This is a genomic window from Bariatricus sp. TF06-38A (assembly GCF_027690675.1).
GTDB lineage: Bacteria > Bacillota > Clostridia > Lachnospirales > Lachnospiraceae > Allocoprococcus > Allocoprococcus comes.
Map to the genome: position 1 here is coordinate 1 of NZ_JAQFCE010000020.1, position 57,671 is coordinate 57,671.

General features: G+C 40.6%; 50 protein-coding genes, 1 tRNA gene and 1 pseudogene (1 of these 52 running past the window's edge). 4 read left to right on the forward strand and 48 right to left on the reverse strand.

Going from position 1 to position 57,671, the window contains the following annotated elements; all coding sequences use genetic code 11:
• The 14 genes from PG418_RS13710 to PG418_RS13775 form a co-directional block, all read right to left on the reverse strand.
• The coding region (locus PG418_RS13710) for a replication initiator protein A (protein ID WP_498837523.1) at positions 1 to 461 on the reverse strand (461 nt) is incomplete at its 3' end.
• Between the two features lie 977 nt (positions 462 to 1,438).
• On the reverse strand, positions 1,439 to 2,464 hold the full coding sequence (locus PG418_RS13715) for a sensor histidine kinase (RefSeq protein WP_498837524.1): 1,026 nt from the start codon (positions 2,462 to 2,464) through the stop codon (positions 1,439 to 1,441).
• Positions 2,461 to 3,138 carry a response regulator transcription factor gene (locus tag PG418_RS13720; protein ID WP_117534742.1) on the reverse strand — a complete coding sequence of 226 codons (678 nt, stop codon included), beginning with the start codon at positions 3,136 to 3,138 and terminating at the stop codon, positions 2,461 to 2,463. Before PG418_RS13720 ends, PG418_RS13715 begins: the two co-directional genes overlap by 4 nt.
• 19 nt (positions 3,139 to 3,157) lie before the next feature.
• Entirely contained in the window at positions 3,158 to 5,230 is a 2,073-nt protein-coding gene (locus tag PG418_RS13725) for an ABC transporter permease (protein ID WP_498837525.1), read from the reverse strand.
• Positions 5,220 to 5,987 carry an ABC transporter ATP-binding protein gene (locus PG418_RS13730; protein WP_062304187.1) on the reverse strand — a complete coding sequence of 256 codons (768 nt, stop codon included), beginning with the start codon at positions 5,985 to 5,987 and terminating at the stop codon, positions 5,220 to 5,222. Before PG418_RS13730 ends, PG418_RS13725 begins: the two co-directional genes overlap by 11 nt.
• A 1,166-nt stretch (positions 5,988 to 7,153) precedes the next feature.
• On the reverse strand, positions 7,154 to 7,483 hold the full coding sequence (locus PG418_RS13735; protein WP_117555617.1) for a TfoX/Sxy family protein: 330 nt from the start codon (positions 7,481 to 7,483) through the stop codon (positions 7,154 to 7,156).
• 33 nt (positions 7,484 to 7,516) lie between these two features.
• Positions 7,517 to 7,900 (reverse strand): VOC family protein, encoded by a 384-nt coding sequence (locus PG418_RS13740; RefSeq protein ID WP_195254880.1) that lies wholly within the window; start codon positions 7,898 to 7,900, stop codon positions 7,517 to 7,519.
• Between the two features lie 54 nt (positions 7,901 to 7,954).
• Complete coding sequence (locus PG418_RS13745) at positions 7,955 to 8,569, reverse strand: TetR/AcrR family transcriptional regulator (protein WP_173685410.1); 615 nt, start codon at positions 8,567 to 8,569, stop codon at positions 7,955 to 7,957.
• A gap of 9 nt (positions 8,570 to 8,578) precedes the next feature.
• Positions 8,579 to 8,908 (reverse strand): hypothetical protein, encoded by a 330-nt coding sequence (locus PG418_RS13750; protein WP_498837526.1) that lies wholly within the window; start codon positions 8,906 to 8,908, stop codon positions 8,579 to 8,581.
• Between the two features lie 76 nt (positions 8,909 to 8,984).
• Complete coding sequence (locus PG418_RS13755; RefSeq protein ID WP_173687203.1) at positions 8,985 to 9,887, reverse strand: ABC transporter permease; 903 nt, start codon at positions 9,885 to 9,887, stop codon at positions 8,985 to 8,987.
• Entirely contained in the window at positions 9,887 to 10,798 is a 912-nt protein-coding gene (locus tag PG418_RS13760) for an ABC transporter ATP-binding protein (RefSeq protein ID WP_008372132.1), read from the reverse strand. Before PG418_RS13760 ends, PG418_RS13755 begins: the two co-directional genes overlap by 1 nt.
• 631 nt (positions 10,799 to 11,429) lie before the next feature.
• The gene (locus tag PG418_RS13765; RefSeq protein ID WP_498837527.1) at positions 11,430 to 12,230 is read right to left on the reverse strand and encodes a helix-turn-helix transcriptional regulator; all 801 of its coding nucleotides are present in this window, start codon (positions 12,228 to 12,230) and stop codon (positions 11,430 to 11,432) included.
• A gap of 350 nt (positions 12,231 to 12,580) precedes the next feature.
• A complete protein-coding gene (locus tag PG418_RS13770; RefSeq protein ID WP_173685743.1) occupies positions 12,581 to 13,978 on the reverse strand; it encodes an MFS transporter in 1,398 nt (465 codons plus the stop codon).
• A 169-nt stretch (positions 13,979 to 14,147) separates the two neighbouring features.
• Positions 14,148 to 17,186 (reverse strand): glycoside hydrolase family 2 TIM barrel-domain containing protein, encoded by a 3,039-nt coding sequence (locus PG418_RS13775; RefSeq protein ID WP_498837528.1) that lies wholly within the window; start codon positions 17,184 to 17,186, stop codon positions 14,148 to 14,150.
• A gap of 200 nt (positions 17,187 to 17,386) precedes the next feature.
• Between PG418_RS13775 and PG418_RS13780 the strand changes: the two genes are divergently transcribed.
• Positions 17,387 to 18,250 carry an AraC family transcriptional regulator gene (locus tag PG418_RS13780; protein WP_055145504.1) on the forward strand — a complete coding sequence of 288 codons (864 nt, stop codon included), beginning with the start codon at positions 17,387 to 17,389 and terminating at the stop codon, positions 18,248 to 18,250.
• Between the two features lie 11 nt (positions 18,251 to 18,261).
• Here the strand turns inward: PG418_RS13780 and PG418_RS13785 are convergent.
• From PG418_RS13785 to PG418_RS13915, 27 genes and pseudogenes are all read right to left on the reverse strand, one after another.
• Positions 18,262 to 18,366, reverse strand: a pseudogene (locus PG418_RS13785) (hypothetical protein); the annotation flags it as partial.
• A gap of 166 nt (positions 18,367 to 18,532) precedes the next feature.
• On the reverse strand, positions 18,533 to 19,183 hold the full coding sequence (locus PG418_RS13790; RefSeq protein WP_008372144.1) for a thiamine diphosphokinase: 651 nt from the start codon (positions 19,181 to 19,183) through the stop codon (positions 18,533 to 18,535).
• Positions 19,176 to 19,838 carry a ribulose-phosphate 3-epimerase gene (rpe, locus tag PG418_RS13795; protein ID WP_195250072.1) on the reverse strand — a complete coding sequence of 221 codons (663 nt, stop codon included), beginning with the start codon at positions 19,836 to 19,838 and terminating at the stop codon, positions 19,176 to 19,178. The genes PG418_RS13790 and rpe overlap by 8 nt, the downstream gene beginning before the upstream one ends.
• A 6-nt stretch (positions 19,839 to 19,844) precedes the next feature.
• A complete protein-coding gene (gene rsgA, locus PG418_RS13800) occupies positions 19,845 to 20,732 on the reverse strand; it encodes a ribosome small subunit-dependent GTPase A (protein WP_498837529.1) in 888 nt (295 codons plus the stop codon).
• 12 nt (positions 20,733 to 20,744) lie between these two features.
• Positions 20,745 to 22,847 carry a Stk1 family PASTA domain-containing Ser/Thr kinase gene (pknB, locus tag PG418_RS13805; RefSeq protein WP_498837530.1) on the reverse strand — a complete coding sequence of 701 codons (2,103 nt, stop codon included), beginning with the start codon at positions 22,845 to 22,847 and terminating at the stop codon, positions 20,745 to 20,747.
• Positions 22,841 to 23,584: a Stp1/IreP family PP2C-type Ser/Thr phosphatase gene (locus tag PG418_RS13810; RefSeq protein WP_022220921.1), complete on the reverse strand. Its 744-nt coding sequence runs from the start codon at positions 23,582 to 23,584 to the stop codon at positions 22,841 to 22,843. The genes pknB and PG418_RS13810 overlap by 7 nt, the downstream gene beginning before the upstream one ends.
• Before the next feature lie 3 nt (positions 23,585 to 23,587).
• The gene (rlmN, locus tag PG418_RS13815) at positions 23,588 to 24,625 is read right to left on the reverse strand and encodes a dual-specificity RNA methyltransferase RlmN (RefSeq protein WP_498837531.1); all 1,038 of its coding nucleotides are present in this window, start codon (positions 24,623 to 24,625) and stop codon (positions 23,588 to 23,590) included.
• Positions 24,625 to 25,929: a 16S rRNA (cytosine(967)-C(5))-methyltransferase RsmB gene (gene rsmB, locus PG418_RS13820; RefSeq protein WP_498837532.1), complete on the reverse strand. Its 1,305-nt coding sequence runs from the start codon at positions 25,927 to 25,929 to the stop codon at positions 24,625 to 24,627. Before rsmB ends, rlmN begins: the two co-directional genes overlap by 1 nt.
• Positions 25,916 to 26,626 (reverse strand): zinc metallopeptidase, encoded by a 711-nt coding sequence (locus tag PG418_RS13825; RefSeq protein ID WP_008372155.1) that lies wholly within the window; start codon positions 26,624 to 26,626, stop codon positions 25,916 to 25,918. Before PG418_RS13825 ends, rsmB begins: the two co-directional genes overlap by 14 nt.
• 347 nt (positions 26,627 to 26,973) lie before the next feature.
• A complete protein-coding gene (gene fmt, locus PG418_RS13830) occupies positions 26,974 to 27,912 on the reverse strand; it encodes a methionyl-tRNA formyltransferase (RefSeq protein WP_498837533.1) in 939 nt (312 codons plus the stop codon).
• A 23-nt stretch (positions 27,913 to 27,935) separates the two neighbouring features.
• Positions 27,936 to 28,406 (reverse strand): peptide deformylase, encoded by a 471-nt coding sequence (gene def, locus PG418_RS13835; RefSeq protein ID WP_008370813.1) that lies wholly within the window; start codon positions 28,404 to 28,406, stop codon positions 27,936 to 27,938.
• A 24-nt stretch (positions 28,407 to 28,430) separates the two neighbouring features.
• A complete protein-coding gene (gene priA / locus PG418_RS13840; protein ID WP_498837534.1) occupies positions 28,431 to 30,659 on the reverse strand; it encodes a replication restart helicase PriA in 2,229 nt (742 codons plus the stop codon).
• The gene (locus PG418_RS13845; protein ID WP_498837535.1) at positions 30,638 to 32,194 is read right to left on the reverse strand and encodes a UDP-N-acetylmuramoyl-L-alanyl-D-glutamate--2,6-diaminopimelate ligase; all 1,557 of its coding nucleotides are present in this window, start codon (positions 32,192 to 32,194) and stop codon (positions 30,638 to 30,640) included. Before PG418_RS13845 ends, priA begins: the two co-directional genes overlap by 22 nt.
• Before the next feature lie 153 nt (positions 32,195 to 32,347).
• Positions 32,348 to 33,865, reverse strand: a complete 1,518-nt coding sequence (locus PG418_RS13850; RefSeq protein ID WP_008370817.1) for a Mur ligase family protein — start codon at positions 33,863 to 33,865, stop codon at positions 32,348 to 32,350.
• A 33-nt stretch (positions 33,866 to 33,898) separates the two neighbouring features.
• Positions 33,899 to 34,603, reverse strand: a complete 705-nt coding sequence (gene cuyB / locus PG418_RS13855; RefSeq protein ID WP_008370818.1) for a cysteate racemase — start codon at positions 34,601 to 34,603, stop codon at positions 33,899 to 33,901.
• A gap of 25 nt (positions 34,604 to 34,628) precedes the next feature.
• On the reverse strand, positions 34,629 to 35,840 hold the full coding sequence (locus tag PG418_RS13860) for a carboxylate--amine ligase (protein WP_008370820.1): 1,212 nt from the start codon (positions 35,838 to 35,840) through the stop codon (positions 34,629 to 34,631).
• Positions 35,841 to 35,956: 116 nt separating this feature from the next.
• Entirely contained in the window at positions 35,957 to 37,210 is a 1,254-nt protein-coding gene (locus tag PG418_RS13865; RefSeq protein WP_055246581.1) for a Y-family DNA polymerase, read from the reverse strand.
• Positions 37,211 to 37,428: 218 nt separating this feature from the next.
• The gene (locus tag PG418_RS13870) at positions 37,429 to 37,629 is read right to left on the reverse strand and encodes a hypothetical protein (RefSeq protein ID WP_008370826.1); all 201 of its coding nucleotides are present in this window, start codon (positions 37,627 to 37,629) and stop codon (positions 37,429 to 37,431) included.
• A 234-nt stretch (positions 37,630 to 37,863) separates the two neighbouring features.
• A complete protein-coding gene (locus tag PG418_RS13875) occupies positions 37,864 to 38,703 on the reverse strand; it encodes a tyrosine-type recombinase/integrase (protein WP_498837536.1) in 840 nt (279 codons plus the stop codon).
• A gap of 135 nt (positions 38,704 to 38,838) precedes the next feature.
• A complete protein-coding gene (locus tag PG418_RS13880; RefSeq protein WP_055297614.1) occupies positions 38,839 to 39,039 on the reverse strand; it encodes a hypothetical protein in 201 nt (66 codons plus the stop codon).
• A gap of 23 nt (positions 39,040 to 39,062) precedes the next feature.
• Positions 39,063 to 39,968 (reverse strand): YitT family protein, encoded by a 906-nt coding sequence (locus PG418_RS13885; RefSeq protein ID WP_498837537.1) that lies wholly within the window; start codon positions 39,966 to 39,968, stop codon positions 39,063 to 39,065.
• Positions 39,944 to 41,977, reverse strand: coding sequence for a beta-galactosidase (locus PG418_RS13890; RefSeq protein WP_498837538.1), 2,034 nt, complete (start codon positions 41,975 to 41,977; stop codon positions 39,944 to 39,946). The genes PG418_RS13885 and PG418_RS13890 overlap by 25 nt, the downstream gene beginning before the upstream one ends.
• Before the next feature lie 31 nt (positions 41,978 to 42,008).
• The gene (locus tag PG418_RS13895; RefSeq protein ID WP_498837539.1) at positions 42,009 to 42,818 is read right to left on the reverse strand and encodes a carbohydrate ABC transporter permease; all 810 of its coding nucleotides are present in this window, start codon (positions 42,816 to 42,818) and stop codon (positions 42,009 to 42,011) included.
• Positions 42,811 to 43,704: a carbohydrate ABC transporter permease gene (locus tag PG418_RS13900; protein ID WP_055158242.1), complete on the reverse strand. Its 894-nt coding sequence runs from the start codon at positions 43,702 to 43,704 to the stop codon at positions 42,811 to 42,813. The genes PG418_RS13895 and PG418_RS13900 overlap by 8 nt, the downstream gene beginning before the upstream one ends.
• 71 nt (positions 43,705 to 43,775) lie before the next feature.
• Complete coding sequence (locus PG418_RS13905; protein WP_055246329.1) at positions 43,776 to 45,056, reverse strand: ABC transporter substrate-binding protein; 1,281 nt, start codon at positions 45,054 to 45,056, stop codon at positions 43,776 to 43,778.
• 16 nt (positions 45,057 to 45,072) lie between these two features.
• On the reverse strand, positions 45,073 to 45,924 hold the full coding sequence (locus PG418_RS13910; RefSeq protein ID WP_055246327.1) for a PfkB family carbohydrate kinase: 852 nt from the start codon (positions 45,922 to 45,924) through the stop codon (positions 45,073 to 45,075).
• 9 nt (positions 45,925 to 45,933) lie between these two features.
• The gene (locus PG418_RS13915) at positions 45,934 to 46,929 is read right to left on the reverse strand and encodes an SIS domain-containing protein (RefSeq protein WP_004074321.1); all 996 of its coding nucleotides are present in this window, start codon (positions 46,927 to 46,929) and stop codon (positions 45,934 to 45,936) included.
• 315 nt (positions 46,930 to 47,244) lie between these two features.
• Between PG418_RS13915 and PG418_RS13920 the strand changes: the two genes are divergently transcribed.
• Both PG418_RS13920 and PG418_RS13925 read left to right on the forward strand, forming a co-directional pair.
• Entirely contained in the window at positions 47,245 to 47,955 is a 711-nt protein-coding gene (locus PG418_RS13920; protein WP_118198798.1) for a GntR family transcriptional regulator, read from the forward strand.
• On the forward strand, positions 47,952 to 48,689 hold the full coding sequence (locus PG418_RS13925; protein WP_008370857.1) for a GntR family transcriptional regulator: 738 nt from the start codon (positions 47,952 to 47,954) through the stop codon (positions 48,687 to 48,689). Before PG418_RS13920 ends, PG418_RS13925 begins: the two co-directional genes overlap by 4 nt.
• 305 nt (positions 48,690 to 48,994) lie before the next feature.
• On the opposite strand, the gene PG418_RS13930 is transcribed toward PG418_RS13925, so the two are convergent.
• The 7 genes from PG418_RS13930 to PG418_RS13960 all read right to left on the reverse strand — a co-directional run bounded on the left by PG418_RS13930 (position 48,995) and on the right by PG418_RS13960 (position 56,809).
• A complete protein-coding gene (locus PG418_RS13930; protein ID WP_242859504.1) occupies positions 48,995 to 49,102 on the reverse strand; it encodes a helix-turn-helix domain-containing protein in 108 nt (35 codons plus the stop codon).
• Between the two features lie 396 nt (positions 49,103 to 49,498).
• Positions 49,499 to 52,099: an ATP-dependent chaperone ClpB gene (clpB, locus tag PG418_RS13935; protein ID WP_498837540.1), complete on the reverse strand. Its 2,601-nt coding sequence runs from the start codon at positions 52,097 to 52,099 to the stop codon at positions 49,499 to 49,501.
• Positions 52,100 to 52,265: 166 nt separating this feature from the next.
• On the reverse strand, positions 52,266 to 53,300 hold the full coding sequence (locus PG418_RS13940; RefSeq protein ID WP_498837541.1) for a DnaJ C-terminal domain-containing protein: 1,035 nt from the start codon (positions 53,298 to 53,300) through the stop codon (positions 52,266 to 52,268).
• A gap of 66 nt (positions 53,301 to 53,366) precedes the next feature.
• On the reverse strand, positions 53,367 to 53,837 hold the full coding sequence (locus tag PG418_RS13945) for an Hsp20/alpha crystallin family protein (protein WP_008370865.1): 471 nt from the start codon (positions 53,835 to 53,837) through the stop codon (positions 53,367 to 53,369).
• 692 nt (positions 53,838 to 54,529) lie between these two features.
• The gene (locus PG418_RS13950; protein ID WP_022219921.1) at positions 54,530 to 55,117 is read right to left on the reverse strand and encodes a cytidylate kinase-like family protein; all 588 of its coding nucleotides are present in this window, start codon (positions 55,115 to 55,117) and stop codon (positions 54,530 to 54,532) included.
• 13 nt (positions 55,118 to 55,130) lie between these two features.
• Positions 55,131 to 56,498, reverse strand: a complete 1,368-nt coding sequence (locus PG418_RS13955) for an MATE family efflux transporter (RefSeq protein ID WP_055246320.1) — start codon at positions 56,496 to 56,498, stop codon at positions 55,131 to 55,133.
• A 240-nt stretch (positions 56,499 to 56,738) separates the two neighbouring features.
• Positions 56,739 to 56,809 (reverse strand) — tRNA-Gly (locus PG418_RS13960).
• Positions 56,810 to 57,000: 191 nt separating this feature from the next.
• On the opposite strand from PG418_RS13960, the gene PG418_RS13965 reads away from it, so the two are divergent.
• On the forward strand, positions 57,001 to 57,671 hold the 5' portion of the coding sequence (locus PG418_RS13965; RefSeq protein ID WP_498837542.1) for a polysaccharide deacetylase family protein. 154 nt of this gene lie beyond the right edge of the window; the window shows 671 of its 825 coding nt (coding positions 1-671); the start codon lies at positions 57,001 to 57,003; its stop codon lies off the right edge, out of view.

Consider the following 57,671-nt stretch of genomic DNA (forward strand, 5'->3'; position numbering starts at 1 on the left):
GTTACTTTACTAGGTGCCACATTTCCGACTCCTGCACAGCCATTTTTGCAACCAGATGATGGGTGCTTTCCCGACTCTGTTGCAGCCATCTTTTCAACCGCCTTATCATCAACCGTCTGTAAACCTATCTCATCAGATGGAATTTTTACATATAAATGATTGGGTTTTGAAAATCCACCGGATCTGCGAACCAATAGTCCCACATCATCCAATTCCTTCAATGCTGTTTTTACAGAAGATTTGCATTTGCCGATTTGAACAGACAATTCATCAATTGGAAATATCAAATAAACATTTCCATACTTGTCTATCCAGCTATTCTTTCTCGATATCCGCGCCCGGTCATACAAAATCATATAAAGAAATTTTGCATTTTGAGAAATTCGAAGCTTTAGCAAAAACTTCGGAAACCGGAAGTACTGAAGCATCTGCTCTGACTCCTTCATGTATTCATATTTCATTCTTTTCTCGCCTCGTTTCTATTTCTAAGTGTTGTAAAAAACATTTTTATGCCGGCTCAAAAATGTCCTTACATATATTCAAAAGATGAAGGGCATAAATACAGGTTCTTGATGAAAATTTTTATATTTTTCCTGTCCAAAATACCCTTACATAAAACGAAACGCTGAGAGACATTTTTACAGCCCCCTGAGGAAAACTTTTTTATTTTTACGATTAATTAAATATTTGAAAATAAAAAAACACTCACCTATCCAGGTGAATGCCTTATCAAAATTTTCTTATTTTGTTGTCTGTGATGCTTACTCAGAAACACTTGCGTGTCTGCTAAAATGTAATTGCCAGCAATTATATTTTCACGTGGGTATGGGGACGTAATCCCCATCAAGTCTACTACTCGTAAGTAATACAAAATTGTCAAAATGACAATACTGTAATACACGGGTGGATCTTGCTCTGGTTGTAACGTATGAATTCATACAATAATAGGCCCAAATGGGCACTTTCACCATTTGAGCCTATATATTATATATGTCTTTCAAATGATAGCTTAAAAAATAGCTGTCTAGACGGTATGTTTTTAACGTAGAATTGATTTTATGGAAGACAAGGCATGGAATGCTTTGTACCTTTAATGGAAAAATTTAATGATATTTACCATGTACAAAAAAGAAACGGCAGATAAAAAACATCACACGAATCCTTATCGTGCTGTAAACTATATAAGAGATGAGAACGGAAATCCTATATGCCCTAATGGACGTAAATTTCTTTTCAAACGAAAACAACATGTAAGATATAAAAAATATGGACGTACAGAAGAAATCTATCCAAGCTTATTAAGTGTACCCTTTTTACATAAAACAGTGACGATTTTCAAAAAACATATATTAATGTAAAGAAACGCCAGAACCAGCATTTGTCGGAACTAGCGTTTCTTTAGCAGAGACTTATTTTACAGCCCCGTTTTTTGCTTATATTATTTTCCTCCGTTGGATCTCAATTTTGGAAAGAAGATGACTATCTTAAAGCCCTTTTCCCACGGGGAAGCAGCTTCCAGACGAAGGTTTAGATCGTCAGCCATCTTCTTAACCAGGTAAAGCCCTATACCGGTAGCTTTCTTTCTGCTGTCAGTAGAATCCCCGGTAAAGCCCTTTTGAAAAATATACGGCAGATCATATTTTTTTACACCGATGCCATTATCCTCAACTGAAAGGACATCTGCGATCTCCGAATGTATCATAGAGATTGTTAGTATGGGACTATCGCTGCTATATTTTATGGCATTGCTCACGATCTGTCCCAACATAAACTGAAGCCCTCTACGGTCTGTATAGACTGTTTCAGATTGCAGTTTATTGATAATTACATACTGCTTTTCTTCCAGAAGTGGGGCATAGTCCTCCAGAACTTCCCCCAAGCAGTCATTCAAATTGATATCCTTAAACTGATAATCCTTTGTACTGCTCTTTAACCGGGCATAGTATAACATCTGAGTGACATCCTCCTGAAGCTGACTGCGGACATAATCCAGTTTTGCTTGCAGGGGAGGAGACATTTCGTTGCTCCGATTATCCAGGAGCATGGTCAACAACGATAGGGGCGTTTTCGCTTCATGTGCCCAGCCCTCCACATATTCTTCATAGTCCTGTAGGGCATCTGCCATACTGTTACTCTCAGTTTTGTGTTCCTGTAAAACTGATGCCAGAAGCCGGATAGATTCTCCTTCTTCCCGGCTGATGGCACTGAGCAGCCGTTCCTCGTTGCAGATGGTAGGATCACTGAGGAAATCCCGGAACAGCTCTCGGCGGGTGGTCTCCCGCTTGTTTAGTACAAACAGAATTGCTGAAAACAAAAGGAGGCTTGTCAGAACTACTAACCCACTCAAGGTTTGAAATGCCTGAATGTCAGAAATCCAAAGAATGATAGCACAAAAGCAATCCACGCCCAACAGCAACAGCAGCCAGGGGTAGTACCGTTCTATCATGCGCCAAAGCCGCTTCATGGAGCCACCCCCGTTTCCAGACGATAGCCCATCCCACGAACCGCAACGATTCGCTGCTTCATCTCAAGACCGGACATCGTCTTTTTCAGCCTGGTCAGATTAACCTGCAAGGCATTTTCGTCTATGTATTCCGTGGTTCCCCATAGTGCTATGCAAAGTTGCTCCGTCGTGACCAGAGCATCGCCGCCGGACAAAAGAGCAACCAACAGTTTTCCCTGATTTTTTGGAAGCACGACAGAGGTATTATGAATATAAAGCGTGTAGGTCTGCTGGTCTAACAGGAAATCTGGTCCCTCTATGAGATTGGTACGGCCTTCATACCTTTTGAGAATATTGGATACCCTGGCAAGAAGTCGATCTTTTCTGCACGGCTTCGTCAAATATTCATCAGCACCCAAGTGGAACGCTTGCAGTTCATCCTTTACCTGATCTCTGGAAGTCAGTACCAGGACGGGGATAGCGGTTTTATTCTTTAGTTCCTGGCAGATTTGAAAGCCACTGATCTCCGGCAAATTCAGGTCTAAGATCACAAGGTCAGGACGGAGGGCTGCCAGGAGCCGAGCGGCATCTTCCAACTCGGTGATTGCCTCCGCAAGATACCCGTCCTTTTGAAGCATATTGCAGAGTTCTTCCCGCATATAGACTTCATCTTCCACAACAGCAATTCTTTTCACGGCAGCACCTCCTTCCAAATTATTCTTCTCTCTGTGGCTGCATCAGTGTCAGCAAATACCGATCACTGGAGTGCTTGACCACTCTCATATAAATATATTCTATCACGCAAAGCAGCAAAATCATAGTAGCAGATACAAGCAGCATTTCAGACACTGTCCCACGGGTTCGAGACGAGAGTATCCCTGTAAATAACGCCCTGACTCCAAACAGACTGCTGACAGCCGCAACCAATACAGGAAGTCCCATAAACCAGGTAATTTGCTTTCCAGCAGACTGGCAAAGGGTTTCGTAAGTAGCTCCCAGGCGGATCAGAGTCTGGTATCTGCGCCCGGTTTTCTGCTGACTCATCAGGAACTGAACACCCACGATGGTGTTGGCAACTACCAGGAAAACAATTGCTAGATATAGGGTAATATAACTGTATGCTATGGTGTAGAAAAGCTGACGACCCATATTCTGAAGATAGCTTTCATATTCAATGCCAGTTTCGTCCAGCTTCTCGTTCAAATCCAAATATGCAGTCATAAGGCTATTTCCATCCAGAGCCTGTTCACTGAGCACCGCATTGACATAGGTATCATACATCCCCTGGCTATAATATAGGAATGCTTCATCCGGAAGAATCAATGCAAAGGACAAGGTTATAGAACGGTCCGTGACCAAATTCACAGACTGAACCTCTCCTGTAAGATGAATCGGACTATCATCCAGTTCCACCTTGGGATGCCCGGCCAATACTTGGTTCAGCATTGCGGTACGGCTTACCGTAGTAAACTCTGTATCAATATAGACAGCGGCCTCCTTTTCGCCTAATTGGAGAGCCGGATTGCCGGACAATTCCAACAAACGATTATAGTCCGATAAACAAATCAAATATGGGTATGTGGCATAATCAAGATTGTTCAAAAGGACATCCCGGTCTTCCGACTGGGGCAGGCTTCGAAGAGAGTCCATAACAACGTCCATGCTGTAGGCATTATCATAATCTTCTGTGGTGTGAATACTCCCAACCCTCATTTCAAAAAGCTCTGAAAATTGATTTTCCAAACCGTTTTCTTTCAGGGCTGCCTTTATATTCGGAAGAACCTGCGATGAATCTTCTGCAGTATGATCTTCAAAAGTATAGTCGATTACATGGCCAGAAGACAGGCTATTCGTTCCTGCAATTCCTACGCCCGCACCAAAACAACACAGCGCTGCCAGAATCAGCAGGGAGCTGATGGCAATGGAGTTTGACTGATGAATGACATTCTCCTGAATCTGCCGGAAGGTAAATACATGCAGCTGCTTATTTCCTTTTCCTTTCTTAACAATCAAAGCAATCAGCGCACGCATCCCATAGAAAAGCAGCATCGTACCAACTATGCCCAACAGCAAAGTCAGTCCCATCATACTTACCTTTGTCCATGCAATTCCCTGAATCGCCATGTAGTAAGCCACTGCCAACATCACACTTCCGCATATAGCAGCCAGTCCATAGATAACAGATGGCATTTGCTTTTTGGGGTGGTTCGTTGGCTGGGATAGCAAAGTACCGATCTCTTGGCGGCTGATTCGTCCACTCAAAATCAGAAGTGCCGTCAGCTTAATTGCCAGAAATCCTGCCAGCGTCCATTCAATCGCAGACCAGGATAAAGAAAACTGATGACCGATGATCCCCATGCCTACCAGTTTGGCGGTGACAAGACTGACAATTTCTGAAAGCACCACAGCCACAGGTAATCCTATGAGCATGGCAAGAATACTGGTCAGGAAATCTTCCGCCAGAAGCATACCAAACAGTTTACTTCTACGCATCCCCAACATTAGATAAACACCAAACTCATGCCGTCTGCGCTCGAACTGATACTTGCAGGCAAAATAGATCAAAAAGAACAGAATACCGAGGGTCATCCCATAAAACGCAGGAATCAGAAGCAGGAGTTTGTCAACTGCGTCACTCTCCATTTTCTGCAAAAAGAGCATCACATCTTGAGTGGAGATGGAAAGAATCATGTAAAATGCAACAATAGAAATCACCAGGGAGCTGAAAAACAGACCGTTTTCCTTTCGGCTGCGGCGACTGTTCCGAAGAATGAGATTAGAGAACATTTGCGCTGCCCCCTCCCAGTTGCGCCATCACCTTCAGGATGCGCCCGTAGAACTCCTGCTGGCTTTCGTCTCCACGCCGAAGCTCATGAAAGATCACGCCATCCTGGATGAACAGGATGCGCTTACAGAAGCTGGCGGCATTGGAATCATGGGTTACCATCAAGATCGTAGCTTGTTCGTCACGATTCAGGCCGGACAGCTTCTCCATAAGACTTCTTGCGTTCTTAGAATCCAGCGCACCCGTCGGTTCATCGGCAAGGATCATTTGGGGATGTAAGATCAGAGCCCTTGCTGCCGCAACACGCTGACGCTGGCCACCGGACATCTTGGACGGAAACTTATCCAGAACATCAGAAATTTCCAGATAGTCAGCCAACTGCTTCAGCCGCTGGCTGCTTTCTGTTTCGGCTACCCCATGCAAGGAAGTCGGGAGCAGGATATTTTCCCTGCCAGTCAGGTTGTCCAGCAATTCAAAGTTCTGGAATAGATAACCAACTTTTTTGCCACGGTACTCGGCAAGAGCCTTTTCCTTGAGGGATTGCAGAGTATCTCCCTCCACCTGAATGCTTCCACCTGTAGGCTGAATCACAGTTGCAATACAGTTGAGAAGCGTGGATTTGCCGGAACCACTGCTTCCCATAATACCGAGAAACTCTCCCGGCATGACCTGAAAAGTGATTCCGTTCAGTGCTCTCGTCTGGTTTGGCAACGTCCCATAGACTTTGGTAAGATTTTCAATATTCAAAATTGGTTTCATGTGAATGCCTCCTATCCATTTCTGGGTAAATGATAGCACAGAAGCACAATAAATAACACTTACAGTCGCTGTAAGGATTCTGTTCCTGTTTTCAGAACAAGAATGACGCATCAAGCGGAATAAGTATATGTTTTGTAAAAACGTCGGGTGACAATGAAAAAATATGCTGGACTACCGGATTGGCTAACTTGCATTTCTTTGTCAATTCTGGTAACCGCTTCAAACATGGAAGTTTCTGTTCTTACTTTTATTATACTCAATCAATAAAATCAACACGGTTCAGCAAATTTTAATTATTTCCAATATGACAAAATTGCTTCCTGTTATATTTATCTATTTCTTTATTTCTCTATTATTCCGATCCGGTCTTCCAAAGGTATAAATAAGGTGTAAATTATTCGTCAATCATCAAAAAATCCTTTAAAGCCTAGGCTTTCACAGCATCCATTAAACACTGCCGTGACAATTAAAAGCAAATCATAATACAACAACGTTCTGTCCGATACTAGAAATATATCATCAGCATGCAGTTTGAGTGAAAAAAGTCTCATGGTCATGAGCAAAAATGAAAGCAAAATTTATTAGATGGTACAACATACTATGCCTTTAAAATTCCAGTTACATATTCATATTGGAACCTAATCACCAGTTATTTTTATTATAATACTTGCAAAAAAGAAGCGCTCATACAAGCACTTCTCCTTACCATATTAGGACTTCAATCAAAAGTTAATGGGCCACAAAGTGGGCCATTTTTCAAAAACTTACATGAATTTATATAGAGTTTTATCCAAGTCGGAAATCCGTTAAATGCTCTAGCTATCAGCATTTAAAGGCATTTAACAACTTATATGGACATTTATGAAATCGGTCTCGTAATAACGATTCCTAATTTCATTTTGTATATTTCCTCCTATAAATCCTTTGATTTTCAGTATAATTATCTAAATTCAGTACTCTGTATTATACCATAGCCTTTTCTCTTTGTGAATATTTAAGTTTCTGTTTTCTTTACACTTGTAAGCAACCTTATTTGTAAAACTTAATTTTCTCTAAGAAATTTGTTGCGCCTGCCGCCAATGACAGATCGTTCTTGATGAAAAATTTTTCGGTTATTTGAATACCTGAAAACCAAAAACACTCACCCATTCCGGGTGAATGCTTTATCAAAATTTCCTTATTTTGTTGTTTGATTTATGAACCGGCAATTCGTCATACATTGCTTTAAAAAGTCCAGCCAAATATTCCTTACTGTCAACATCTTCTACTAACAGCATCTCCTTTGCCCCTTCATACGGTAATTCATAAATCGCAGTTGCCATATAAGAAACTGCAGATTTTGTCGGTTTCACAAGTAACCTGTCATCATATATGCCTCCGACAATCCTGCCACGATAATATATGATATATTCTCCCATCATTGCACGATAATTAATTTCTTCTAAATCAGATAACTGCTCTAATATAAATTGTAAATATTCTTTGCTTGAGGCCATGTTTTTGTCCTTTCAAATACCTGCATTTTCAAATTATACTGTAATCTCAATTTGATTATCTTCAATCGCAACAATGCAGCTTTCGTAATATCCATCACCCGTAGTCCGTGGTCCACTGATAACCTCATAACCATCCGCTTTTAATTCTGCCGTCAATGCATCCACTATTTCTACACTTCCTACGCTAAAAGCTATATGTGAATATCCAGTACGAACTATTTTCTTCGGTAAATCAGCCATTTCCGGTAAATTCATTATTTCAATACGTGCACCATCCTCAAATGTGAGAAAATACGAATAAAAGCCTGTTTTCTGATTATGATATCCAGCATTTGATTTTGCTCCCAAATATTTCATAAAGAATTTTTTTGTATTTTCCAAATCATTTACATAAAGTGCAACATGTTCAATTCTCATGATTATTACTCCATTCCTGATGCTCTGATTCATCGTTCAAATTGCTTCACCCTTTCAACTTATCTGCATTTCCTGTAAGAAATGATCCATATGCTCTTCCAGTAACTTTATCACTTGACTTTTGTCTTCTGCTCCATCATATATGCTATAAAGCAAAAAAATAGGTCCATAAAAATCAAGTGCTGTCTGTCTGGCTTTTCCTTCATCGCCCAGCATTCCTGAAAACAAAGCTTCCATATAAGTTAATGGTCCGCTTGCAAGATAATTCTGATATAGCTGTGCCATCTGTGGCTCTCTGTACTGTTCCAATGTCAACATCTTACGAAAACAGCTTGAAAATTCTTCCTCCGTCCAATGAAGAAACTGCACCTTTGTGAACTGCTTAATCTTATCAAATGCCGTTTCTTTATACTCGGCTGTAACCTTTTCCAGATCACCCTCCGGCATTTCATACTGCTTTACTCTCTCAATATCCAATTCATTCATTTTTTCAATAATACTGTCCAATATCTCCTGCTTGCTTTTATAATGCTTATACAATGCAGCCTTGGTTACTCCAAGTTTTGAAGCAATATCATTCATGGATGTTCCCATATATCCACTCTGTGCAAATAACTTCAAAGCTTCTTCCAATATTTTTTCCTTTGTGTTCTTTTCTTTGCTTTCCATGTCTATCTCCTAATTTAAATCTGTTATTAAGTTACCTTTTGGTAACTTGTCAAGTAAATTATAAATTAGTGTTTTCTTTCTCCCTGCATCTTGAAAAAATAACATGCCGTTTTGCATTATTGTTAGTTCTGCATCGACATCATTGGCAAACTTATGGATAGTCTCCTGTGATGTCAGATTATCTTTATCTCCATATAATATACAAGTCGGAACCGACCAATTAACCGGATGATTACGCACATAACACAAATATTCCCAGGACAATGTTTCTCCAAATCCTGTAGTTATCAACTGTTTTTCACGTAACTTTTCTTCCGTTATATCCGCCCATCTCATCATGTCAAAAATCACCTTTTCCATATCAACGATTGGTGAAATGAAAAAGGCTTTGTCTATCTGCCGAAAATAATATTTTCTATCGTCCGCCTTCACCATCTGGCAGCAATGTAACAAAATAATAAATAATTCCGAATACAGCTATACTTCCCATCATAATACCGATCATCTGATTTACACCTACTACATTTCCATGAAATACCGGATTGCAATCAAGAGTGGCTCTTATCGCTTCAACCATTTCATCCGGATAATGTTTTCTCTCCATCTCCATGAATACTCCGTGAAGCATATGATTCTTAATCAATGAAGTGGCATATGTACTCGGAAGATAAGACAGTGCCTTCTGAAGACCTGATCCAAAATTTGAAATCGGCATATAAGCACCACATATAAAACCATATCCTGCGCTGACAATTGTACCTACAGCCGAAAGCTGTCCCTGTGTTGTCAACGGAAAGCTAATGATACTTGAAAGTGTACTTCCAAACAGGACGAGCAATATCATATCAAATAGAACCCATAATACGTCTGCTGCATTCAGATACCATCCCATTTTAAGCAGATATCCCAGACATAATACAAACGCAAGTGTATTGACCATCACTGAATTAGCTACTGTTGACAGAAAATATCCTAAATATATTTTTCCCTTGCTGACCGGCGAAACATTAAAATCCTTCCATGTTCCATTTGCCTTGTCCTGCACCATAGTCAGATTCACGCAGAATGTTACAGTAATACAGCTTACTGCCATAAGTGATGCTGTCAGTTGTGCTGCCACGGTTCCATTAATGAGCTTATCTGAAATCGTGATCATATCCGGAATCGCTGCTGTAAAAGAATCTCTGAAAACTTTTGCAAGAAACGTAGCATACAGAACAATCAGAATGACGGGGGTAATCATTGATGTAAACAACATCCCTTTATCTTTAAAAAACAGTTTCCTGTTCCTGTTCATTAATGCCAATACTGTTCTCATCAATGCTCACCTCCTAGCTTTTTCCCTGTGACTGCAAGAAATACATCATCCATTCCGCCTTTTACTACCTCATAATCCCTGAATAGGTCCTGATGTTCTACAATAAGCTCCGTAGCTTCCTTCGTATTTCTTACTTTTATCTGATATCCGTCACGTATTTTTTTATATTCTCTGTTCAATGACTTTATTTCATCTTCGGAAACACCATAAACAGATACTATATCCTGTACATAATCATTTTTAAGTTCAAACGGTGTACCTTCCGCTGCGATACTTCCTTTGTCGAGAATCACAACATACCCGGCATTAGCAGCCTCTTCCATATAATGGGTGGTTAGAAATACTGTCATATTTTCATTTTTCTGAAGCTTCTCGATAACATTCCAGATTAATTGCCTTGTCTGTGGATCAAGCCCTGTTGTAGGCTCGTCAAGAATCAAAATTTCCGGTCTGTGCAATAATGCACGGGCAATATCAATCCTTCTTCTCTGACCGCCCGACAGCTTACCTACAGGTCTGTTTAAAAACTCGTCAAAATCCAAAATCTCGACCAGCTCCTGTAATCTCTTATCAAAGGCATTTCCTGTAATGCCATACAAAGCAGCTCTGCTCATTAGGTTCTCTTTCACCGTAAGTGGTTTATCAAGTACGCTATCCTGAAATACAACACCAAGCATCCTTTTTGTCTGTGCGCCGGCTTTGTCAGTTTCTATTCCGTTTACCTGAACCGTTCCACTGTCTTTTTTCAGCAGTCCACAAAGAATAGAAATGGTTGTACTTTTCCCTGCACCGTTTACTCCTAGAAATGCAAACAATTCTCCTTTTTTCACACGAAAGCTCAAATCATTTACCGCTTTTACTTCGCCAAAGCTTTTATTCAAGTGGCTGATTTTAATGATATCTGATTCCATATCTTCTCCTTATATTTTCATTTTTCCTTAAATGCTGCAGCATATGTTGGATTTATCTTTTAAAATAAAATCCATATATTAAAAAGTAATATGAATGCAAAAATTGTCCATGCCCCTTAGCAGTTACCATTCGGTTGCTTATATTCTAGTAACCAATTGGTAACTTGTCAATCTTTTTCTAATCTTCTATCACTTCTATCGGATAAGCATCCGAAACATAAATCATCGGATCATATGAATAAAAAATATAATTTTTTCGCTTGCCACTTTCGTTCTTCACTTGTTTTGTTATAAGCCATTATCTTTCCTCCGATTTTTGGTATAGAAATCAAATCAGAGCATGGCGGTTACCGGATATGTGGTATCCCACAATTCTCAAAAAATGTCGAAAAAAAAGTGTTGCAACCAGTATGATGATTACAACACTTTGTTCATTCTTATTGTTTAATTCTTTTTGTTGGACCCATTGATGCAAATACCACTTCTCCTATTGCTCATGTCTCCCCTCAAAACATTACATTTAGAAGCATATGACATAATAATTAACCACTACCCCATATTATAAATACCACCCAGAGATACTTATTTCAGACTGATAATCAGATTTTTATTGAATTTATTAATCTATATGTTATGACAACATATCTTTCAGACATGTACTCCGGTAGTCACTCGGTGATATTTTATATCTTTCTTTAAATACTCGGTTAAATGTTCTCTGACTTTCAAATCCACTATCCAGACAAATATTTGTAATAGAATCACTCGTATTTTCCAAACGCTGGCATGCATAGTTCAGCCTTACATCGTTAAGATATTGATTAAAGTTTCTATGGAATGTTTTGGAAAAGAGTCTGGATAAAACATATTTGCTCACCCCCAGATCTTTTGCCATCTCTTCCAGCGAAAATTTCTTCTTAAAATTTGCTGATATATAGGAAACTGTCTGGTAAATAAGATCGTTGCTCCCCACATTACTCTTTTCTACCAAATTTAATTTTCCTATGCAGCGTGCCAACACAATCTGAAGATATGCCTGTGCAACAGTAATATCCGACTGTTCTGTCTCTAAAATTGCATTTATAACCCTATATACCTCCGGTTCAACCTTTTCCGCTTTGATGATTGGGTATTCAGGAGCCATGGATTGCATGATATCTGCAAATTTGGCTATCGTAAATGGCGATGTAATCAGATAAGTCGCTTTATTTACACCGGGTGTCAGTACCTGATAGTGATGAATAACATCTGGAAATACAAAGCCTATATCTCCTTTTTCCATATGGTATAGTTCCTGTCCGACACCAAGTTCTAATACTCCACTTGTTACACAAACGATCTCCAGTGCATTATGAAGATGAGGTTCAATATGTTTTGACTTCCTATTTATTGCTATGATCTCCTCTTTTGTGTCAACATATTTTAACTGCATGAAATACTCCCCTTTGCAACATTTGTCTATATCTTCTTTCGATTTGGCAAGCAATCCTTTTACACCTATCTTATAATCAACTTGTAAATAAGGAAAGGAGGAATTGCAAATGAGCAACCTAAAAAAATATCTGAATGACCTTTTAGTATTCTACATTGAATATTTTGAGCATCCTTACCATGTATAAATACTAAAAGGACTATTTTGTGAAAACTGAATATTTTCTTAAGGCCATTTCACAAAAATGAAGTGGTCCTTTTTTATTTTCAAAATCCAGTTCTATCACTTTATATATAGAAAAAGCACTGTCTCATCGGGCAACGACCAGACAACGCTTTCTCCTGTCAATTCTAATTTATGTCTGATGCATCTGTTACTTCATCTGTAGCAATTCCTTTTTCTGCTTTCAGTTTTTTATTTGCATCTTCTACATTCATTCTTGAAAGTACAAACATAATCAATACATCAAAGATTAACGGAAGCCAAAGATACATAAACTGCATCATATCAAGTGCAGACTGCGGCTGAGTTGCATTTGTTCCGATATATCCACTGAACTCAAGCAGCCATCCAACAACAGCGGTTCCAATACCTCCACCGATTTTTACGCCAAGAGAAGTACAAGAGTACATCGTTCCGTCAATTCTCTTTCCCTGTGTAAGATAAGTGTACTCAGAGCAGGATGCGATAACTGCATTCATATCTCCCTGCCATGGTCCCTGACCTAAGGCTGCAAGAGCTGTAAATGCCATCATCAGCGGAACACTGCCCATATATCCGGCAACAACAACAAGTGCTCTACCGATGACTGCTAAGACGTAACCTCTTAAGTTCAGTTTATACATACCTTTCCACTTACCAACTAATGTCGGTGTGAAAATCAGGGCAATGATCAGTGGAATATTTACTGCCCATGCAAATTTTCCAAACAAATTCTTATTTTTCAGTACCCATGTCATGTAATAAATGCCAGCTCCAATCATGGCACCATATAACTGCTGTAAAATATATGTTCCACAAATCATCATGTAATATTTGTTTTTAACAAGAAGCTTGAATGCCTGTACCATTCCGTACTTTTCATTATCATCCTTTACTTCTCCTTCGTTAAGTTCTTCCTCAGGAAGTTCCTTAACAGAAAGTGCTGAAATCGTATTTACGACAAGACCAATGATTGCATAGATAATAGCAACCGTTCTCCATGCTGCAGCATCTCCACCACATTTATCTACAAATCCAACTGTAATTGCCTGAATCAGAAGACTTGTTGAAAACGCAAAAATAAAACGGTAAGATCCCATCTGCACACGCTCTTTGCTGTTCTTTGTAATCAGTGACGTAAGTGCTGAATAAGCAATATTGTTTGCTGTATAAAACACACCATTTAACAGTGTGTAAGAGATAAAGAACCATGCATATTTAGCCGTTGTTCCCAAGCTGACTGGTACTGCAAAACAGCAGACCAGCGTAATGGCACAACCAATATATCCATATAGCATCCAGGGTTTCGCTTTTCCCATTTTACTGTGTGTTTTGTCAATCATTGATCCAAAAAATATATCCGTAAAACCATCAAATAGTTTTGATACGGCAATCAGGGTACCTACGACACCTGCAGCAAGTCCTACTGAGTCCGTCAAATAGACCATCATAAAAGATGTCAGGAACGCATAGACTACATTACCTGCAATATCGCCTGATCCATATCCAATTTTGTTATACCATTTCAAATACTTTTTTTCTTCCATCGAATTTCTTTGCTCCTCATCTTCATCGCACTTAGAATTTCAAGATGTCTAACAGAGTATGATGTCTAATTCTAGTTTTTTCTCTGTTTTTGTCTGATTGCTCTGTATATCCGGACTTTACATAACAATCAGACTCTCTTTCCTTGTTTACAGGTTACATGAAACTTTATTATCCCTTTATATACGGTATCAGTGTAAACTGGAACCGGAATAATACATCATCAAATCGGTACTGCTCCAATACAACTGGACCACAACTGTTAGAACCAATGCCATTTAGTGCATAGTCAACACAAAATACTACACTATCTGATTCTGTCAGTTCATAATTATGCGTTTTCTCCTCAAGTTCTTCCTGCGTATAATAAGAAGCATTGAATGAGAAGGCATTTTCCGCAGAGACCACAATTCCATATCGGCTGTTGTTAAGCTCTACATATTCACAATCATAATGGCTTCCATTTTCCTGTGGGCGAATATAATCCTCATGCAAATCATCTACATTTGCCTGATACAAGCCGTGGCTCGCAGCCTGATGTTTGTCACAATAGCTTTCCTGTGGTCCCATTCCAAAGTATCGTGTAGCTGAAAGTTTTTTATCCAGGAACATCCTCACACCAAATCTTGGCAGGTCCGGGAATTCATCATCTTTTGTTACTTCAATATCTGCATCAATCTTTCCAGCAGCTTCTATTTTCCATGTGATCGTCACATCAAGAATCTTCTGTACTGTCTCTGCCACAACGGATGCATGGCTTGTAATTTTCACACCATGCTTTCCCTGCACGACCTCTGTCGTGTAAGCTCTTGTATAAGCTTTATCATAATGGGCTTTCTTCCATTCAGACTTGATGTACATATCATTATCTGTTGGTGCCCTCCAGATATTTAATTCCATCGGGTGGTTCAGATATTCCCGACCTGCAAATTTCATCTCTGTAAAAAGTGCAGTCCGTCGGTCGATTGTATATGCGAATTCACGGCCTTTGATATGAATCTGGGTATCATCTTCACTCACCTGTAATTCAGAATCCGTCACTGTTTTTTCAACCCATTTTTCTGCTAACTGGCATTTGGCATCCTTCTGGCTTACTTCGATCTCATCAAATCCAAGGATATAACCCTCTTCCAGCAGAGGCATTTCTTTTTTCAGGTGGTAAGTGAGTTTTAAATAGCATTTTCCATTTTCCGGAACGTTGACCTGCAGGTTTGTTTTTCCTTCACTATGTGGTACCACAGATACTTCATCAAGTTTTCCTTTCCCAATCAAAAGTCCATCCTGTGTCAATTCATAGCTGATTTTCACATAATCTTTCAGATTATCAAAATCCATGTAGTTATGAAGCACCAGTTCTCCGCTTTCTTTGTCATAGGAAATAACCCTTGCCGGGCGATAAACATTCTTGTATTCCAAAAGTCCTGTATGTACCGTTCTGTCCGGATATACTAATCCATCCATACAGAAGTTGCCATCATGAATTTCTTCGTCATGGTCGCCCCCATAAGCATATATAGTCTTTCCATTCTCAGCAGTTCCATGAGCAATCGCATGGTCACACCATTCCCAGACAAAGCCGCCACACATTTTATCATTATCCTGAATCATCTGGAAGTAATCTTCAAAATCTCCAGGTCCGTTTCCCATGCTGTGACAGTACTCTACCAAAAGAAAGGGTTTGCTTCCATCTTTATCCAGATATTCCTGAATTTCGGAAAACGCCGGGTACATCCGGCTGTACACATCCAGATTGCTGTAATCATATGTTTCATCATAATTACGATATCTTGCACTCTCATATTGTGTGATACGGTCTGGATCAAAATTCTTTGTCCATTCCAGTGCTTTTTCAAAGTTGCAGCCATAAGCACTCTCATTTCCCATTGACCACATAACAATACAGAAACGGTTTTTGTCACGTTCCACCATGAGTTTTACTCGATCACCGATTGCCTCTTCCCATACCGGATCATCTGCAATCTTCTCATTCCATCGTTTGAACCGATTGTAATCGGTGTCTTCTTTTCTGTAAATCATAAATGGACCATGAGCTTCAATATCTGCTTCATCTATTACCATGAATCCATACTTGTCACACATTTCATAGAAAAATGGTGCGTTCGGATAGTGGCTGGAACGGATCGCATTAAAATTATGCTGCTTCATTAACGTAAGATCGGTTGTAATCTGTTCCGGATTGATTGTAAATCCAGTAACCGGATCAGAATCATGTCGATTGACACCACGGAATTTAATCTTCTGTCCATTTAAATAAATAACCTGGTCTTTAATCTCTATCTTTCTTAATGCAATGTGATCTACAATTACTTCATTCTCTGTTTCAAGAATCAGTTTATATAGATATGGATTTTCTGTATTCCAAAGTTCCGGACTTGCGATTTCTAATACAGCTGTTCCTTCTTCAGCAATACTTCCTAGTGCTACAACTGCTCCGTTTCTATCTTCAATCGAAATTTTTACATTTAACGGAGAGTAGAATTTCATTTCAATTTCTACTTTCGCAAGCATATCCTCAATTCTTGTTTTAATATGATAATCACTGATTGCCTGTTTTGGGCGTTTCAAAATGTACACATCCCGGAAAATACCACTCATACGGAATTTGTCCTGATCTTCCAAATAGGAACCATCACACCACTTCATGACCAGAACCGCTATGCTGTTCTCTCCGTCCCGAAGGAGGTCGGTGATATCAAACTCACTGGTCATATGAGAAACCTGGCTATACCCTACATAAGAGCCATTGATCCATACATAAAAGCAACTGTCTACTCCTTCAAAATTCAAGAAAGCTTTTGGTGCATTTTCATCTTTGTGATAAACAAAGGTATGTGCATATGTTCCACATGGAATATCCTGTGGTACATACGGTGGATCAAATGGGAACGGATACCTGATGTTTGTATACTGATGTGTGTCATATCCTGCCATCTGCCATACACTCGGAACCTGAATCTCATCAAAATTTTCTGTATCATAATCTTTCTCAAAGAAGGATTCCTGAACATCATAGATACTGTTAAAATACTGGAACTTCCAAGTTCCGTTCAATAACTGCATTCGGTCTGACTCTTCCCTGTGCTCCACCAGGTTATCCATTCTTTTGGATGCCGGAATAAAATAGGCTCTGGCTGGCATTGTATTTTCATGCAGTACGCTTAAATCCTCATAATAACGTGGTACAATCATAAATAACTCTCCTTTAATACATATACATTTTTTTGCACTTTGTTTTTCCACAGCAAACCTTGTCTTTTACTTTTATGTTTACTCTTCTCTGTTTTGCTATATATATCTTATCCTAATCTGCAAAACATGTCTATGAATTGGATTAGACAAAATATGCACTAAATGATACAATAACAAAAAAGGAAAAGAGGTGCTACCATATGTATATGAATACCGGTTATTTAAACCACTCCCATATGGATTTCAAAGACAAAAGTCGCCCACTGGTTGTAGGAAGTTGCGGTACTTACCGCCTTTCCAGCCATCCAAAGTTACCAACCTACCGTCCAAGGGGACGCCTGGATTATCAGATTATCTATATCACTGCTGGTTGTGGGCATTTTCATTTTGACAATATGGATAACGAAACGATTGTCCCCGCCGGTAATATTGTACTGTACAGACCGAAGGAACTTCAGAAATATGAATATTATGGAAAAGATAAGACAGAAGTATACTGGATTCATTTTACAGGCAACAATGTAAAAAATATCCTACGGCAATATGGATTCCCGGATAAAGAGCGTGTATTTCAGGTCGGAACCTCTATGGAATACGAACAGATTTTCAAGCGTATTATCATCGAGCTTCAGCGTTGCCAAGATAATTATGAGGAAATGCTTGTCCTTCTGCTCCGTCATCTTCTTATCATCTTTCATCGGGAACTGACCAGGGAACATATCTCGAAAAATGAATACCTGGATCACGAGATGGATAACGCAGTTACCTTTTTCAGTGAAAATTATAACCAGAATATTAGCATAGATGATTATGCTGCCTCACGTGGAATGAGTGTCAGCTGGTTTATCCGAAACTTCAAAAAATACACAGGTTCTACACCAATGCAGTTTATTGTGGGAATCCGAATTAACAATGCCCAGATGTTACTTGAAACAACAACCTATTCCATCAATGAAATTTCTAAAATCGTCGGGTATGATAATCAGCTTTATTTCAGCCGGCTTTTCCACAAGCTGAAAGGATATTCCCCAAGAGAGTACCGAAAGATAAGAAACAAGTTCTAAAATCCACAATATCATAAATCCAGTTTCCCCTCCAAAAGAAGATGACGCTCCATAAGCGCCTGACTTAGTTCCTTGCCCGACTGCATTTTAGGCCACTTTCGGATGCACTCCCTGCAGCATGTTGCCGGATTGTATCCAACCCTTTTTCAGATTCGTGATTTTTTCAAAATCCGGCTTTATAATCAAAAAAGTACTCATCTCAGACACCTAGTATCTTTTACGCAAAAAACCAGATACCATTTTCGAATGATATCTGGCTTTTCTCTTCTTATACATCTCTTATCAGTCTTTCGTTTCCATAATAACAATCCGACCATTTACAAAACTGATCTTCACTTCATCATCCACAAACTGGTTGCTCACCGTCAAACTGTCGCACGGCATCAGATCATGATGATTGAGCGGCCATTTCGTACCCTCCAAACTAAAATCATAAATCTCGCCTTCCAAAGAAAATACAGAAAGATATGGTCCGTATGCTTCTGACTTTTTCAGCACACAGGATTTATTCGTTACCCAGATTTTATTTTTCTCATCCAGAATGCAGGCATTTACTCCGGCATCACATGCCACACTAAGTGTCTGGACATTCGCCCACAAATGATCGATTCTTCCACCGGTTGCCCCAAGAAGGATCATCTCTTTGCTTCCCAGTGTAATTCCCAGCCGAAGAGCAATCTCTGTATCCGTCGCATCCTTAACCGGATTATATTCCCGGATCGGAATATTCGTCTCCTTGCGATAGTAATCAATCACCTTTGGATCAATACTGTCAAAATCCCCAACAATATACTGAGGCTCAATCTTATGGTTATACAGATACTCAAGCCCCTTATCTACTGCGATAATATAAGCCTCCGGATTTGCTTCAAGAACCTTCTCTGCAAATCCCTCGTCAAGCATTCCCCCACTGATAATGACTGTCTTACTCATAATTCTTTAAAATCTCCATCAATTCTCTTGTGTTTTCTCCTGCATTCCCTTTGAATACAGCTGATCCCGCAACAATCACATTTGCTCCCGCATCCAGTGCTTCTTTCACATTGAATGCATAAATTCCTCCGTCAACCTGAATATCAGTCTCAAGTCCACGTTCATTCAGCATTGCCCTAAGTGTTCTGACCTTATCCAGCATCTCAAAAATCAGCTTTTGTCCGCCAAATCCCGGATGGACTGTCATCACAAGGAACATATCCACTTCACCAAGGAATTCCTTCAGGACCTCCACCGGTGTATCCGGTGAAATTGCCAGTCCTGTCTTCATGCCACACGCTTTGATCTTGTCCAGAGTCGCACGTATATCCTTGCATGCTTCATAATGTACAGTAAGAATATCCGCTCCTGCCTCTGCAAATGCTTCCACATAACGGATTGGTTCCGTAATCATCAGATGCGTATCTATCACCTGCTTTACCGCCGGTTTGATTGATGCAAGCACAGGCATTCCAAAAGAAATACTCGGTACAAACACGCCATCCATCACATCAAAATGTAAATATACCGCTCCATTTTCCTCTGTCTGGCGGATACCTTCTTCCAGATTACAAAAATCTGCCGATAAAATAGATGGTGATAATTTATATTCCATTTTAGTTTAGTACCTCCTTTTTTCCTTCTGTTCCAGTTCCCGATACATCTCACAATAATCTTCATACCGCACCTGATGCACTTTTCCCTCTTCCAGAGCCTCTTTTACCAGACACCCCGGTTCACTGATGTGATTACACCCCTGAAACCTGCAGCCTCCCTGATACTGATCAAACTCCGGAAAATAATATTTCAATTCTTCCTTGCCAAAATCATTGGTATACAGTGACGAAAATCCCGGTGTATCCATGATATAGGAATCCTCGTCGATCGGGATCAGTTCTGAATGGCGGGTAGTATGTTTTCCCCGCTCGATCTTTCTGCTGATACTTCCGGTCTCCATATTGACATTTTCCTGAAGACAGTTGATCAGAGAGGATTTTCCAACTCCTGAAGGTCCGGCAACAGTTGTTGTCTTTCCTTTTAGTGCCTCTTTAATCTCCAGAATATTTCCTCCTTCTCTGGCACTTGCAAAGATCACACGGTACCCACAAGCCTCATAAGTCTTCTCCAGAGACTCAATTTCCAGCTCATCTGCAATATCCTTCTTGTTGAAACAGATAATAACCGGAATCTCCTGCCGCTCCATCATAACCAGAAACCTGTCCAGCAGATTAAAATGCGGATCCGGCTTCTTCACTGCAAATACAACCAGTGCCTGATCAATATTTGCCACTGCCGGTCTGATCAGTTCATTCTTCCTTGGAAGGATTCGGATGATATTACCGGTCTTCTCTTCTGCATCTAAGATCTCATATTCTACCAGATCTCCGACCAGTGGTTTAATCTTCTCCTTACGGAAAATTCCTTTTGCTTTACATTCATAAATGACAGATTCTACTACGTCATAAACGTAGTAGAATCCTGCAATCCCTTTTATAATTCTTCCCTGCATAAAACAGTCCTTTTAATTTCCTGTATTGTTGCCGTTATTTGAGTTGTTACCGGAATTATTGCTGCCCGAATTGTTACTGTCGGATCCACTGCTTGCCTGTGAGCCATTGCTTACATACAGTGTGATCGCAGTTCCTACATCTACCGATGTACCTTCTCCCGGATCAACTTTTACAACTTTTCCAGATGGTTCTGCACTGTCAATATCAACTTCTGTATAAGTCAGATTTCTGGCATTCAGTGCTGAAATCGCATCTCCAAGTGTCTTTCCTGTCAGAGTTGGTACCTTCACCTGATCTGCAGGCTTTGGTCCTTTGCTGACAACATAACTCACACTTGTTCCTTCAGCCACCTTCGTTCCGGCATCTGTGCTCTGACGGATAATCATACCTTCTGCATAATCATCTGAATATTCTTCACTGCTCGTTCCGCCATCGGACAGTCTGCTTGCACTCAGTGTAGATACCGCATCATTTACATACATTCCCACAATTGGCGGAACTGACACCTTATCCGGCTGTTTTTCACCTTTACTGATATACAGTGTGATTTTAGAGTCAGCAGATACCTCTGTTCCCTCTGCCGGATCAGTCCTTGTTGCTTTTCCACTTTCAACATCACTGCTGTATTCACTGGTAACAGTAATGTTCTTGCTCGTAAAGCCCTGTTTGATCAGTGCTTTCTTGGCTGCATCTTCATTCATTCCCTCTACACTCTGGATCATGATCTTTTCCGGTCCTGAACTTATTACAACCTTGATCACCGTATTTTTCTTGACTTTCTTTCCTGCTTTTGTCTTCTGCTCAATAATCGTACCTGCTGCCTTATCTGATGCTTTCTCGGATTCTACTTCCAGCTTCAGCTGCTTCTTTTCGCACATCGTCTCTGCAACATTCTGCGGCTGTCCGACCAGATTTGGCACTTCAATCTCATTGGAAACTGAAATCTGACTGTCTGAACGCTTACCGAACACACCTGCTGCTTTGCCGATCAGGAAAATCAGCGCAAATGCAACGATCACTGCAACTGCAGCCATGAGGATCTTCATCATCTTGTTCATCTTCGGATCTACGCCATTTTTACTGTTACCGCGTCTGCCCCCGTTATAATTATCCTCTTCGTCATCCTCATCATAGTCATCATTTTCGTCATATTCTTCATCGTCATAGCCATCATCATACTCTTCGTCATCATAACCATCGCCCTGACGCTTTTTCATACGTGCCATCCGCTCCGGCGAGATCATCACCGTATCTCCCATACTCCGGATCGGAACCATATCTACAAATTCGCCACTCGGATCGACCAACGCCCTCTTCAGATCCTGGATCAGTTCTCCGGCACTCTGGTAACGTCTTTCCGCGCTCTTCTGTGTACACTTGAGAATAATCTTCTCCAGCGCCGGATATAAATCCGGTGCATACTCAGAAGGCGGGGTAATATTCTCCTGTAAATGCTTCATTGCAACCGAAACAGTAGAATCGCCATCGAAAGGAACCCTTCCAGTCACCATCTCATACATGGTGATACCTGCAGAATAGATATCACTCTTCTCATCACAATAGCCGCCCCGTGCCTGCTCCGGAGATACATAGTGTACCGATCCCATTGCACTGGTGCTGACTGTCTGCGATGTTGTCGCCTTTGCAATACCAAAATCCGTAACCTTTACCTTTCCTTCTTTGGAAATGATAATATTCTGCGGTTTGATATCTCTGTGTATGATGTGATGATTGTGAGCTGCCTCAATACCGGTACACATCTGAATTGCAATACTGATCGCTTCCTTGGAAGAAAGCTTTCCTTTTTTATGCACATATTCTTTCAGAGTGATTCCTTCTACCAGCTCCATGACCATATAATAGAGTCCTCGATCCTCCCCTACATCATATACATTGACAATATTCGGGTTCAGAAGCCCTGCTGCTGCCTGTGCTTCTGACCGGAATTTCTTTACAAAGTTTTCATCTTCCCTGTATTCTTTTTTCAGGACTTTCACTGCGACATATCTGTTCAGCATACAGTCCTTCGCCTTATATACATCCGCCATTCCACCGGCTCCGATCTTGCTCAGAACCTGATAACGGCCACTTAAATAAATCCCGTCTTTTACCATATACTCACCTCATCAGAAAACGGTTCTGCAAGAACAACACTGATATTGTCATTGCCCCCGTTCTCATTCGCCCGGTCAATCAGATTCTGACCGGCTTCTACGATATCTCTTGCCCCTTTAACTATCGCAAAAATTTCTTCATCCTCTATCATATTACTGAGTCCATCAGAACACATCAGGATGATATCTCCCTTTTTGAGGCTGAATTCATAAAAATCCACCTCTACATCCTCTTTTACTCCAATTGCTCTGGTAATGATATTCTTATCCGGATGATGTCTTGCCTCTTCCTCATTGATTCCTCCCAGACGAACCATCTCTTCTACCAGGGAATGGTCTCTGGAAAGCTGCCTGATATCCTTATTCAGAAGATACAGACGGCTGTCACCTACATTTATAAAATAAAGTGTATGATCGATCACAGTTGCCGCAACCAGAGTGGTTCCCATCCCCTCCAGATTAATGTCTTCATCTGCTTTCTCGATCAGCTTGTGGTTCGCTGTCTGAGCCGCATCTTTTAAAATCTCTTCCGGCCCATCCTTTAATGTATGCTTCAGTTCTTCTTTCAGAACTTCCACCGTATATTTTGACGCAAAATCGCCTGCCTTGTGTCCACCCATTCCATCGGCTACTACCAGAAGATTCGGCAGCGTACCTAATGACTCATCTGTGGCAAACACGTAATCCTGGTTCATTTCACGTTTTCTTCCAACATCTGTCATAGAAAATATTTTCATATTTTATACTCCTTGCATCGTCTTGCGCCGTAACTGTCCACAGGCTCCGTCTATATCTGAGCCCATTTCTCTTCTTATAGTAACATTTATCCCGTTTTTTTCAAGTTTATTTTTGAAATTCTCGGCACTTTTTTTGTCCGGTTTTTCGTAGTTTCTCTCCTTGATCGGGTTCACCGGAATCAGGTTTAAATGGCAGTTTCTGTCTTTTAAGATTCCCATCAGCTCTTTTGCATCCTCCGGTGTATCGTTTACGCCGTGAACCAGGCTGTACTCAAAAGTGATCCTCCGTCCGGTTTTTTCAAAGTAATAATCACACGCTTCCAGAACCTCATGAAGCTCGTATTTATTTGCCACCGGCATCAGCGATCTTCTCTTTTCCTGGTTGGAACCGTGCAGGGAAAGTGCCAGCGTGATCTGCAGCTTTTCTTCTGCAAGTCTCCGGATGTTCGGTACAATTCCACAGGTAGACGCCGTGATATTTCTCTGGCTGATATTGAGCCCGTGCTCATCACTGACCATGTGAATGAATTTCAGAAAATTGTCATAATTATCCAGCGGTTCTCCGGTTCCCATGATCACAATATTAGAAACTCTCTCGCCAGTGATCTTCTGGATCTGGTAAACCTGTCTTAACATCTCTGACGGTGTCAGGTTTCGTTCCAGCCCGTCCAGTGTTGATGCACAGAAACGGCATCCCATCCGGCAGCCAACCTGCGAGGATATGCATACCGAATTGCCATGTTTATATTTCATCAGAACACTTTCTACCATATTCCCGTCTTTCAGGCAAAACAGGAATTTATTGGTCCCGTCAATCTTTGAAATCTGTCTTTTTTCCATTTCGACTCTTCGTATTTCGTATGCTGCTTCCAGTTTCTGGCGTAAAGTTTTTGGAAGATTGGTCATTTCTTCAAAATCATCCACCAGCTTTTCATGGATCCAGGAATAAATCTGTCGACTGCGGAATCCTTTTTCTCCAATCGCCAGCATTTCTGCCTGTAACTCTTCAAATGAATACGAAGCGATATCTTTTTTTTCCATTATCTGCCCCTCCGGATAAATTTAGCAATATAGAAACCATCGGTTATATCAGACGGGAAAATCTGTTTCTCCCATTCCAGGTCAAATTCCGGATGTTTTTCGGCAAACCATCCGGCGTTTTTCTCATTCTCTGTCCTGCTGATCGTACAGGTGCTGTACATTAGTGTTCCCTCCGGCTTCACATATCGGCAGACCGTATCCAGGATCTCTCTCTGAAGTGCTGCAACTTCAGTCTCCGTCTCCGGGTTCATCTTATACTTCAGATCAGTCTTCTTCGCAAGGACACCAAGACCGGAACACGGAAGATCCGCGATCAGAACATCTGCTTTTTCCTCAGAGTCCGCATCGAAGCAGGTTGCATCCTGCTGCACTGCACGGATATTTTCAAATCCCATCCGTGAAATATTTTCCCGAATCAGCTCTACCTTCATCTCTGTCAGATCCCTTGCCTCTACCATACCTGTCCCATTCAGGATCTGTGCCGCATGGAGCGCTTTTCCTCCCGGTGCCGCGCACACATCCAGTATGTAATCTTCTTCTTTGATTCCTGCCTGTTCCGCTACCATGATCGAAGCTGCATCCTGTACCTGGAATTTTCCTTCTCGGAACGCCGGGATTGCTGCCAGATAATCATAGCCTGAGATCAGAAGCGCAGACGCAAGAAGCGGATGTTCTTTTACCTGAATGCCTTCTCCTGTCAGCTCTCTGATCAGCTCTTCTTTGGTGGTTGCATTTCCATTGATCCGGATTGTTGTTGCACGTTCTTTATAAAAACCTTCCAGGATGTATTTCGTCTTCTCTTCTCCATAATCTCTCACCCACATACGGATGATCCATTGTGGCATGGAATACTTTATTGAGAGAAATTCTTCTGTATTCTCCGGATACGCAATCTTATCAATGTTTCGCGCGATATTTCTAAGTACCCCATTTACAAATCCCCGCAGGTTCTTAAAGCCTTTCCGGATAGCAAGGTTGACTGCTTCATTGCATGCTGCCGAATCCGGAACCTGATCCATGTATTTGATCTGATAGACCGCACAGCGCAGGATATTGCGGATCACCGGTTTCATTTTTTCTGTCTTTACTTTTGAAAACTGGTTGATAATATAGTCCAGTTCTATCCTCCGCTCTGTTGTCCCTTCTGCAAGCCTGGTCAGAAATGCACGGTCCTGCTTGGACAGATACTGATATTTTTCCAGCACCTGTCTGAGCACGATATGACTTTTCTCTCCACGCTCGATTTCCAACAGGATCATCAGTGCAAGTTCTCTTGTACCTACTCCCTGGTTATTCGTCGTCATTTCTTCTTCCTCCTGTCAGGATCAGTATTCTTAAAAGCTGCAGAAGTGCAGATGCTGCACTCGCCACATAGGTAAGCGCTGCCGCTGTAAGAACACTTCTTGCCTCACGTACTTCTGATTCATATAGCATGCCTGAATTTTTCAGGATTTTAAGTGCTCTTCCCGATGCATTAAACTCTACCGGAAGCGTGATGATCTGGAACAGCACTGCCAATGAAAACATCAGGATCCCAAGATTGATAAACAATGTAGACATTTCTCCTCTGATAAATAATCCCATTATGATCAGCGGCCATGAAATCCCGGATCCAAAATTCGCCACCGGAACAAGTGCTCCGCGTATTGTCAGCGGTACATAATGCCTTGCATGCTGGATCGCGTGTCCACATTCATGTGCTGCAACTCCAAGTGCCGCAACCGATGTCGAACCGTAGGTGGAATCTGAAAGCCGCAGTACATGGTTCGCCGGATCGTAATGATCGGTCAGTTTTCCACTTACTCTCATCACCTGTACATCATAAATCCCTTCCATCCTGAGGATCTGCTCCGCAGCCATCGCACCGGTGATCCCGGCGTGGTTGCGAACCTGATCGTACCTGGCGTAGGTGGAATTCACTTTGGCGGATGCAAGGGCGCAGATGATGACGCCGATGATGACAAGGAAATAAGTTGGATCAAAATAATATGGGTAGTACATGTTTGCCTCCTTGTTGAATAAGGGTCCGCCCGGAAGCGAAATATATTCGCACGCAGGCCCGCTCGCGCTTGCTTTGCATGCCTAAATAAACGTCCGGTGGACGTTTATTCGGCTAGTCCGGAAACGCAACGGTACTAAGCGCGACCTTCGCTTGCGCTCGGTCTTGCTAAGTGCCGGCGTTTTCGATGACCTGCTTAGCGAATATATTTCGCTTCCTGGCTACATTTTTCAATGGGTGTCGGCTGTTTGTCCTATCGCGCGGTGCACGATGGGACAAATGCGCCAAAGGGCGCGAAAAACGCTTGGCGTTTTTTGGCGCCAATTAGATTTGTTTGGCAGACCAAATTCTAACCTAATTTTTCTCCTTCTTCTATGTGGTATCCGCGTAGGAAGGCATCGGCTTCCATGCGTTTTTTGCCTGGGATCTGGAGGGACTTGATGGCTAGTCTGCCTTCACCGGTCTGAACTTTGAAGCCATGTTTTGTGACTTCTGTGATCGTTCCGGGCTCATGAGTATCTATGGTTTCTACAACATCCTCTACTTCTGCTTCCCAGATTTTCATCGTTTTACCTTCCCACTGGGTGTAGGCACTTGGCCATGGATTTAAGCCGCGGATCAGGCGTTCGATTTCTACTGCTGTTTTCGTCCAGTCGATCTCACCGGATTTTTTGTTGAGCATTTTTGCGTATTCGGTGGTGCTTTCGCCCTGTTTTTGTGGAGTAATGGTTCCTTTTTCCAGTTCTGCAAGGGTATGGACGCAGAGTGCGGCTCCTTTTGCGGAAAGTTTATCGAAAAGGCTTCCTCCTGTTTCTTTTTTATCTAATGTGATTTCTACTTTTTCCAGCATATCACCCGTGTCAAGTCCTTCATCCATCTGCATCGTTGTGACACCGGATACTTTTTCTCCATTGATGACCGCCCATTGGATCGGTGCAGCACCGCGGTATTTCGGCAGAAGGGATGCATGGACATTGATACATCCGTACGGTGTCATTTCCAGAATCTCTTTTGGAAGGATCTGTCCAAATGCCACGACTACGCAGACATCTGCCTGATATTTTTTCAATTCTTCGATACATTCAGATTCCCGGATCTTCTTTGGCTGATAGACCGGAATATTATGTGCAAGTGCACATTCTTTTACCGGAGTGAACTGCATTTCTTTGCCTCTGCCCTTTGGCTTGTCCGGCTGTGTGACAGCGAGCACTACTTCATGTCCTGCTTCTACCAGTGCTTCCAGTGTTCCGACTGAGAAATCAGGAGTTCCCATAAATATTATCTTCATCTTATCTTCCTCCCGCTTCCAGCCTAGGCTTCTTCGTATTCTGTGCTGTGAAGTTCGCCTTCTACTTTTTCTACATAAAGATGACCGTCCAGATGCTCCAGTTCGTGACAGATTGCTCTTGCCATCAGTCCTTCGCCTTCGATCTCGTATTCTTTCATATCTTCATCAAGTGCTACTGCTTTTACATAATTCGGACGGGTAACAATACCGGATTTACCTGGTACACTAAGGCATCCTTCTTCCCCGGTCTGTTCTCCGCTGCTCTCTACGATGCGTGGGTTGATCATGACAACCGGACCTTCTCCGATATCGATAACAACGATTCTTTTGAGAATTCCAACCTGTGGTGCAGCAAGACCTACCCCCATTGCCTCGTACATGGTCTCTAACATATCATCGATCAGTTCTGTTGTTCTTGGTGTCATCTTTGTTACTTCCTTACACACCTTTGTCAGTACTTCATCGCCTATTTCTCTGATTTTTCTAATTGCCATTTGTTCTTCCTCCTGCCTTTTCTTTTAAAATCCACTCATCGGATCAAAATCAAACTGAATCCGCATCTTTGCAAATCCCCGGTTCAATTCAATATATTGTTCCATTTTATCTTTCATTTCAATCAGGATCTCATAGGATTCCTGCTTCAGATACAAAACTTTCCGGTACACATCCTTGACCTTTCCGACTGCCGGAGCTGCCGGACCGATCACCTGTACCTTGCGGTTCTTCGTGATCCGCATTGCATATAATTTGAGATAGTGCATTCCTTTTTCCAGAAGTGCTTCATCCTCACAGGCTACCAGTACCGCCATCAGATGCTCTGCCGGCGGATACCCCATCAGTTCCCTGTAATTCATCTCTTCTGTATAAAATGCCTGATAATCCTGACGTGCTGCCGTCTGGATACTATAATGCTCCGGGCTGTAGGTCTGAATCACGACCTCTCCTTTTTTTGCCCCTCTTCCGGCCCTTCCCGCAGCCTGCGTCAGAAGCTCGAATGTCCTCTCTGCTGACCGGAAATCATCCGAGTATAAGGACATATCCGCAGCAAGCACGCCAACCAGGGTCACATTTGGAAAATCATGTCCTTTTACGATCATCTGCGTTCCGACAAGAATATCTGCCTCTTCATTTGCAAATGCAGATAGAATCTTTTCATGTCCTTCTTTGGATCTTGTAGTATCCAGATCCATCCGAAGTACCCTTGCCTGCGGAAATTCCTTTTTTACCAGTTCTTCAATCTGCTGTGTTCCTGCGCGGAAACCTCCGATATGAGGGGAGCCGCAGGACGGGCATTTTTTTGCAACCGTTTCTTCGTAGCCACAGTAGTGGCACACCATTTTCCCATTATTGTGCGCTGCCAGTGAAACATCACAATGAGGACATTTTACTACATATCCGCAGGACCTGCAAGAAAGGAATCCGGCATACCCTCTTCGATTCAGAAACAAAATGATCTGTTCTTTCTTTTTCAGACGGTCTTCCATCAGCTCATGGAGCCTGTCACTTAAAATAGAACGGTTCCCTTTTTGCAGTTCTTCACGCATATCCACCGTGTAGACCTCCGGGAGCTCTGCTTTTGCAGTCCGCCTCTTTAATTCCAGCAACGTATACTCTCCCAGCTCGCACCGGTAAAATGCTTCCATGGAAGGGGTTGCCGATCCCAGTACCACACTTGCCCCTTCCAGGCTTGCGCGTTCGACTGCCGTCTCCCGCGCATGATACCGGGGAACCTGTTCACTTTTATAAGCTGCCTCATGTTCCTCATCGATCACGATCAGCCCAAGACTCGGAAACGGGGTAAAAAGCGCAGATCTTGGACCGATCATCACATCAATCTCTCCTTTTTTCGCCCGCATCATCTGGTCATACCGCTCTCCCGCTGAAAGTCTGGAATTCATGATGGAAACGCGTTCCCCAAATGTCCTGTAAAAGCGCATCACCGTCTGGTAAGTCAATGCGATCTCCGGAATCAGTACGATTGCCTGCCGCTTTTCCTTTACCACCTGCCGGATCATTTCCATATAGACCTCTGTCTTGCCGCTTCCGGTCACACCGTATAAAAGATAGGTCTTTCGGATCCCTTTTTTATAATCGTTTTCAAACGTCCGGATTGCACTTTCCTGCTCCTCCGTGTAGGTAATAAAATGCCGCTGCTGCTCTTTTTCTTTCACAGGATTACGGTAAATCTTATGATTTTTGATTTCCAGAACCCCCTGCTCTTCAAGCGCTCTCACCACCGTCAGCGTGATATTCAGCTTCTGGCTGATCAGAGAATATTCTATCTCTTCATCATCCAAAAGTGCTGCCATCAATCTTGCCCGCGCTTTCTGGTTCTTGTGAAGATATTCTTCCAGCTTCTTTTCGCCTGCTTCTCTGGAAATACATCTTTTTAAAATCCGCTGTTCCTTCTGCTGCTCGGTACGCTTGATCGGAAGCACCGTTTTCAATGCCTGGATCATCGTACCTCCATAATATTCTTTCATCCACGCTGCAAGTGCAACCAGCCTTGCCTCAATCGCTACACTTGATGTATCTGTGCGCAGAATATCCTTTATTTTTTCCGCATCATAATCACATGTTTCCGAAAAACCGACAATATACCCCTTCGTTTCCCGGTTCCCCCGTCCAAACGGCACAATGACGCCTGCACCGGTTCGTAAATCTCCTTCCAGTTCTTCCGGTACACGGTACTGAAATACTTTATCCAGTTTTTCATGTGTAATATCTATAATAATGTCTGCGTACATTCTGTCTGTTCCTTTTTCTGTCTCTTTTGTGCAGCCAGCCTGACGGCTTTTCGCACCAGTTCCCGGTCATCCATCGGATACCTGACTCCCTGGATCTCCTGGTAATTTTCATGTCCCTTTCCCGCAATCAGAAGGATATCCCCTTGTCTTGCCATTTCCACCGCAAAGAGTACTGCCTCTTCCCGATCCTGGATCATCCGATAGGCACCGGAAGTTTCTTTGATGCCTTCTTCAACGTCTGCCATAATCTTCGCCGGCTCTTCCCATCTCGGATTATCTGAAGTGATGATCGTCAGATTCGCAAGCTCTCCTGCCACTCTTCCCATCCCGCTTCTTCTGCTTCCGGCACGGTTGCCTCCACATCCAAACACCAGTAAAATACGTTCTGGTTCGTAAATTCTCAGCATTTTAAGCACTTTTGCAAGACTCATGGCATTATGCGCGTAATCAATGTAACACAGGATATTTTCTCCTGCATCTACCCGTTCCATCCTGCCTCTTACCACCAGATGCTTTAACACGTCTCCTGCTTCTTCTCTTTCAAATCCAAGACAGCTCACCGTCTGTAAAGCAGCCAGTGCATTGTACACATTAAATTTTCCAGGAAGGGCAAGCTCATATTTTCTATCATCTGCATAAAATACCGTTTTAAGTTCTCCACCTTCCATCAGAAAACTGATTTTTTCTGCCGTCAGTACATGACTGTTTCTAAATCCTCTTTCCTGCCCTTCTTCTTCCCGACAGGTAAATCCGTATTTCGTGCAACATTTTCTCTGGAACATATAGCTGCACTGTGCATCATCCAGATTCCCTATTCCAATCCTGCACTGTTCAAAAAGACATGATTTGTAATATCGGTATTCCCCAAGACTTGCATGCTCGCCTGGTCCGATGTGATCCTCCCCGAAATTAGTGAATACCGCAATTTCAAACCAGATTCCATCGATCCGATGCTGCTTTATTCCCTGTGAAGATACCTCCATCACCGCATAGTGGCAACCTGCTTCTACCATTTTAGCAAAATACGACTGAATGGTAAAGGCATCCGGGGTCGTATTTTGCGAAGTTACCACTTCATTTCCAAGATGGTGGGCGATCGTACCGATCAGTCCGCATTTTTGACCAAGACTTTCCAGCATCTCCCGGATCATCACTGCCACCGTACTTTTCCCCTTTGTGCCGGTCACGCCAATCACTTTCAACTTATCAGCAGGACTTCCAAACCAGATCCTGCTGATCCCGGCAAGAGCTTCCCGTGTATCTTTTACCAGAACGACGGCAACATTTCCCGGAAACTTCAGCATCCTTCCCCCAGATACCAGTTTTTCTATCAGAATGCAAGATGCCCCAAAGTTGCAGGCTTCTTCTATATAATCATGTCCATCTGCCCGGCTTCCCTGAATGCAGACAAACAGACTGTCTTCTTCTGTCTTTTTGGAATTACAGGTAATCCCCCGGATTTCCATCTCTTCTTCTAATTCCGGCATTTGGATCACCGCATGCTGAATCCTTTTAAACAGAACCGAAAGCTTCATAAGGCTCCTTTTTTTGGACTCTTTGTTTTCAGAATATGCTGTTTCCCCTCAAACGTCACACCGGATATGAAAATATATAAAATGGGTGGATTTCCTGCTTTCGTTTTCACGCATCCTGTGCGTTTGCAGGAACACCCACCCATCTCTCAGTTTCTATTGATGCTTTTTATCATACTCGGCAAGATATTCTTTAACATACTGTGTATCTGATTTGCAGTCCAGATACTCACAGCCATATTTCTGTCTTGTCTCATTTCCTTTTCCGGTAATCAGGAAAATAGTCTTTCCCTCTGCTTCATCCATCGCTGCTTTGATTGCCTCTCCCCGATCCTCGATCATGGCATACGGACAGTTTTGTGCTTCCACATACTGTGCGATTTCTTTGGAAATCTGCTCTACCGGCTCATATCCCGGATCTTCCGCTGTCAGATAAACCTTTTTCGCGTACTGACCCGCTACCGTTCCAAGGTCTCTTCTCCGAATAAATGCTTTCTTTCCGGGGCATCCGAAGATCGATACGATATTATAATCTGGATATTCATCTTTAATTGAAGAGAACAGCTTTTCAAAACTAAGCTTGTTGTGTGCATAATCCACAACAGCGATCAGATTCTTATCTGCACTTCCATAAAGCTCCATACGTCCGCTGGATCTTGCCCTCAAAAGACCGCTGTGCATATACTCCTTCGGGATTTCAAGAAGAATGGATGCCGCAATGACAGCCAGTGCATTTTCCACATTGAAAAGTCCCGGCATCGTCAGACGGAATTCTTCATCAAACAGCTCTGTCTTTACCATAAATACCGTTTCATGTCCGTCTTTCTGGATCTCATAACCATAAACATCCGCTTCCGGATTCTTTGTACTGAACGTCAGCACCTTCTCACAGACCTTTGACTCTTTCAGAATACGGTCTGCAAAATCTGCATCCATGTTCACAACTCCGTAACGTGATTTTCCGAAAATTTTCAGTTTAGACGAAAAATAGTCTTCAAAATCCGGATGCTCGATCGGACTGATATGGTCCTCTGAAATATTCAGAAAAATTCCCACATCAAACTGCATGTTATCGACACGATTGTATTTTAACGCCTGTGAAGATACTTCCATCTCAGCAAATGTAATACCACTTTCTACGGCATGGCGCAGATGCTCCTGCAATTCTACCGACTCCGGCGTAGTAATATGGGATTCTTTCTTGATCACTCCGTCATAAATATCGATTGAAGAAAGGACTGCACTTTCCTTTCCGCCGGTTGCTTCCATATAATCATCCACGATTGCTTTCATATAGTAAGCGGAAGTGGATTTTCCTTTTGTTCCGCCGATTCCGGTGATCGTCAGTTTCTTCCACGGTGCATTATTGAACTTCTCTGCAAGTGGAGGCATCGCCTTACGGATATCGTCTACCAGAAAATATGGAACATCTTCTTTCGTTTCATATTTTACTTCGCTGACATAAGCAATCGCACCTTTTTCGATCGCTGCATCCAGATACTCAGCCTTAAATGCCGCACCTTTGCAAATAAACAATGTCCCTTCCGTCACCTCTCTGGAATCATAGGTCAGATAACCTACGTTTTTTTCTTCTTCCCCATTTGAATAAAATTCTTTCATCATACGCAGGTTCTGTAACAGATTTGCGTACTCCTGTAATGTGTATTTTTCCATCTGGTATTTATCTCCCTTATATTCTTTCCGGTATTATTCCCGGTACTCTGCGCCGGATCTGATGATGGATTCTCTTACCAGAACATCCATTGCATCCATGCAGTCTGCCGGTACCTGATAATATTCTTTGAATACCGAAATCTCTGTGCATGCAAGAATTACTGCATCACAGCCTTTTGCCTTCAGATCATTATAAGCACGGTCAAATTTGTTCTTGTCTCCCGGCTTTCCTTTTTTGATATCATCATAGATCAGCGACATCACATCTTTCTGGCAGGCTTCTCCAGGAACTACCGGTGTGATTCCAAATTTTTCGCAGGCTCGGTGGTAAGTCTTTGCCTGCATCGTTCCATCTGTTCCCATGATCCCGATCTTCTTCACTTTTGGATGAGCCTCTACTACATATCTGACACTCTCCTCTACCATATTGATGATCGGAACACTTGTAGATTTCTGGATATCTTCCAGGAAATAGTGCGAGGTATTGCACGGAATCGCAATATTTTCCACTCCCAGCATCTCCAGATCTCTTGCGTCCTGTGTGATCGCTTTCAGAAACGGAAGCTTATTTCCTGTAAGGATTGCCTGTGTCCTGTCCGGCATTGTCGCATGACTTAAAATGATCATGTTGATATGCTCCTGATCACTCTCCGCCTTTGTCCTCGCGATCACTCTTGCATAATAAAAACTTGTCGCCTCTGGTCCCATTCCGCCGATAACACCTAATTTTTTCAGCATATCATTCTCCCTGTTTCAGCTTCTCTTAGCTGTAATATTTCTTAAAGTTACCAAACTGTCTGAGATGATTCTTCACCATAGCAAGATAACGTCTTGGTTTAAAATCACCTCTCTTAAATACCGGATTGACCATCTTCTTTTCCTTAAGAAGGCGTCTCATCTTCTCACGGTTTGCTTCTTCTTTGATATATTTGAAAGCAACTGCCTTCGGTACTGTCATCCAGAGATGTTCTTCTTTTGCAAGTTCAAGTGGCAGTTCTTTTCCGTAAACATATTCTTCTACTACATATTTTGCAACATTGAATCCAGATCCCGTCACATAATAATTACTTCGTCCCTGGCGGGTGTTGATCTCGAAGAAACGGTATTTGCCATCACGCCTGTCATACTTGATATCAAAGTTGGAGAATCCTACATAGTGCAAATCTTCCAGCAGATTCTTCACCTTCATCATCAGCTCTTCGTTTGGCTCTGTGATGATAACTGCATGATTTCCAAGTCCGTGTGGTGTGTGTTCTTCCAGGAGTACATGTCCCAGACACATCATTTTAACTTTTCCATTCCGGTCAGAATAAGAAGTCAGAACACGCATATATTCATCATTTCCCGGAATCATATCCTGGATGATCAGTTTATCTGTATAACCTGCCCCATAGATATCCCGAATTACTTTTTCCAGTTCTTTTCTGTCCTTGATCGTGTAGATCTTATTCTGGGTTGCAAACGGATGCTCCCAGTAAGAAATACTGTCAGACGGCTTTAAAATTACCGGGTACGGGAAATTCATCTCAAAATCCAGTCCCATGGACTGATCGTAAATAATCGTTCCCGGATAATCTACCCCATGCTTTTCGCACAACTTGTAGAAAGTCTCTTTCTGCTGCAGACTGTTCATCAGATCAAAATCGATATATGGTGCGATAATATTTTTCTCAAGCTCTGCCTTATGCTTACTGATCAGCGCCACATAACTGTCACCACATCCGATGAGCATAATCTTTTTGTCTTTATGCTTTTTTGCAAATCCATTGACTGTCTGAAGAAAATAATCGTCCGTATCAATCTTCGGATTCGGATGATATTCGATGATCTTACTTCCGTAACTCGGTCCTGTTGCAAACTTTCCAAATATATATGTCTTCACCTGATACTGCTCATAAAATGCGCGGGCAACACTGTAAGTATTGATATCTCCACCAAGCAGTACCGGAATAAATTCTCTGTCTTTAAATTCCATTGTTTAAAGAAGCTCCTTTCTATCCCCTTATATTTCTACATATCATCTCATTATACTCCAGGGATTCTTTAGGTGTCAAGGCATGGAAACAGCTCTGAAAGTTTCCCGGGAAATTTTCAGAACTGTTTCTTTTCATATTTCTTCTCTTTTTCTCTCTGCTCCAGAACACTGCCCCGTATCACCGCATCCGCCCCATACTTTCCGCGGATCTCTCCCATTGCCGCACTGAGCTTTTTCAGCTTTTCCATGCTCTTCTTCGGTTTCTCAGATTTCACCTCGAATTGCAGGTCAAACAGGCTTAACTGCTCCGGTTCATCTTCATCCACAAGCTTCGCTGTGCGAACACCAAGCAATCTGATCGGCTCACCGTTCCACAGCTCATCGAACAGACTGCAAGCCGCCTCGTAGATCACCTGATCTGCACCGGATGCTCTGCCAAGCTGCTTCTGGTGAGATACATTCTGAAAATCACTGTAGCGGATTTCCACACTAACCATATTGGCTTTCTGCCCTGCTTTCCTTAGTCTCTTTCCCACACTTTCTGCCAGAGAAAATAGAACCTTTTTTGCATCCTCTGCCTTTTCCACATCTTTTGGAAGTGTGGTGGAATTACCGACACCCTTTGCTGCGGTCTCCTCGGATTGCACCTTTGCATCACCGATTCCATTCGCAAATTCCCACAGCGTTCTCCCATGACTTTTCAAATGGAATTCCAGAAGCTTCGGATCTGTCTTCGCAAGCTCACCAATTGTCCGGATTTCCAGCTTTTCCAGAATCGCCACACTGGACTTTCCTGCCATAAAAAGCTCACTCACCGGGAGCGGCCACATTTTTTCTTTGACCTCTTCCGGGAAAAGAGTGTGGACACGGTTTGGCTTTTCAAAGTCTGATGCCATTTTTGCCAGAAGCTTGTTTGTCGAAATTCCCACATTCACGGTAAACCCAAACTTTTCATAAACCCGGGCTTTGATTTCATACGCAGCCTCCACCGGCGAAGAAAAACGCTGTGCGATTCCGGTAAAATCCATATAGCACTCGTCCACACTGACCTGCTCGATTTCCGGTGTATAGGTTTTCAGGAAATCCATCAGTCTCCGGCTATACTCCCTGTACATCCTGTGATTTGGCGGATCCATATGAAGATTCGGACACTTGCGGAACGCATTTACCACCGGCTCTCCCGTCCGAATTCCGAATTTCTTTGCCGACGGAGATTTCGCCAATACGATCCCATGGCGTGATTCTCTGTCACCGCCGATGATCGCGGGGATCGTGCGGATGTCCACATCGGCACCATTTTTCAGTTGTTCTACTGCCGTCCAACTAAGGTAGGCTGAATTGACATCTATATGGAAAATGATGTGTGACATTCCTGCTGTCTCCTCTCTCTAAATAATCGAGCAGGCTGACTACTGCTCGATTTGTATACTTTGTACACCATCTCGCTTAACAGCCAGGTGATGTACATTCGACAAATGCAGATCCTTGTGCAAGCACAAATCTGCACTTGGCTCATCGTATACACAAAAAATACGGAATATGATATTCATTTTATCATATCCCGCATCCATTTTCATTATTTTATCTTTTATTTATCAAGCTTACCGCCAATTTCACTCCATCCACAGTTAAATACATATTGTGCAAATTCTTCCAGCTGCTTCTCATTATATAAACTTAAATCCATCGTTTTCAGCTTGGATTCTACTATTTTTTTGTTGTATCTCAGATCGGATACATATGAACATTCCACTCTCTTTATCATATCATCAAATATATCTCTTTCCATATGTTCCCTCTTTTCTACATAATGTTAATTATGTTGTAATATAAATCGTCCAAACTCAGTCCAACTATATTCTAGTCTGTATTACAAAGACTGTCAACATTAAAAAACGTCACAAAAATACAAAACAGTCCTTTCACTTTAATTATGTAAAACATTTATTTTTTCTTTTTTATTTTCATATTTTCGAGTCAAAATACCTATATCGAAAACTACAACATAATTAACATTATGTCGTCATTCTACAAGCATCTCTAACATTTCCATGCTCTTTTTCCATTCCATAATTCCATCCGAAGCATAAATCCTTGTCACCTCGATACTACTGTGTCCCAGAATATCCGCAAGCTGCAACAGATTTCCAGTAACCCTGTAAAAAATTCTTGCAAACATATGTCTGAAATTATGAGGAAATACTTTTTCGGTTTCCACCCCCGCACTTACTGCAAGCTGTTTTAATTCTCTCCATATATTCGACCGGTCTTTTTCATGACCCGATCTCGTTATAAACACATTTCCCTTTTGAATCCTGTTTTTTCTTATATAATACAACAGTCTTTTTCTCAACTGATCCGTTAAAATAACCGGTCTGTATTTTCCTTTATTCCACACCTTCACGATCCCTCTTTGAACACTATCAACTGAAAAATATCTTAGCTCACTGATCCGGATTCCTGTCCCCGCAAGCGTCTCCATAATCATTGCAAGCTGTTCCTTTCCCTGCTCTTTTGCTTTCCGCACCAGTTTGATATAATCGGATTTCTGCAGTTCTCTTTCCATCATCTTTGAATTACAGCCCTGTACACGGACTCTGCGGAGCTTCCATTTTCCAAGCCCAACAGCAAGTAAATACTGATTCAGTGCCACAAGCATCGAATTTACACTGCTTACTGCATAATGCTGCATCAGCCACTCCCGGTAAGCAAGCAGAAGTTCCTTATCTATTTCTTCCGCTTCTGCTGCATAAGAATAAAAAGTCGTTACATCTGTCATATATTTCTTCTTTGTTGCCTCCGATGCTTCCCGCTCGATCAAATACTTCATAAAGATTTCTTTTTCAAATTTCATTCCGCTCATAATGTGTCCTCCTAGTTTTTTCTCTTTACTCACATTATTTCACAGATCTGAAATTTTATTAACCGAAAAAGCAGTAGGACAAAACCTTTTTTCATTGTCCTGCTGCTCATATCCGCCTATTTTTCTTAATTGATTTTAATTTGCATGAATCCTATCATAGTAGTACTGAAAATCTGGAAGTGGAATATCCTTCTTTTTAATATTTTTCTGAGGATAAAAAAGTAATTCCACCTCTTTTGGTGGCATCATCTGGAGTTCTTCAATCGGAATTCCTCCCGCGTGATAACGTTCCATAATTAAAGATAATGTTCCGGATCCAATCTTATACCGATCCATGCTAGAACTTCTTAATTTTTATATTATATTGGCTTGAATCCTTTTCCACGCACTTCATTCGATTCCATTGTAACAAGAAACGCTGATGAATCTACTTTCTTTACAGCTTCTTGAATCGTATGCATTTCTTTATTGTTACATGCACACATTAATACTTCTTTTTCACGTCCTGTATAACTTCCTTCTGCCTTAATCAAAGTTGCCCCTCGTTGTGATAGCTCATCAATTTTTGCCGCAATTTGTGGTCCCTTTTCTGTTACAATCAAAGCAAGTTTTCCAGCATCAACGCCATACATTAGCTTATCTACGACAAATGATAGAATATACGTTCCAATTAATCCGTAAATAATCTTATCAATGTTTCCATGCATCAGAATTCCACCAATAATTACAATAATAAAATCCATAACAATGATAATTTTTCCTACAGAAATATGTGGCTTTGCCTTGTGTATTGCCATCAAAACAAAATCTGCTCCACCTGTAGAGGTATCTCTCATGTAAATTAATGCATATCCGATTCCTGAGAATACACTCATACAAATACAAGATAACATCATATCACCTTGATAAATTGGAAGCAATGGAACAACCCAGTCCATCAGTATATTAGAAATTAACATTGTCTTTATTGATCTTAAAAAAAATTGTTTTCCCAACAACTTGTAACAAATTAAAATAATTGGAATATTCAAAATTGTCGTCATTGTACCAATTGGAATTTTCCAAAAATAATAAAACACGATTGCAATACCTGATATACCTGCTACCGGAAATCCAGATGCCACTGCAAAATTATAGACTCCAATCGCAATGAAACAACCACCTACAATATCAAGTAAAATATCAATTAAAAATGTCTTTGCCTTTGATTTCAATGTGAGTTCCTCCCTATTACGGAATCTTATTTCTTTTGCATCACAATACATTGATATGTTTGCAGTTTTATCGAACCTGTAAGGATTTCATCAGTAATTAAATTTGTATAACATTCATTCAAAACCATCTTCACAGGATGTCTGTTAAAATTCTGAAGAAAATATACATCATCTTTCTGTTCTTTTCCACTTCTTTTTGAAACAGTAACTCCATAAGGTAATGTTTCCGTCAAATTTGCTTCCACATTTGCTTCCTCAATTACATCGCCCAAAAATTCTTTCAAAAATTCCAGATCTGGTTGAACAGCAACATAGTAAGCTTTTCCTTTGCCATACGCATTTTCTGTAATTGCTGGAGTATTTACATTGTAATCTTGCAAGTATGTTCCCAACGGCTTTGCAGTTTGAAGTGTCACAACTTCTCTTAACACACCGGCTTTATATACACCGTCTTTATAGGAGAAAGTATTTGGAAAATATTCATTCCCCACATCAATCTCATCAACTGATAATCCTAGCAATCTCTCATGTGGTCTCTCTCCAATAAAACATAAATCTGTTTCATTTACTACTCCACTCCAATAAGTTGTTACATATATTCCACCTGCTTCCACGTATGCTTCTACTTTATGAATATACTCTTTTTTATGCAAGTACAAGGTCGGAGCAACCACAAGCTGATAATCTGACAACTCTCGATCCATGGAAATTATATCAACTTCAATTCCTTTTTCCCAAAAAACCCGATAATATTTTAAAAGTTCTTCCGTATAATCAAATTTCCTCGATATTGCTTGTGCGTCAGAAAGAGCCCACCAATTTTCCCAATCCATAATAATAGCTACCTTCGCCCTATTACATGTACTTAGTATTTGACTGCTTAGCTTTTCTAGATCTTTGCCAATCCAAGCAACTTCTTGAAAAACTCTATTCTTTTCTGACGCATCATGATCAACAACCGCTCCATGAAACTTTTCACTCGATCCTCTGCTTTTTCTCCATTGAAAATAAAGAACACTATTCGAACCTAACGCAATTGCCTGCATTGAAGATAAGTAATTCATCCCCGGTCTTTTTACATTATTTTCCTCATCCCAATTCACAAGTGATGGTGTTGATTCCATCATCAAAAATGGCTTCTTCTGAAATCCTCTCATCTGGTTATGCATAAAGGCTGCCCACACAGCAATCGGTACTTCATCTTCTTTTGTATGCCAACTCGGATAAGAGTCCCAAGAAATCACATCCAACTCCTCTGCCCATTTATCATAATCCAATGGTGAAAAATACATCATCATGTTTGTTGTAACTGGAAGATCCGAATATGTTTTAACAGCTCGAATCTCTTCTCTACAAAAGTCCTGTAACTGTTCGCTCACAAATCTTTTCCAGTCCAATTTCAAACCGTGTAATTCATCCTCTCCCCTCGGAGAAGGTGAATGAATCTGTTCCCAATCGGTATAAGTATGACTCCAAAACGCACTCCACCATGCATGATTCAATGCATCCAATGTTTTGTATTTCTTTTTCAACCATTTCCGAAATGCTTTTTGACATTCTTCGCAATGACAAGAAGCATCCCTAAAATTTCCTCCGTATTCATTTGATATATGCCAAAGAATTACTCCTGGATGTTTTCCAAAGCGTTCTGATAATTTCAAATCCAACTTTCTAGTTTTTTCTCTCATAACAGCAGACGTGTAACAAAAATTATGCCTTTTTCCTGGTAAATTCTGTATCCCGTTTTCATCTGTCTGCATTACTTCAGGATATTTTTGAGTCATCCAATTTGGCATTGCACCTGTTGGTGTAGCTAGATTTGTATAGATGCCATTGTCATATAAACGGTTAATAATTTCTTCTAAATAGTCAAACTGATATTTTCCTTCTTCTGGCTCTAAAAATGCCCACGAAAATATTCCTAGTGAAACATTATTTACATGCGCTAATTTCATTAACCGGATATCCTCTTCAAGAATATCCGGTCTATCTAACCATTGTTCAGGATTATAATCTCCACCATGCAGAAGACCTGGCATATTTATTTTTTTATATTCCATTTCTAATCCCTTTCTTTATAGATATCATTTATTATTTTACAGCTCCAGTAATACCTTCTGCAAAATTCTTCTGTAAAATAAAGAATACTAAGGCGGTAGGCAATGTACATATTAAGACTGCCAACATAAGCATTCCATAGTCTGTTACATATCCCTCTGTCAGATTTGCTACAACCATTGGCATTGTCATGCTCTCGGATTGTGTCATGATTACTTTCGGCCACATATAACTATTCCAAGCATTCATAAATGTAATAGTCATAGCCGCTGCATATGTTGATTTCATTGTAGGAATAAACATCTGAAAGAAGATTCCAATTTCCGAAAGTCCCTCTAATCTGGCAGCTTCAATAATATCACGAGGAAATGATCTTGCACTCTGCCGAAACATCATGATTAAAAATGGGGTTGATATCGTTGGTAAAATGAATCCCAACGTACTATTTAACATTTTCATTTTTGCAACCATCTGAAACAATGGGACCAATATCGTAATAAATGGAACCATCATCGCAAGAAGAATCACACCCATCACGGCATCTTTTGCTTTATCATGATAAATTTCAAATCCATATCCTGCCAAGGAACATATCACCATCGAAACTATTGTAAGTAATATTGCATATTTAAATGAATTGACCAATGCAGCCCATACATCTTGATTTGCCAGCAGATTTTTCAAGTTTTCTCCCAAATGAGAGCCAAACGATAATACACCTTTTGATACATCCACACTTTTGTTTGTGGATGCACTTACCATCCAGTACAAAGGAAATACTGAAATAAAAGTAACCAAAATCAAGAATGCATACATTCCTATATTTTTCATTTTTTTAATCACGTTTATCACCCACCCTCATTTGTATAAATGCTAATACTGCAACCAACAGTAATATAAAGAAGGACATCGCTGCTGCATATCCAAAATTCGGCACATACTTAAAACATAAATTATATATGTAATGTGACATAGAGATCGAAGCATTCGCAGGACCTCCATCGGTCAAGTTAATTGATTCATCAAATAACTGTAATGTTCCATTTGTTGACATTATTGCTGTCAACAAGATAGTTGGTTTTAATAATGGAACAGTAATCTTAAAAAATGTCTGTATTGCTGATGCTCCATCAATTTTTGCAGCTTCGTATACTGAATATTCAATGTTTTGCAATCCAGAAAGGAAAAATACCATATTATATCCTGTCCATCTCCACAAAAGAGCCAATATGATAACTATTTTTGCCGCAAATGGTTGTGTCAAAAAATTATATGGTTTATCCAAAATTCCCAAATTCACTAGAACATAATTTACTAATCCATCATTTGCAAACAAAGACCGAAAAATAATTGAGTACGCAACCAATGAAGTTGTACACGGCAAAAAAATCATTGTTCGGAAAAATCCTTTAAACCGTAAGTCTTTTTTATTTAGAATACAAGCTAACACCATCGCTACTACAAGCATAATGGGCACTTGAAGAATGAAATAAAAAAATGTGTTTTTTATTGACTGAATAAATACATCATCTTGAAACATTCTGATGTAATTTGTAAATCCAGCCATCTGCATATTTCTACCTTTCCCCGTCTGAAAAGATAAAACTAATGCTTTGATCATTGGCCAAAAACTAAACACCGCAATCAAAAATGTTGCTGGTGCCAAAAAAGCCCATCCTGTTAAATTATGCTTTTTTTCTAACGTCATTTTTCTTGGTTTGTTAGACACAAAAACTCCTCCTTTCTATCCATAAGGGGGATGGTTCTACATTCCATCCCCTTGTATGATAGGAATCTCTCTTACTGTCCCATATTAAAATTAACAGTATCTTCCGCTTTTTTAAGCTCTTTCTCTAAATCTGCACCATTTGTAATATTTGTTGTCGCAACAGAGATTGCGTCTCTTGCTTCATGGAAATATGGTCCCGTAATAATAGAAGGAACTTTTGTTGAATAGTCAACTATTTTTTCAAACACTGCATCACCAGAGAAAAATTCATTCGGTACTGCATATGCATCAGAATCTCCTGCTGGTGTCCATGTAGCAATTGCTCCACAAGAGAGAATATTATTATATAACTCTGTACTTCCAGCAAATGTAGATGCAAGAAAATCTTCTGCTAACTCTACGTTTCCACAATTCCCTGAGATTGCCCAGGAAGAACCTCCAATATTTGAATAGTTTGTGGCACCCTTTACATTTGTAAGTTTTGGAATATTTGTAATAGCCCATTTTCCTGACTGATCCTCAGCTGTCTGAATTGTTCCCATAATCCAACACCCATTAATCACACCTGCAACTTCACTGTTCAACATTGAGCCAGTGTATTCATCCCAGTTATTTACTTCCTGTAACACACCTGAATCTTTCATTTTACAATATGTATCAATTACCTTCTTCAAAGTGTCATTTTTTGCAATATTCGTTGTTCCATCTTCATTAAACAAAGATGCTCCTGCAGACTGTAACATCATCGTAAGCAAATCACATTCGCCTGCTGTCGTTGTCAATAATGGTTTTCCTGTTTTTTCCAGTACTACTTTGCCTTTTTCAACCCACTCATCCCAGGTAATATCTGTAAAATCTTCTAAAGTCATTCCAGCTTCTTGCAAAATATCTGTACGATAACAAGCAATTGCTGCTCCGTTGTCAAAAGGCACTCCATAGTGTTTTCCATCTACAACAGAAAAATCTGTTTTACCAGGAGCAAATTCTGAAAAATCAATTTTCTTTTCAGAAATTTCTGTAAATACATCTGGATAAGATAATACATTTTTTTGGAATGCCTGGTCTTGCATCAAAAAAATATCTGGCAATGTGCTTAGATCTCCTGATGTACCAGCCGTAGTAAGTCTAGACTGTACATCTACATCTCCAACTTCGACAATATCAATTTTCACATCTTGATGATCTTCTTGATAAATTTTTGCAGCTTCTTCCATTGCAAAAATATTAAATGTTTTGTCCCAACACCATACTGTAATTGTATTATCGTCTTTTTTGTCCCCTGAACCTCCGCATGCTGCAATACCCATTGCCATCGTAGCTATCAATAAAATTGCCACTATTTTTTTTCTCATTCGTTATATTCTCCTTCTACCATGCCCCTTGATACCCTATTGTTACCGCACTATTCCGAGCTCCTGCTTCCATCGAATCTTGAACATTCAATCCATTCAAAATCCCATATAAAAATCCGGCAATAAAACTGTCGCCTGCACCCATTGTATCAACAACTTTACACTCTATGATTCCAAATCGATACCAAGAATTTCCATCATACCCAATGCTTCCATTTTTCCCCAATGTTGCAATAATGACTTTAGGTCCTTTTTGTTGCATTGCTTTCATGAATTCCTTTAATTGTTCCGTACAATTTTCTTTTTCTTTTAAGCCCATGCTATGATATTTCTGTCTAAACTCATTGCGTGATTCCTCGTCAAAAGAGAAGAATGCATATGTCACATATGGAATCGCTTTCTCAACAATTGGATTTGCAAATTTATTGGCAAAATCAAATGCAACTGGAATTTCTTTCGAAATAAGTGGAAGCTCATCTTCAATCATTCCCCAAATTCCTGTAACCGCTAAATCATGTTTCTTTATAAAGGAAATGTCTTGTTCTCTTAGCTTAAAGTCTGCCAAAACACCTTCTTCATATTTTCCAAACACTCTATCTCCATCTACAATGTCAACATGTGTAACTGCGGTCTTTCCATCCAGCACTTGAATATGAGAAGTATCGACTCCTTTATTTTGAATTGCACTTATCATGATTTTTCCGAATGAATCAGTTCCAACAGCACCTGTATAAGAACTTTCTCCACCTAATCGTTTTATGTATACAGCAACATTCACTGGGTTTCCCCCTGGATAAGATTCATTCAATGAATCATAATAATCAATACAATTATCTCCTATTGCTGCTACTCTTATCTTTCTGTCCATTTTGCCACCTTAATAGTCCAGACATCTGTAATATCTTCTGATTTCCATAGGATGACAATTGACTTTTTCCATATGTACATCAATTCTCTGTGTTACCGCATGCATCACTAAATGTGATATATATCCTCTGTACTCTGGACTAATTCCTTTTAATTCAAATTTCTTGGTATCAATAATATTGTATTTTCCACAAATGCGTGGCAAGAAGTTTGCAACGCGCTCGCTCAATGATCTCTGAGAATCTTCCCCAATAAATACTGTAACTGGTGTATCTTTGTCAATTATTTCTAACATTCCATGGAAAAATTCTGCACTGTGGATAGATTTTGTACGAATCCAATGCTGTTCTTCCCAATAACACATTGCATAAGAATATGTGGCACCATACTGGTTCCCAGCCCCAACAAAATAATGAATTTTGTCGTCCTTATGACGATTTGCAAATTCTTCTCCGAAAGCATCTGCTTCCTTTTCAACTTCCACAAGTGCAGTTGCCAAATACTGATCCAACTCCTTGTATAAATCCTCATATTCTGGAAATTCTCCTGCATTGTACATAAATCTATCTGCTACCATATAAAATTTCAATTGTTCATTGGCAGGATATGTAATCACATAGTCTACAAGTTTTGCAAGTTCTGCAGTAGCAACATCAATAAAACCAATCACCCTTGCTCCACTCTTCTGTGCTTTTTTTACTCCATCTACGATTTCAGAAGTTGTTCCTGTAACAGACGAAATAATTACAATAGTTCCTTCTCCAACTTTTTTATTTCCAGTTGTCAAATACTCTGCTGCGTTTTCAACAAAAAATGAAAGTTTTGATTTTTCTTTCATATGAACCTCTGCCTGGAGGCAAGATGCATATGTTCCACCGATACCGAGCCAACAAATATTCTTGTATCCTTCTTTACAAATTCCATCAATCAATTCATTAATTTGATTTCTCAGAGCAAGCGCTCCATTCACACTTTCAATCTGTTTCTGTTCATTAAATTTCAACATAGTGTTTTCCCTTTCCCTTCTTTTGTATTGGTGACTATTTTTAAATATAATATACCACTTTTTTCATTTTTTTCAATATTTCACGCAAAAAATATTGAATATTGTTGTATTTTTATAAATATAAATGCATTTTTTTATACACAATGCATATATTTCTTTTATTCTGGTATGAAGCACATTTCAGGTTTACTATACCAGTTTTTATATTTATTTTTTATTTATTCATTTCTTTTTTCCTTTCCATTTGCTTTTTAAGAACTGACAACGTATAATTTGATTATAATTTACAAGTAAATTATAATATTAGGAGTTCTTATGAAAAAAAATTTATTAACTTTAGATGTTGCATTATCAAAAGAAATCAAATACATGCTAAAGGAAGAACACTATCTTCCAGGTGACAAACTGCCTTCGGAACGAAAGCTGGCAGAGCTGTTTCATGTACAACGCTTAACTGTTCGTGGAGCCTTGAATCTGTTACTTCAAGATAAAACAATTATCTCAAAACCACGAAGTGGTTATTACGTAGCGCCTAAACGCATTTTACAATCCATTCGTAATTTTTCCTTACATTCAGAGGAAGATAGCGGACAATTAACTTACGAATTATATGATTTCAAAAAAATAGAAGCAGATAACTATCTTGCAAGCGAAATGTTACTTCCTGAAAAATCGAAAATATACAAAATTGTTTGGCTTTATTCAGATGGTACTCAACCAATTTGTATCAATACAACTTATATTCCTGAATATATCTATCCAGATCTCACCCAACAAATTGCTGCTTCTGCTCCTGCAATTGATTTGATTACAAACAATTGTCAAATAACCTTGGCAAAATCGAATCAAAAAGTTACCTTACTTTACGCAGACACAAAGACTGCTCAAATTTTAAATATTCCTGTTGATAGCCCTTTAATGAAATACAAAGGGCTCATGTATGATAAGCAAGGACATCTTGCAGTCTTTTTTGAAAATAATATGCTAATTGATCGTTTTGGTTTTATCAGGGAGGTAGTTTTATGAGCAATGATGATGTATTAGCCGCACAAATAAAATCTAGTATCATTACAAAAATTAAAACACAGGAATATCTTCCTGGGGAGTTGCTTCCTAGCGAACGGGATTTTGCAACAATGTATAGTGTAAGTCGGTATTTGATTCATGACATCTTTGACGAATTAATTAGCCAACATTACTTAATTCGCGTTCACGGAAAGGGAACTTTTGTCCGCAAACCCGAACAAAATCGAGTTGCTTTAGGAGTACTAAATGAATCAAAAAATGCCAGCTTTACCTCTTTAGTTCGTAACTTTGGTATTGAAATTTCCAATAAATGCTTAGGCACAGGTATAATCAAAAACAGAAAATACTTTGCAGATAAACTTGGACTTTCTGAAGAAGATGAAATATACGGTATTCATCGAATTCGTCTTGGAAACAAGGAACCTCTTGCAATTGAGTTTACCTATGTTCCTCTTCATTTTTTTTCAGATATCGATAATTACAATTTTGAGCACATATCGCTTTATGATTATATGAAATCCAAAAATCATTTGCCTGTAAAATTTAATGAGACAATGATGATGGTAGAAGCTGGCGAAAAACTTCAAAAGCACCTTCATCTTCCAAGTGCCACCTCTATCGTCAACTATATTGAATTCATAGGATACGATGAAAATGGTAATTTAGTTGAATATACAGAAAGTTATTCACGCCCTGATAAACTTGAAGTGCGCTTTGTCACAAATGATATCTAAATTCACTTTAATTTTACCATTTAGTATGTGTATGCACCATAAACAAAACAAGATAGAATATACACAAAATAATACTTTTGTTAGGAACGGGGAAAATTGACCACCTAAAGTCGCTTAGAATTAACCATTTTTAGTCGGATAGGCAAGCTTTTCCTTGAAATTTTCTTCACGCTTGTCATCGAATACAGCAGAAGCATTGTTTAGGGTGTCTTAATTTATGAGACCATTATAGTACTCAATATAACAAAAATAAGGACAGCTTTTTAGAACCTCATTAGTTCAAAAAACTGTCCTTATTTTCCATCCTATCGTTTTTTATCTTTTATGTTTTCTTTTCTGTATTTGTGCGGTGTCATTCCGTAACGTTTCTTAAATTGTCTGAAAAAATAGCTTTGATTCTCATACCCGACAATCCAGGGCTATTTCTTCAATCGAAAGCTTTGTATCGCACAACAGAAGAACCGTCATCTGAAATCTTTTTCTTTGCAGAAGCTCCTGAAAATTGTATCCGGTTTTTTGCTTTATCAGCTTGTATCGCGATTATGTGATTGAAGAAGCCATTTTATTCTCCGGTGCAAGCCCGAGGAGGGACGGCGTCTGCTTCAGTTCACGAATAAACCGATCAGTACAATCAGCACTTTTTTGTGTTTTCAGGCCAGAACCACTTTCAGACTGCCCTCAAAAAACAGTTTGGTATAACTCCAAACGAATACAGGCGCAAGCGGTCATAAACCGTCCTGCGCCTGATGATGTCACCATGATCGGATTCGATGATCTGCCGATTGCAGATTCTTTATATATCACATTTCTTATACTTCTCTTAAGTGCTGCTTGATCCTTGCAGTAAGTTTTCCATCCACATTATCGATCAGAATCGTATCTCCGCTGCCAACATTTCCTTCCAGGATCAGTTTAGCCGCCTCGGTTTCAACATTCTTCTGAAGATATCTCTTCAATGGTCTTGCACCATAGGTCGGATCATATCCGCCTTCCACTACAAGCTGATTGGCTGCTTCGGTAAGCTCGATCCTCAGTTCTTTATCTGCAAGCCGTTTATTGATATCATTGACAAGCAGGCTGATGATAGAGTAGACATTATCTTTCGTCAGCGGACGGAACATAATCGTCTCATCCAGACGGTTCAGAAATTCCGGTCTGAAATGTGCTCTCAGATCATTCATGACCATCTCCTCTGCCTCTGGTTTGATATCGCCATTTTCATCGATACCATCCAGCAGATAAGAAGATCCGATGTTCGATGTCATGATCAGGATCGTATTCTTGAAATCAACGGTACGTCCCTGCGAGTCCGTGATACGTCCGTCATCCAGTACCTGCAGAAGTACGTTAAATACATCCGGATGTGCTTTTTCTACTTCATCGAAAAGCACTACGGAATACGGTTTTCTGCGAACGGCTTCCGTAAGCTGACCACCCTCATCATATCCGACATATCCCGGAGGCGCTCCGATCAGACGGGACACGGAATATTTCTCCATGTACTCACTCATATCGATACGCACCATATTGTTCTCATCATCAAACAGATTCTCGGCAAGTGCTTTTGCAAGCTCTGTCTTACCTACACCTGTAGGTCCAAGAAAGAGGAAGGAACCAATCGGCTTAGTCGGATCTTTGATTCCTGCTTTGGAACGGATGATTGCATCGGTTACTTTCGTAACGCCTTCGTCCTGTCCGATGACACGTTTGTGAAGTTCATCTGCAAGGTGCAGTGTCTTGCTTCTCTCGCTTTCGTTTAATTTTGCAACCGGAATACCAGTCCAGCGGGAAATAATCTTGGCAATCTCATCATCGGTAACACTTTCATGAACCAGTGACAGATCTTCATCTTTTACCTTTGCTTCCTCTTCTTCCAGCTGTTTCTGCAACTGTGGAAGACGTCCGTACTGAAGCTCTGCTGCCTTGTTCAGATCATAGTTCCTCTGAGCTGCTTCGATTTCACGGTTCAGCTGTTCAATCTGCTCACGGATCTTCTGTACATGTTCAACAGAATGTTTTTCGTTATCCCACTGTGCTTTCTGCTTTGCGAATTTTTCCCGTTCTTCGGCAAGTTCTTCCTGCAGTTTCTGCAGTCTTTCCTTGCTCAGTCGGTCATCCTCTTTCTTCAAAGCAGCTTCTTCAATCTCCAGCTGCATGATCTTACGGTTCAGCTCATCCAGCTCTGTCGGCATAGAATCCAGCTCTGTCTTAATGGATGCACATGCTTCATCAACCAGGTCGATTGCCTTATCCGGAAGGAAACGGTCTGAAATATAACGGTTACTCAGAGTAACCGCCGCAACCAGTGCGCTGTCTGTGATCTTGACACCATGGAATACTTCATAACGCTCTTTCAATCCACGAAGGATAGAAATGGCATCCTCAACTGAAGGCTCATCCACCATAACCGGCTGGAAACGACGTTCCAGAGCGGCATCCTTTTCAATATACTGGCGATACTCATCCAGAGTTGTCGCACCGATACAATGCAGCTCACCACGGGCAAGCATTGGTTTTAACATATTTCCGGCGTCCATTGCACCGTCTGACTTTCCGGCACCTACAATGGTATGCAGCTCATCGATAAACAGGATGATGTTTCCATCACTGTTCTTGACTTCTTCCAGAACTGCTTTCAAACGCTCTTCAAATTCACCACGATACTTGGCACCTGCAACCAGTGCTCCCATATCCAGTGCAAATACTTTTTTATCTTTCAAAGCTTCCGGTACATCACCACGCACGATACGCTGTGCCAGACCTTCTACTGCTGCTGTCTTACCAACACCAGGTTCACCGATCAGAACCGGGTTGTTCTTTGTCTTACGTGACAGGATACGGATCACATTCCGGATCTCTGCATCACGTCCGATGACCGGATCCAGCTTCTGCTCCCTGGCTTTTTCTACCAGATCTTCCCCGTATTTGTTCAAGGTATCATAAGTAGCTTCCGGATTATCACTGGTTACTCGCTGATTACCTCTTACCGAAGAAAGTACCTGAAGGAAGCTTTCCCTTGTGATTCCAAGTTCCTTCATCATACCTTTGATCTCACGGTTCGCATATTTCAGAAGTGCGAGGAACAGATGCTCAACCGATACATATTCATCACCCATCTGCTTTGCCTCATCCTCGCCATGGATCAGCACATTATTCAGATTCTGACCAATATACATCTGACCGCCCTGTACCTTCGGACGCTTCCGTAAAAGCTCTTCCACACGGTTCATCATCGTCTCTTTTGTAATGCCCATCTTCTCAATCAGCTTGAGAATCAGGCTGTCATCTATTGTAAGCAAAGAATACAGAAGATGTTCCTGTTCAATTTCCTGGTTGCCATAATCTGCTGCAATCTTTTCAAGGTTCTGTACTGCTGCCATAGAACTTTGTGTAAATTTATTGATATTCATAACATGAGTCCCTCCTTTGCCTTGCTATCTTTGTTCTACTCGAACTATAGCACTTGTTATTAGCACTGTCAATAGTCGAGTGCTAAATCTATATAAATTTTTACTTCCCTGTCAAATCATCGAACTCATTTTCTGAGTCCCATCTATATGAAACGCCCCGGATCCTTTATCTTCCTCCGGCAGCGGCTTTCTTATATTCCATCAGTTTCTGTCTTGCTTCTGGATTTAAATGTCTCGGAACCTGAATTTGTACCGTTACATACTGATCACCATGGACATTTGCATCCTTCATGGAAACGATTCCTTTTCCTCTTAAACGAATCTTGCTTCCTGACTGTGTTCCTTCTTTGATTTTGCACATCACATCACCATACAGGGTATGCACCCTTGCTTCTCCACCAAACACGGCAGTTGTATAAGGAATGCTGACCGTTGTATAAACATCCATACCTTTTCGTTCATATCCGGCTTTCGGCTGAACAGTTACTTTCAGAAGAAGATCTCCTGCACCGCCTTTTCCGGTTCCCGACATTCCTTTTCCACGAAGTCTTATGCTCTTTCCGCTGTCAATTCCTGCCGGAATATGCACCTCAAGTGTCTGTGCTTTTCCGCTCTGATCCTGCAAGGTAATTCTTTTATCACATCCAAATGCTGCCTCATCAAATGTAACAGACACACTGGCATTCAGATCCTGACCTTTCTGATCAAAGCCTGCTGACCCGTGGTTACCAAATCCTCCGAAGCCACCAAATCCGGATCCATCGTCATAGAAACTGCTTCTGTGAAAACCATGACCTCCGAAACCATCTGTGCTTTTACTGCTGCTTCCATGGAAGATATCTTTAAACATATCTCCGAAAATATCATCTGCATTTCCTGTAAAATGATACTCCTGATATCCTCCAGGACCACTTTTGAATCCCTGGAAACCATTTTCGAATCCACTGCCCTGATAGCTGCCTCCTGCAGACTGGTCAAATGCAGCGTGTCCGAACTGATCGTACATCTTCTTCTTTTCCGGATCACTCAGTACCGAATAAGCTTCTGTTACTTCTTTGAATTTCTTTTCTGCATCCGGATTTCCGGCATTGGTATCCGGATGATACTTCTTTGCCAGCTTCCGGTAAGCTTTTTTGATTGTCTTCTCATCTGCATTCTTTGCTACTCCGAGCACCTCGTAGTAATCCCGCTTTGCTGCCATGCTCTGTCACCTCCTGCCTGTAAAACACCCCGGAGATTGCTCTCCGGGGGAAATTTATCTTCTATATTAACCTTCAATTGTGATATATTTCTTCTCTTCTACCGCTGGTTTTGCTTCTTTTTTCGGAACAAAGAGTTTCAGAATACCATGTTTAAATTCTGCTTTGATATCTTCTTCTGTGATATCTTCACCAACATAGTAACTTCTCTGACATGCTCCTGCGTAACGTTCACGGCGGATATACCTGCCGGTTTCTTTCTCCTGTTCATCCTGATCAAGACCTTTCGCTGCACTGACTGTCAGATAACCATCTTTCAATTCTGCAGTAACTTCATCTTTCTTGAACCCTGGAAGATCAATCTCAAGTTCATATCCATCTTTCATTTCCTTGATATCTGTCTTCATCAGATTATTCGCATGATGTCCATAGAGCTTCTTTTCTGCTCTGTTCTCTGCTTTATCTGCATATCCGTAAAACGGAAATCCAAACCAATCATCATCAAATAAATTATTATTAAAAATACTAGGCATTAACATAAGTCCTGTCTCCTTTCAAACACTCATAATACGTTCGGAACACTTTCTGGCGAACCTTTCTTTTCGTTCCCCTTCCTTTGTTCTATCTGTACTATAGCACGCATTATTAGCACTGTCAATAGGTGAGTGCTAATTATTTTGTGAAGATTTTGTGAACGAACTTGCAAAGGCGTCTATTTTTGCTATTTTATAGGGCGACAGCCCGGCAACGAGGAAATTCTTTCCCGAGCTGTGCATGGCGTATCTCTCAGCTTCCCAGGGATTTTTCACTTGCTTTCGCACTCGATTTTCTTGATTTGACCACATTTTTACGACAAATCTTCGGAAAAATATATTCGTCTGATTTTCTTACTACACTTCTCCAGCAATATCATATTTTCTGACAAAATTTTGTACTTTGTTCCACTCTTTTCTAACTGTGCTTTATACTTTTCACACTCCTGTACAATCGCTTTTTTTGCATACTCTGTCGTTTCTCCATCATGATTTGAAAAAACAATGTCTAAGTGATACAAGCTGCTTTAATTCTTTTCATTGTAACTACATCTCTTTCAATTTAAAGATACGTCACATAGAAAAAGGGATCCTTCACTCAGTAAATTTGAATGAAATGATCCCTAATTTTCATGTAAATCGTACTTGGTTTTACAATACTAATTATACTTTATTTTTTGAAAAATGTAAGCAAATTTTTATTTTGCACACTCAATAATTATCGCTTCACATCTGTCATATCCAAGCTGTGAGCTGTTCAGACACAGCGTATAATTGCTCGTTTTTCCCCATTTCTGATCCGTATAAAAATTATAATTCGTCATACGCCTTTTATCTGTATCTGCCATCATTTTGACAGCTTCCTTTTCTTCTACATTATATAACCCCATAATTCGCTTTGTTTTTTCCGGCATATCCCCATAGATAAATACATTCAGCACATCGTCCCTATCCTTCAGAATATAGTCTGCATTTCTTCCGATAATCACACAAGATTCCTTATCAGCCAGTTCTAAGATAACCTTTCTCTGTGCCTCATACACCATGTCTTCTACTGATTTTCCTGTAATATCACGTCCGGCAAATGCATATGCAAATAATCCTTTTTTCGGAGATAATTCTGCATTTTTCTGAACATACTCCGGTGACAAACCGGACTTCTCTGCAATGTCATTAATAATATTTTTATCATAATAAGCAATCCCAAGTTTCTTCGCTACTTTTTCTCCGATGAAACGTCCACCGCTTCCAAATTCTCTACTGATTGTAATAATTCTTTTCGCCATCTCTGATTTCTCCTTAATTCAAAACATCTACTTTATTTTTTCTGATTCTCTTTAAAAATACATAACCTGCAAAACATGAAACTATTTCAGTAATCGGAAATGACCACCAGATTAATGAAATGCCCATCTGTCCATTTCTGACAAACATAGAAAAAATTCCGGCCAGCGGCAGTATAATAATGAGCTGTCTCAAAAGCGAAATAACAAGGGACTCTATACCACCATTCAGTGCCTGATAAATACCCTGATAAGCAATATTGATGCCTGCAAACAAAAAGCTGACTGAGATTATTCTCATTGCTTCAATAAAATATTCTCTTGACTGTCCCGCATTAAACAGCGTTGCAAATGCTCCGGGGAAAATCTCTGTGATTGTAATTCCCAGAATCATTAACACAATTGTATAGATCAGACCATATTTGATTCCATCCTGAATTCTCTTTTTACTTCTCATTCCATAAGCAAATGCAATGATCGGGGTGATCGCATCTCGCAGACCAAAAGCGAGAAACAGTACAAACTGCTGAACTTTATAAAATAATCCATAGGCTGTCTGTGCTGCTGGATTGAACTTCAGGATCAGATTCATCACATAAACCATAATGGACATCAATGCCTGTGCAATGATTGCCGGAAGTCCGATTTTATAGATTTCTTTGATAATTCCGCCATCCGGCTTCATGTATTTTGCCCCATGCTCGAATTCCTTATTGAATTTGATATGAAAGATAAGCAATAATACTGCGGATGCTACCTGACCAATTACAGTTGCATAAGCTGCACCTTTCACTCCCATTTCCGGGCAAGGACCAATACCATAAATCATGATCGGATCAAGGATAATATTTACAACGGCTCCAACCACCTGACCAATTGTGGAATAAAGAGAACGACCTGTTGCCTGTAATAACTTTTCAAATAAAGAAAAGAAAATAATACCAAAAGAGATTACGCAGCATATCCTCAGATAGCTGACTCCCATCTCCAATACTTCTGTATCTACTGTCTGTGATGAAATATATGCTTTCACCCCAAAGATACCAAACAGTAAGCAGACCACATAAATGATCACTCCAAGAAACAGACTGTTTCCTGCTACCTTTGCTGCTTTTTTACTATTCCCTTGACCAAGTGTCCTTGCCAGAAGTGCATTGGTTCCGACACCCGTTCCGATTCCTACTGCGACCATAAGCATCTGAACCGGGAATACCAAAGTCAATGCATTTAATGCTGCCTCACTGCCTACTCTCATATTTCCTACAAATGCACTGTCTACAATGTTATAGACTGCCTGCAATGCCATAGATAGGATCATCGGGATTCCCATCTGGACCATCAGCTTATTTACCGGCATCTCCTTCATCTTGTTGCTTTCCGCCATTTTTTAAACTCCTTTCTTTTTGGCACAAAAAAAGTGCGCACCTTGTCATATAAGCTGGACTTACGCTGACACGCTACACACTTTTTCATGGCGATATTGATTTTTGCAAAATGAAAACGAGTAGCTGGTAAACTGGATTTACGCTTACTTGCTACTCGTTTCTTGTAATTATATTTCCTCTTTTTCAAAAAGTCAAACAAAATTTTCCTTACATTCTCTCTTCTTTTTACGCATAACAAAAGCGGGTGATGGGAATCGAACCCACGTATCCAGCTTGGAAGGCTGGTGTTCTACCATTGAACTACACCCGCGTCTTAAAGACAAATAATATGATATCACATCTCAGAAAAAATGCAAGCCTTTTTTTTATTTTTTAATCACTTTAATTACTTTTTGTCCACTTTATTTTCTGACCTCTATTTTATCTATTTCGGTTCTTTTCCTTCCATTTCCACATATATTTTATCAATCACCTGTTTTCTATCCGATCGGAGTTCCTTTTATGTTTTCCAGATTAAAATCAAAAAATATTATACGGATCTGTTTTCTTTTCCTTGTGGCTTTCTTTGTGGGAACCGGCGCTGCATTTCTGCATGATCATTTCTTTCCAGCCGCTGTTCCCACCTCTTCTGAAGGCAACTGGGGGCTCAGCTTCCAAACGGACGGGGATCCCCCTGTCGGCAATGCCACATTTGACGAGTTGAAAAAATTTGATGCCTTTTACGCACAGGACACCGGCGAAAAGGTAATCTACCTTACTTTCGATGCCGGTTATGAAAATGGAAATACACCGGCTATTCTGGAAGCTCTTACGAAACATCAGGCTCCGGCAACGTTCTTCGTCGTCGGCACACTTCTGGAAAGCAATCCAGAACTTATCAAACAGATCCTCGCTGCCGGTAACACCATCGGCAACCACACCTGGCATCACAAAGACATGTCACAGATTTCTACAATGGAATCCTTTTCTGAAGAAATCCAGACAGTTGAAAAACTGTATCAGCAGATCACCGGACAGGAAATTTCCAGATTTTATCGTCCACCACAAGGCAAATACAGCGAAGCCAACCTGAAAATGGCACAGGATCTTGGCTATCATACCTTCTTCTGGAGTCTCGCCTACGTCGACTGGTATCAGGATAGCCAGCCATCCCACGAAGAGGCTTTTGAAAA

What these genes read in the sequence shown, in the direction of transcription:
- PG418_RS13715 (WP_498837524.1), bottom strand. Translation starts at nt 2,464, where the DNA reads ATGAAGCGGCTTTGGCGCATGATAGAACGGTACTACCCCTGGCTGCTG.
- PG418_RS13725 (WP_498837525.1), bottom strand. Translation starts at nt 5,230, where the DNA reads ATGTTCTCTAATCTCATTCTTCGGAACAGTCGCCGCAGCCGAAAGGAA.
- PG418_RS13730 (WP_062304187.1), bottom strand. Translation starts at nt 5,987, where the DNA reads ATGAAACCAATTTTGAATATTGAAAATCTTACCAAAGTCTATGGGACG.
- PG418_RS13735 (WP_117555617.1), bottom strand. Translation starts at nt 7,483, where the DNA reads ATGGCCTCAAGCAAAGAATATTTACAATTTATATTAGAGCAGTTATCT.
- PG418_RS13740 (WP_195254880.1), bottom strand. Translation starts at nt 7,900, where the DNA reads ATGAGAATTGAACATGTTGCACTTTATGTAAATGATTTGGAAAATACA.
- PG418_RS13745 (WP_173685410.1), bottom strand. Translation starts at nt 8,569, where the DNA reads ATGGAAAGCAAAGAAAAGAACACAAAGGAAAAAATATTGGAAGAAGCT.
- PG418_RS13750 (WP_498837526.1), bottom strand. Translation starts at nt 8,908, where the DNA reads ATGATGAGATGGGCGGATATAACGGAAGAAAAGTTACGTGAAAAACAG.
- PG418_RS13755 (WP_173687203.1), bottom strand. Translation starts at nt 9,887, where the DNA reads ATGAGAACAGTATTGGCATTAATGAACAGGAACAGGAAACTGTTTTTT.
- PG418_RS13760 (WP_008372132.1), bottom strand. Translation starts at nt 10,798, where the DNA reads ATGGAATCAGATATCATTAAAATCAGCCACTTGAATAAAAGCTTTGGC.
- PG418_RS13765 (WP_498837527.1), bottom strand. Translation starts at nt 12,230, where the DNA reads ATGCAGTTAAAATATGTTGACACAAAAGAGGAGATCATAGCAATAAAT.
- PG418_RS13770 (WP_173685743.1), bottom strand. Translation starts at nt 13,978, where the DNA reads ATGGAAGAAAAAAAGTATTTGAAATGGTATAACAAAATTGGATATGGA.
- PG418_RS13775 (WP_498837528.1), bottom strand. Translation starts at nt 17,186, where the DNA reads ATGATTGTACCACGTTATTATGAGGATTTAAGCGTACTGCATGAAAAT.
- PG418_RS13780 (WP_055145504.1), top strand. Translation starts at nt 17,387, where the DNA reads ATGTATATGAATACCGGTTATTTAAACCACTCCCATATGGATTTCAAA.
- PG418_RS13790 (WP_008372144.1), bottom strand. Translation starts at nt 19,183, where the DNA reads ATGAGTAAGACAGTCATTATCAGTGGGGGAATGCTTGACGAGGGATTT.
- rpe (WP_195250072.1), bottom strand. Translation starts at nt 19,838, where the DNA reads ATGGAATATAAATTATCACCATCTATTTTATCGGCAGATTTTTGTAAT.
- rsgA (WP_498837529.1), bottom strand. Translation starts at nt 20,732, where the DNA reads ATGCAGGGAAGAATTATAAAAGGGATTGCAGGATTCTACTACGTTTAT.
- pknB (WP_498837530.1), bottom strand. Translation starts at nt 22,847, where the DNA reads ATGGTAAAAGACGGGATTTATTTAAGTGGCCGTTATCAGGTTCTGAGC.
- PG418_RS13810 (WP_022220921.1), bottom strand. Translation starts at nt 23,584, where the DNA reads ATGAAAATATTTTCTATGACAGATGTTGGAAGAAAACGTGAAATGAAC.
- rlmN (WP_498837531.1), bottom strand. Translation starts at nt 24,625, where the DNA reads ATGGAAAAAAAAGATATCGCTTCGTATTCATTTGAAGAGTTACAGGCA.
- rsmB (WP_498837532.1), bottom strand. Translation starts at nt 25,929, where the DNA reads ATGACGACGAATAACCAGGGAGTAGGTACAAGAGAACTTGCACTGATG.
- PG418_RS13825 (WP_008372155.1), bottom strand. Translation starts at nt 26,626, where the DNA reads ATGTACTACCCATATTATTTTGATCCAACTTATTTCCTTGTCATCATC.
- fmt (WP_498837533.1), bottom strand. Translation starts at nt 27,912, where the DNA reads ATGAAGATAATATTTATGGGAACTCCTGATTTCTCAGTCGGAACACTG.
- def (WP_008370813.1), bottom strand. Translation starts at nt 28,406, where the DNA reads ATGGCAATTAGAAAAATCAGAGAAATAGGCGATGAAGTACTGACAAAG.
- priA (WP_498837534.1), bottom strand. Translation starts at nt 30,659, where the DNA reads ATGTACGCAGACATTATTATAGATATTACACATGAAAAACTGGATAAA.
- PG418_RS13845 (WP_498837535.1), bottom strand. Translation starts at nt 32,194, where the DNA reads ATGAAGCTTTCGGTTCTGTTTAAAAGGATTCAGCATGCGGTGATCCAA.
- PG418_RS13850 (WP_008370817.1), bottom strand. Translation starts at nt 33,865, where the DNA reads ATGGAAAAATACACATTACAGGAGTACGCAAATCTGTTACAGAACCTG.
- cuyB (WP_008370818.1), bottom strand. Translation starts at nt 34,603, where the DNA reads ATGCTGAAAAAATTAGGTGTTATCGGCGGAATGGGACCAGAGGCGACA.
- PG418_RS13860 (WP_008370820.1), bottom strand. Translation starts at nt 35,840, where the DNA reads ATGGAATTTAAAGACAGAGAATTTATTCCGGTACTGCTTGGTGGAGAT.
- PG418_RS13865 (WP_055246581.1), bottom strand. Translation starts at nt 37,210, where the DNA reads ATGTCACACATCATTTTCCATATAGATGTCAATTCAGCCTACCTTAGT.
- PG418_RS13870 (WP_008370826.1), bottom strand. Translation starts at nt 37,629, where the DNA reads ATGGAAAGAGATATATTTGATGATATGATAAAGAGAGTGGAATGTTCA.
- PG418_RS13875 (WP_498837536.1), bottom strand. Translation starts at nt 38,703, where the DNA reads ATGAGCGGAATGAAATTTGAAAAAGAAATCTTTATGAAGTATTTGATC.
- PG418_RS13880 (WP_055297614.1), bottom strand. Translation starts at nt 39,039, where the DNA reads ATGGATCGGTATAAGATTGGATCCGGAACATTATCTTTAATTATGGAA.
- PG418_RS13885 (WP_498837537.1), bottom strand. Translation starts at nt 39,968, where the DNA reads ATGTATTGTGATGCAAAAGAAATAAGATTCCGTAATAGGGAGGAACTC.
- PG418_RS13890 (WP_498837538.1), bottom strand. Translation starts at nt 41,977, where the DNA reads ATGGAATATAAAAAAATAAATATGCCAGGTCTTCTGCATGGTGGAGAT.
- PG418_RS13905 (WP_055246329.1), bottom strand. Translation starts at nt 45,056, where the DNA reads ATGAGAAAAAAAATAGTGGCAATTTTATTGATAGCTACGATGGCAATG.
- PG418_RS13910 (WP_055246327.1), bottom strand. Translation starts at nt 45,924, where the DNA reads ATGGACAGAAAGATAAGAGTAGCAGCAATAGGAGATAATTGTATTGAT.
- PG418_RS13915 (WP_004074321.1), bottom strand. Translation starts at nt 46,929, where the DNA reads ATGTTGAAATTTAATGAACAGAAACAGATTGAAAGTGTGAATGGAGCG.
- PG418_RS13920 (WP_118198798.1), top strand. Translation starts at nt 47,245, where the DNA reads ATGAAAAAAAATTTATTAACTTTAGATGTTGCATTATCAAAAGAAATC.
- PG418_RS13925 (WP_008370857.1), top strand. Translation starts at nt 47,952, where the DNA reads ATGAGCAATGATGATGTATTAGCCGCACAAATAAAATCTAGTATCATT.
- clpB (WP_498837540.1), bottom strand. Translation starts at nt 52,099, where the DNA reads ATGAATATCAATAAATTTACACAAAGTTCTATGGCAGCAGTACAGAAC.
- PG418_RS13940 (WP_498837541.1), bottom strand. Translation starts at nt 53,300, where the DNA reads ATGGCAGCAAAGCGGGATTACTACGAGGTGCTCGGAGTAGCAAAGAAT.
- PG418_RS13945 (WP_008370865.1), bottom strand. Translation starts at nt 53,837, where the DNA reads ATGTTAATGCCTAGTATTTTTAATAATAATTTATTTGATGATGATTGG.
- PG418_RS13950 (WP_022219921.1), bottom strand. Translation starts at nt 55,117, where the DNA reads ATGGCGAAAAGAATTATTACAATCAGTAGAGAATTTGGAAGCGGTGGA.
- PG418_RS13955 (WP_055246320.1), bottom strand. Translation starts at nt 56,498, where the DNA reads ATGGCGGAAAGCAACAAGATGAAGGAGATGCCGGTAAATAAGCTGATG.